Origin of the sequence: uncultured Agrobacterium sp. (genome assembly GCA_913777615.1) — a bacterium.
Classification (GTDB): domain Bacteria; phylum Pseudomonadota; class Alphaproteobacteria; order Rhizobiales; family Rhizobiaceae; genus Agrobacterium.
Genome location: CAJYTK010000007.1, coordinates 230,687 through 288,357, shown reverse-complemented (window position 1 = coordinate 288,357; position 57,671 = coordinate 230,687). Strand labels below are relative to the sequence as shown.

53 protein-coding genes, 3 tRNA genes and 1 pseudogene (3 of these 57 only partly in view) are annotated in these 57,671 nt (G+C 57.0%); 19 read left to right on the top strand and 38 right to left on the bottom strand.

The annotated features are described in order from the left end of the window. On the top strand, positions 1–2 hold a 2-nt sliver of the coding sequence (locus QZ862_RS06980) for an ABC transporter ATP-binding protein (RefSeq protein WP_296098470.1). The gene continues 1,585 nt to the left of window position 1, outside the view; just 2 of its 1,587 coding nucleotides fall inside the window; its start codon lies off the left edge, out of view; the stop codon is cut by the window's left edge — 2 of its three bases fall inside, at positions 1–2. Then, a protein-coding gene (locus QZ862_RS06975; RefSeq protein WP_296098468.1) for an ABC transporter permease crosses the window boundary here: on the top strand, positions 1–1,084 show its 3' portion. 2 nt of this gene lie to the left of the window's left edge; the window shows 1,084 of its 1,086 coding nt (coding positions 3–1,086); only part of the start codon is in view: it crosses the left edge, with 1 base visible at position 1; its stop codon occupies positions 1,082–1,084. The genes QZ862_RS06980 and QZ862_RS06975 overlap by 4 nt, the downstream gene beginning before the upstream one ends. Continuing rightward, positions 1,081–1,992 (top strand): ABC transporter permease, encoded by a 912-nt coding sequence (locus tag QZ862_RS06970; RefSeq protein ID WP_296022096.1) that lies wholly within the window; start codon positions 1,081–1,083, stop codon positions 1,990–1,992. Before QZ862_RS06975 ends, QZ862_RS06970 begins: the two co-directional genes overlap by 4 nt. A 44-nt stretch (positions 1,993–2,036) precedes the next feature. On the opposite strand, the gene QZ862_RS06965 is transcribed toward QZ862_RS06970, so the two are convergent. From QZ862_RS06965 to QZ862_RS06910, 12 genes are all read right to left on the bottom strand, one after another. Continuing rightward, positions 2,037–3,269 (bottom strand): Xaa-Pro peptidase family protein, encoded by a 1,233-nt coding sequence (locus QZ862_RS06965; protein ID WP_296098465.1) that lies wholly within the window; start codon positions 3,267–3,269, stop codon positions 2,037–2,039. Between the two features lie 95 nt (positions 3,270–3,364). Further along, complete coding sequence (locus tag QZ862_RS06960; RefSeq protein WP_296098463.1) at positions 3,365–5,191, bottom strand: ABC transporter ATP-binding protein; 1,827 nt, start codon at positions 5,189–5,191, stop codon at positions 3,365–3,367. Positions 5,192–5,194: 3 nt separating this feature from the next. Beyond that, positions 5,195–6,979: a gamma-glutamyltransferase family protein gene (locus QZ862_RS06955; RefSeq protein ID WP_296098461.1), complete on the bottom strand. Its 1,785-nt coding sequence runs from the start codon at positions 6,977–6,979 to the stop codon at positions 5,195–5,197. A gap of 22 nt (positions 6,980–7,001) precedes the next feature. After that, entirely contained in the window at positions 7,002–7,874 is an 873-nt protein-coding gene (locus QZ862_RS06950; protein WP_296098457.1) for an ABC transporter permease, read from the bottom strand. Next, complete coding sequence (locus QZ862_RS06945) at positions 7,871–8,818, bottom strand: ABC transporter permease (protein WP_296022085.1); 948 nt, start codon at positions 8,816–8,818, stop codon at positions 7,871–7,873. Before QZ862_RS06945 ends, QZ862_RS06950 begins: the two co-directional genes overlap by 4 nt. 81 nt (positions 8,819–8,899) lie before the next feature. Then, positions 8,900–10,411 (bottom strand): ABC transporter substrate-binding protein, encoded by a 1,512-nt coding sequence (locus tag QZ862_RS06940; protein ID WP_296098454.1) that lies wholly within the window; start codon positions 10,409–10,411, stop codon positions 8,900–8,902. A 64-nt stretch (positions 10,412–10,475) separates the two neighbouring features. Beyond that, positions 10,476–11,213 carry an FCD domain-containing protein gene (locus QZ862_RS06935; protein ID WP_296098451.1) on the bottom strand — a complete coding sequence of 246 codons (738 nt, stop codon included), beginning with the start codon at positions 11,211–11,213 and terminating at the stop codon, positions 10,476–10,478. A 202-nt stretch (positions 11,214–11,415) separates the two neighbouring features. Then, positions 11,416–12,225, bottom strand: coding sequence for an inositol monophosphatase family protein (locus tag QZ862_RS06930; protein WP_296098449.1), 810 nt, complete (start codon positions 12,223–12,225; stop codon positions 11,416–11,418). Positions 12,226–12,255: 30 nt separating this feature from the next. After that, entirely contained in the window at positions 12,256–13,317 is a 1,062-nt protein-coding gene (locus QZ862_RS06925) for an ABC transporter ATP-binding protein (protein ID WP_296098446.1), read from the bottom strand. After that, the gene (locus tag QZ862_RS06920) at positions 13,314–15,545 is read right to left on the bottom strand and encodes an iron ABC transporter permease (protein WP_296098605.1); all 2,232 of its coding nucleotides are present in this window, start codon (positions 15,543–15,545) and stop codon (positions 13,314–13,316) included. The genes QZ862_RS06925 and QZ862_RS06920 overlap by 4 nt, the downstream gene beginning before the upstream one ends. Before the next feature lie 93 nt (positions 15,546–15,638). Further along, a complete protein-coding gene (locus QZ862_RS06915) occupies positions 15,639–16,664 on the bottom strand; it encodes an ABC transporter substrate-binding protein (RefSeq protein WP_296098442.1) in 1,026 nt (341 codons plus the stop codon). A 104-nt stretch (positions 16,665–16,768) separates the two neighbouring features. Next, a complete protein-coding gene (locus QZ862_RS06910; protein ID WP_296098441.1) occupies positions 16,769–17,797 on the bottom strand; it encodes an ABC transporter substrate-binding protein in 1,029 nt (342 codons plus the stop codon). A gap of 216 nt (positions 17,798–18,013) precedes the next feature. Here QZ862_RS06910 and QZ862_RS06905 point away from each other — a divergent pair, with 216 nt between their 5' ends. The 3 genes from QZ862_RS06905 to QZ862_RS06895 all read left to right on the top strand — a co-directional run bounded on the left by QZ862_RS06905 (position 18,014) and on the right by QZ862_RS06895 (position 23,017). After that, positions 18,014–18,760 carry a response regulator transcription factor gene (locus QZ862_RS06905; RefSeq protein WP_296084017.1) on the top strand — a complete coding sequence of 249 codons (747 nt, stop codon included), beginning with the start codon at positions 18,014–18,016 and terminating at the stop codon, positions 18,758–18,760. Next, the gene (locus QZ862_RS06900; protein WP_296098438.1) at positions 18,757–20,865 is read left to right on the top strand and encodes an ATP-binding protein; all 2,109 of its coding nucleotides are present in this window, start codon (positions 18,757–18,759) and stop codon (positions 20,863–20,865) included. Before QZ862_RS06905 ends, QZ862_RS06900 begins: the two co-directional genes overlap by 4 nt. Before the next feature lie 151 nt (positions 20,866–21,016). Beyond that, complete coding sequence (locus tag QZ862_RS06895; protein ID WP_296098436.1) at positions 21,017–23,017, top strand: hypothetical protein; 2,001 nt, start codon at positions 21,017–21,019, stop codon at positions 23,015–23,017. A gap of 119 nt (positions 23,018–23,136) precedes the next feature. Here the strand turns inward: QZ862_RS06895 and QZ862_RS06890 are convergent, their stop codons facing one another. The 3 genes from QZ862_RS06890 to QZ862_RS06880 form a co-directional block, all read right to left on the bottom strand. Further along, entirely contained in the window at positions 23,137–24,411 is a 1,275-nt protein-coding gene (locus tag QZ862_RS06890) for a sensor domain-containing diguanylate cyclase (protein WP_296098434.1), read from the bottom strand. Positions 24,412–24,570: 159 nt separating this feature from the next. Continuing rightward, positions 24,571–25,695 carry a GTP-binding protein gene (locus QZ862_RS06885; protein ID WP_296098432.1) on the bottom strand — a complete coding sequence of 375 codons (1,125 nt, stop codon included), beginning with the start codon at positions 25,693–25,695 and terminating at the stop codon, positions 24,571–24,573. A 116-nt stretch (positions 25,696–25,811) separates the two neighbouring features. Further along, complete coding sequence (locus QZ862_RS06880; protein WP_296098604.1) at positions 25,812–26,867, bottom strand: D-alanyl-D-alanine carboxypeptidase family protein; 1,056 nt, start codon at positions 26,865–26,867, stop codon at positions 25,812–25,814. A 221-nt stretch (positions 26,868–27,088) separates the two neighbouring features. Between QZ862_RS06880 and QZ862_RS06875 the strand changes: the two genes are divergently transcribed. After that, on the top strand, positions 27,089–28,252 hold the full coding sequence (locus QZ862_RS06875) for a M20 aminoacylase family protein (protein ID WP_296098430.1): 1,164 nt from the start codon (positions 27,089–27,091) through the stop codon (positions 28,250–28,252). A gap of 644 nt (positions 28,253–28,896) precedes the next feature. On the opposite strand, the gene QZ862_RS06870 is transcribed toward QZ862_RS06875, so the two are convergent. From QZ862_RS06870 to QZ862_RS06850, 5 genes are all read right to left on the bottom strand, one after another. Next, complete coding sequence (locus tag QZ862_RS06870; protein ID WP_296098429.1) at positions 28,897–30,522, bottom strand: GMC family oxidoreductase N-terminal domain-containing protein; 1,626 nt, start codon at positions 30,520–30,522, stop codon at positions 28,897–28,899. Between the two features lie 457 nt (positions 30,523–30,979). Further along, positions 30,980–31,726, bottom strand: coding sequence for a potassium channel family protein (locus QZ862_RS06865; RefSeq protein ID WP_296098427.1), 747 nt, complete (start codon positions 31,724–31,726; stop codon positions 30,980–30,982). A 255-nt stretch (positions 31,727–31,981) separates the two neighbouring features. Next, a complete protein-coding gene (locus tag QZ862_RS06860; RefSeq protein ID WP_296098425.1) occupies positions 31,982–33,190 on the bottom strand; it encodes an ABC transporter permease in 1,209 nt (402 codons plus the stop codon). Then, entirely contained in the window at positions 33,180–33,902 is a 723-nt protein-coding gene (locus QZ862_RS06855; protein ID WP_296098423.1) for an ABC transporter ATP-binding protein, read from the bottom strand. Before QZ862_RS06855 ends, QZ862_RS06860 begins: the two co-directional genes overlap by 11 nt. Positions 33,903–33,916: 14 nt before the next feature. Continuing rightward, positions 33,917–35,215: an efflux RND transporter periplasmic adaptor subunit gene (locus QZ862_RS06850; RefSeq protein ID WP_296098421.1), complete on the bottom strand. Its 1,299-nt coding sequence runs from the start codon at positions 35,213–35,215 to the stop codon at positions 33,917–33,919. A gap of 263 nt (positions 35,216–35,478) precedes the next feature. On the opposite strand from QZ862_RS06850, the gene QZ862_RS06845 reads away from it, so the two are divergent. Continuing rightward, positions 35,479–35,555 (top strand) — tRNA-Pro (locus QZ862_RS06845). A 235-nt stretch (positions 35,556–35,790) separates the two neighbouring features. Here QZ862_RS06845 and QZ862_RS06840 read toward each other — a convergent pair. Next, the gene (locus QZ862_RS06840; protein ID WP_296098420.1) at positions 35,791–35,934 is read right to left on the bottom strand and encodes a hypothetical protein; all 144 of its coding nucleotides are present in this window, start codon (positions 35,932–35,934) and stop codon (positions 35,791–35,793) included. A gap of 323 nt (positions 35,935–36,257) precedes the next feature. Here QZ862_RS06840 and QZ862_RS06835 point away from each other — a divergent pair, with 323 nt between their 5' ends. Together QZ862_RS06835 and QZ862_RS06830 are read left to right on the top strand one after the other, a co-directional pair. Further along, positions 36,258–36,563 carry an ETC complex I subunit gene (locus QZ862_RS06835; protein WP_296036838.1) on the top strand — a complete coding sequence of 102 codons (306 nt, stop codon included), beginning with the start codon at positions 36,258–36,260 and terminating at the stop codon, positions 36,561–36,563. A 31-nt stretch (positions 36,564–36,594) separates the two neighbouring features. Continuing rightward, positions 36,595–36,671, top strand: a tRNA-Arg gene (locus tag QZ862_RS06830). Between the two features lie 163 nt (positions 36,672–36,834). Here the strand turns inward: QZ862_RS06830 and QZ862_RS21315 are convergent. Beyond that, on the bottom strand, positions 36,835–37,056 hold the full coding sequence (locus tag QZ862_RS21315) for a hypothetical protein (protein WP_363315910.1): 222 nt from the start codon (positions 37,054–37,056) through the stop codon (positions 36,835–36,837). Between QZ862_RS21315 and QZ862_RS21310 the strand changes: the two are divergent. After that, positions 36,950–37,320: pseudogene (locus QZ862_RS21310) on the top strand (hypothetical protein). The gene QZ862_RS21315 and the pseudogene QZ862_RS21310 sit on opposite strands and share 107 nt — an antisense overlap. A gap of 80 nt (positions 37,321–37,400) precedes the next feature. Here QZ862_RS21310 and QZ862_RS06820 read toward each other — a convergent pair. After that, positions 37,401–37,652: a hypothetical protein gene (locus QZ862_RS06820; protein WP_296098419.1), complete on the bottom strand. Its 252-nt coding sequence runs from the start codon at positions 37,650–37,652 to the stop codon at positions 37,401–37,403. A gap of 104 nt (positions 37,653–37,756) precedes the next feature. Between QZ862_RS06820 and greA the strand changes: the two genes are divergently transcribed. Together greA and QZ862_RS06810 are read left to right on the top strand one after the other, a co-directional pair. Further along, positions 37,757–38,239 carry a transcription elongation factor GreA gene (greA, locus tag QZ862_RS06815; protein WP_296098418.1) on the top strand — a complete coding sequence of 161 codons (483 nt, stop codon included), beginning with the start codon at positions 37,757–37,759 and terminating at the stop codon, positions 38,237–38,239. Positions 38,240–38,313: 74 nt separating this feature from the next. Continuing rightward, positions 38,314–39,252 (top strand): MYG1 family protein, encoded by a 939-nt coding sequence (locus QZ862_RS06810; RefSeq protein WP_296098410.1) that lies wholly within the window; start codon positions 38,314–38,316, stop codon positions 39,250–39,252. A gap of 65 nt (positions 39,253–39,317) precedes the next feature. Here QZ862_RS06810 and sufA read toward each other — a convergent pair whose 3' ends face one another. The 8 genes from sufA to QZ862_RS06770 form a co-directional block, all read right to left on the bottom strand. Continuing rightward, positions 39,318–39,707 (bottom strand): Fe-S cluster assembly scaffold SufA, encoded by a 390-nt coding sequence (gene sufA / locus QZ862_RS06805; protein WP_296098408.1) that lies wholly within the window; start codon positions 39,705–39,707, stop codon positions 39,318–39,320. Between the two features lie 110 nt (positions 39,708–39,817). Next, complete coding sequence (locus QZ862_RS06800) at positions 39,818–40,225, bottom strand: SUF system Fe-S cluster assembly protein (RefSeq protein WP_296098406.1); 408 nt, start codon at positions 40,223–40,225, stop codon at positions 39,818–39,820. 22 nt (positions 40,226–40,247) lie between these two features. Beyond that, on the bottom strand, positions 40,248–41,501 hold the full coding sequence (locus tag QZ862_RS06795) for a cysteine desulfurase (protein ID WP_296098404.1): 1,254 nt from the start codon (positions 41,499–41,501) through the stop codon (positions 40,248–40,250). Then, complete coding sequence (sufD, locus tag QZ862_RS06790; RefSeq protein WP_296036852.1) at positions 41,494–42,765, bottom strand: Fe-S cluster assembly protein SufD; 1,272 nt, start codon at positions 42,763–42,765, stop codon at positions 41,494–41,496. The genes QZ862_RS06795 and sufD overlap by 8 nt, the downstream gene beginning before the upstream one ends. A 24-nt stretch (positions 42,766–42,789) precedes the next feature. Beyond that, positions 42,790–43,545, bottom strand: coding sequence for a Fe-S cluster assembly ATPase SufC (gene sufC, locus QZ862_RS06785; protein ID WP_062424300.1), 756 nt, complete (start codon positions 43,543–43,545; stop codon positions 42,790–42,792). A gap of 11 nt (positions 43,546–43,556) precedes the next feature. Next, a complete protein-coding gene (locus tag QZ862_RS06780; RefSeq protein WP_296098402.1) occupies positions 43,557–43,763 on the bottom strand; it encodes a hypothetical protein in 207 nt (68 codons plus the stop codon). A 14-nt stretch (positions 43,764–43,777) separates the two neighbouring features. Beyond that, on the bottom strand, positions 43,778–45,247 hold the full coding sequence (sufB, locus tag QZ862_RS06775) for a Fe-S cluster assembly protein SufB (protein WP_296022017.1): 1,470 nt from the start codon (positions 45,245–45,247) through the stop codon (positions 43,778–43,780). Between the two features lie 201 nt (positions 45,248–45,448). Continuing rightward, a complete protein-coding gene (locus QZ862_RS06770; RefSeq protein WP_296098400.1) occupies positions 45,449–46,618 on the bottom strand; it encodes a cysteine desulfurase family protein in 1,170 nt (389 codons plus the stop codon). A 210-nt stretch (positions 46,619–46,828) separates the two neighbouring features. Between QZ862_RS06770 and QZ862_RS06765 the strand changes: the two genes are divergently transcribed. Beyond that, on the top strand, positions 46,829–47,506 hold the full coding sequence (locus tag QZ862_RS06765) for an alpha/beta hydrolase (RefSeq protein WP_062441481.1): 678 nt from the start codon (positions 46,829–46,831) through the stop codon (positions 47,504–47,506). Positions 47,507–47,607: 101 nt separating this feature from the next. Here QZ862_RS06765 and QZ862_RS06760 read toward each other — a convergent pair whose 3' ends face one another. Continuing rightward, positions 47,608–48,153: a GNAT family N-acetyltransferase gene (locus tag QZ862_RS06760; RefSeq protein WP_296085455.1), complete on the bottom strand. Its 546-nt coding sequence runs from the start codon at positions 48,151–48,153 to the stop codon at positions 47,608–47,610. A gap of 172 nt (positions 48,154–48,325) precedes the next feature. Between QZ862_RS06760 and tyrS the strand changes: the two genes are divergently transcribed. After that, entirely contained in the window at positions 48,326–49,579 is a 1,254-nt protein-coding gene (tyrS, locus tag QZ862_RS06755; RefSeq protein WP_296022008.1) for a tyrosine--tRNA ligase, read from the top strand. Positions 49,580–49,662: 83 nt separating this feature from the next. Here the strand turns inward: tyrS and QZ862_RS06750 are convergent, their stop codons facing one another. From QZ862_RS06750 to QZ862_RS06730, 5 genes are all read right to left on the bottom strand, one after another. Beyond that, the gene (locus QZ862_RS06750) at positions 49,663–50,121 is read right to left on the bottom strand and encodes a lipocalin family protein (RefSeq protein WP_363315908.1); all 459 of its coding nucleotides are present in this window, start codon (positions 50,119–50,121) and stop codon (positions 49,663–49,665) included. Positions 50,122–50,281: 160 nt separating this feature from the next. Further along, positions 50,282–50,725, bottom strand: coding sequence for a VOC family protein (locus QZ862_RS06745; RefSeq protein WP_296098398.1), 444 nt, complete (start codon positions 50,723–50,725; stop codon positions 50,282–50,284). A 66-nt stretch (positions 50,726–50,791) separates the two neighbouring features. Next, a complete protein-coding gene (locus tag QZ862_RS06740; protein WP_296098394.1) occupies positions 50,792–51,376 on the bottom strand; it encodes a hypothetical protein in 585 nt (194 codons plus the stop codon). Positions 51,377–51,464: 88 nt separating this feature from the next. Beyond that, positions 51,465–51,539, bottom strand: a tRNA-Glu gene (locus QZ862_RS06735). 223 nt (positions 51,540–51,762) lie between these two features. After that, positions 51,763–51,993 (bottom strand): DUF1127 domain-containing protein, encoded by a 231-nt coding sequence (locus QZ862_RS06730; protein WP_296098392.1) that lies wholly within the window; start codon positions 51,991–51,993, stop codon positions 51,763–51,765. Positions 51,994–52,150: 157 nt separating this feature from the next. On the opposite strand from QZ862_RS06730, the gene QZ862_RS06725 reads away from it, so the two are divergent. The 3 genes from QZ862_RS06725 (at position 52,151) to QZ862_RS06715 (ending at position 56,165) form a co-directional block, all read left to right on the top strand. After that, positions 52,151–53,563: a PLP-dependent aminotransferase family protein gene (locus QZ862_RS06725; protein ID WP_296098389.1), complete on the top strand. Its 1,413-nt coding sequence runs from the start codon at positions 52,151–52,153 to the stop codon at positions 53,561–53,563. Positions 53,564–53,677: 114 nt separating this feature from the next. Beyond that, the gene (gene purL / locus QZ862_RS06720; protein WP_296098387.1) at positions 53,678–55,912 is read left to right on the top strand and encodes a phosphoribosylformylglycinamidine synthase subunit PurL; all 2,235 of its coding nucleotides are present in this window, start codon (positions 53,678–53,680) and stop codon (positions 55,910–55,912) included. Positions 55,913–55,931: 19 nt separating this feature from the next. Continuing rightward, the gene (locus QZ862_RS06715; RefSeq protein WP_003516012.1) at positions 55,932–56,165 is read left to right on the top strand and encodes a BolA family transcriptional regulator; all 234 of its coding nucleotides are present in this window, start codon (positions 55,932–55,934) and stop codon (positions 56,163–56,165) included. Between the two features lie 70 nt (positions 56,166–56,235). Here the strand turns inward: QZ862_RS06715 and QZ862_RS06710 are convergent, their stop codons facing one another. Next, positions 56,236–57,390: a hypothetical protein gene (locus QZ862_RS06710; RefSeq protein WP_296098598.1), complete on the bottom strand. Its 1,155-nt coding sequence runs from the start codon at positions 57,388–57,390 to the stop codon at positions 56,236–56,238. Positions 57,391–57,543: 153 nt separating this feature from the next. Between QZ862_RS06710 and QZ862_RS06705 the strand changes: the two genes are divergently transcribed. Then, on the top strand, positions 57,544–57,671 hold the start of the coding sequence (locus tag QZ862_RS06705) for a hypothetical protein (RefSeq protein WP_296021988.1). The gene runs 136 nt beyond the window's last position; the window shows 128 of its 264 coding nt (coding positions 1–128); the start codon lies at positions 57,544–57,546; its stop codon lies beyond the right edge, outside the window.

Below are 57,671 nucleotides of genomic sequence, written 5' to 3'. Positions count from 1 at the left end.
GAGCGCCTTCCCTCGCCTTATGCGCCGCGAGCGTGCGTCTTTAACCGCGACGATCATTGCGCCACTCGTAGCGCTTGCCATCGCGACGCTGATCAATCTGGCGCTCTACGCCGTAATGGGCAAAAGTCCTGCAGCTGTCTTCTACGCCATGCTGCTTGAGCCATTCCTGTCATGGGCCTCCTTTTCCGAGGTGCTTTTGAAAATTGGGCCGCTGCTACTGATCGCACAGGGAATTGCCATCGGCTTCCGCGCCAAGGTGTTCAATATCGGCGCCGAGGGGCAATTCATCCTCGGGGCGATCTTCGCATCGGCCATTCCGATCTATTATCCGGAAGCGACCGGAGGCTGGATCTGGCCCGCCATGTTGCTCTGCGGTGCCATAGGCGGCGCGCTCTGGGCCGCGATCACAGCTTTTTGGCGTGTGCGACTGAACGCCAACGAAATACTCGTGTCCTTGATGCTGAGCCTCGTTGCGGCGCAGGTGCTCAACTATCTCCTGCTTGGTCCATGGAAAGACCCTAACGGCTTCAACTTCCCGCAATCGGTGATGTTTCAGTATGACGCCATGGTCCCGATCCTGATCGAGGGTACACGGGTCAACTGGTCCTTCCCGCTCACGATCGTTCTGTCGCTTGCGGCATACATCTTCATGCAGAAAAGCTTTCTGGGCTACAAGCTGCAAGTGGGCGGCCTTGCTCCCCGTGCGGCAGAGTATGCCGGTTTCAGCCAGGGCCGCGCCATCTGGCTTTCGCTTCTGATCGGCGGCTTTGCCGCTGGTCTCGCGGGCGCGGCGGAAGTGGCCGGGCCAATCGGGCAATTGCAGCGGTCGATTTCCACCGGCTACGGCTATGCCGCCATCATTGTTGCGTATCTCGGCGGATTGCATCCTATCGGCATTATTCTGTCGTCGCTGGTAATGGCAGTAATCTACATCGGTGGTGACAATGCCATGGTTTCGGCTGAACTGCCGATTGCAGCGGTGCGAGTGTTTCAAGGCAGCCTCTTGGTCACCTATCTCATCGCAGTCGCCTTCGTGCGCTACCGCCTGGAATGGCCAAAACCCGCAGATCGGAGGCCGGTATGAACGCCATAGACTTCATCCTCTCCGGCATGCTGGCAGCAGCGACACCCTTCCTGCTCGCAGCATTGGGCGAGTTGGTCGTCGAACGCGCCGGCGTCCTCAATCTCGGAGTGGAAGGACTGATGGCACTCGGTGCGGTCATTGCCTTTATCGTCGTCTATCATGGTGGCGGTCATGTGCTGGCCTTCCTCGCAGCCGGCTTTATCAGTGTCCTCCTCTCCCTCGTCTTCGCGCTTGTTGCACTCGGTTTTCGCGCCAATCAAGTCGCAACCGGCCTTGCCATCGGTATTCTGGGCCAGGGCCTCTCGGCTCTCTTCGGCAAGACCTACGAGAGCTTGACCGTCAGGGGGCTGCCGAAAATTGCCATTCCTGGCCTCTCCGATCTTCCCGGCATCGGCGGTCTTTTCGTGCAGGATATCGTGGTCTGGCTCTCGCTTCTCCTAACGCTCGCCATCTGGGCTGGCTTCACCTTCAGCAAGACGGGGCTTGTCATTCGGGCTGTCGGTGAAAACCCCAAGGCTGCACACGCGATTGGCTATTCTGTCATCGGCGTGCGTGTAGCAGCTATCGCGTTCGGCGGCTTGCTGGCTGGCTTTGCCGGCGCCTATGCCTCCGTCGTCTACACGCCGCTTTGGGCCGATGGCATGATTGCCGGACGTGGCTGGATCGCAATCGCACTTGTCGTCTTCGGCACTTGGTTGACAGGCCGCATCTTTCTCGGCGCATGTCTGTTTGGTGCCGTCTCGCTGATGAGCCTTGCCGCCCAGGCAACAGGCGTGGAACTGCCCTCGCAGCTCCTCTCCAGCCTGCCCTACCTTGTCACCATCATCGTACTTGGCATCATCTCGGCCAACAGGCGGCTGTTGAAACTTAATGGCGTCGCCTCTCTCGGAGAGCCCTTCGAGCGATAAGACAGATAGACAATAGGATGCGTCTGACCGAATTCCGGTCAGATTCAAACCTTCGCAAGATCAAGAAGATGTCGTGGCAAGCTGTTCATGCATTGCGTGCCGTTGGGCGTCACCAGAAACTGGTCCTCGATCATCAGTGCCCCGAAGTTCTGCCCATAGAAAGGCGCTTCAAGCGCAACGACCATATCAGCCTCGATGATTTCCAGGCTGCCTGCCGAGAAGAACGGCCATTCCTCAATGCCGACGCCGCCGCCAACCGAGTGGCCGAAGTGTCCGCGGTAATACTCCCCGAACCCATCGCGCCGCATGGACTGGAGCATGGCATCATGCACCGCGCCGAACGTGTTGCCGGGCCTGATCTGTTCCAGCCCTGCATGAAAGGCAGTCTCAAGCGCCTGGAAAATATCTTGCGCCATAGACGGTGCCGGACCGTAGGTCATCGTGCGCGCACCATCGGATGAGTAACCATCAACCAACGTGCCGACATCGGCCTTGATCAGCGCTCCGGGCGTGACTTTAGCCGCACCGTCCGAAAGGTCTGCTCCAACGGAGATATAATCCCAATGGCCACTTAGCGAAAAACCGCCCGCCTTGGCAGATTCCTGCGCACCCGCTTTCCAGGCAGCAGACAGAGTGGGCACGGAGGCGTTTAGAGAAACAGCCTCCATCATGCGCTTCAACCCAGCTTCTGCCGCAATCGCGGCCCGCGTCAGTCTTTCAATTTCTCTTGTTGTTTTGACGACACGCAACCGTCGCAGCACCAAGGAACCATCGACCCAGTGAACGGCAGGAATGGAGTGTTTCAACGCCTCGAAATCCGCCGCGGGCATGAACTCGAGATCGATGCCGATCTTCGCATTTGTGAGGCCGTGGTCCCTCAAGAGGTCTGAGAGGAGATTGAAGCACGTCGCACGGTCAAAAGTCTCAGGTCGCTTTCCCGCTATACCAGCCCGTCTATATGCCTCGTCGATATCGCAGATCGCCTTGACGCCTGACATATCAACCACGTCGATCCAGATGCGATGCGTGCGGATTTCGATCTCTGGCGCCCTCTGCCTAACCATCGGAGCCGCATGGTCGCTGACGATGGCTGCAAGCGGTCGCTGAGCATTTTCCGGCACGAGTGCAATGGCGGCACCGGCCCTGCCCCACATGGTGGCAACGCCTGCGGGAGCACCGATCGCATACTGGAATGCCTCCGGCTGGAACAGAACCAAGGCATCGAGATCGGCCTCTCGCATGAGCCGCTCGGCACGCTTCCTGTCCAAATCGCTCACGGTTCGTCTCCCACGCAAAGCCCCGCATCGGACTTACCCGAGGCTGAGGAAAATCACCAGCCGGAATCCCTTTTGCGAGCCAGGCCAGCTATGGCTCAAGCCAAGACCAGATGTCCGGGCGACACTTCGCGATATTCACGCGGCGGCGGCACATATCCGACAGGACGAACCGGGCTCTTGAGTTCATCGGTACCGGCGCCACGCCTGATACCGCGACGAGCCGGATCGGGTACAGGCACGGCGGCCATCAGCTTCTTGGTATATGGATGCTGCGGATTGGCGAAAATGTCGGAGCGCGGTCCGATTTCGACGATCTCGCCGAGATACATCACAGCAACCCGGTGGCTGACGCGCTCGACCACCGCCATGTCATGACTGATGAAGAGGAAGGCAATCTTAAACTGCTCCTGCAAATCCATCAACAGATTGCAAACTTGCGCCTTGATGGACACATCGAGAGCCGAAACGCTTTCGTCGGCAACGATTACTTTTGGATTGAGTGCCAGTGCGCGTGCAATGGCAACGCGCTGGCGTTGACCACCTGAAAATTCATGCGGGTAGCGCTCCATCATTGCCGGCGACAATCCCACTCTCTCCAGCAATTCCGCAGCTTTACGGCGTGCCTCGGACGGCGAGGCAATGCGATGCTTTATCATCGGCTCCGCCACAGCAGAACCGACGCTCATGCGGGGATTAAGGCTGGAGAATGGGTCTTGAAAGATCATTTGCACGCTTCTGCGAAGCGATCGAAGTCCGGTTGGATCTAGACTTAGGACGTCATAACCGTCGAGCGAAACCTTGCCCGCCTCGGGCTCTACCAGCCGGGTGATGGAACGCCCCGTGGTGGACTTGCCGCAGCCGGACTCACCCACCAGCGACAGGGTCTCGCCCTGAAACAGATCGAAGCTGATGTTCTCCACTGCATGAACCGCGCCCGTCACCCGACCGAACAGGCCTGAGCGAATTTGAAAACGGGTCACCAGGTTTTTCACGGAGAGAACTGGCGTCAGGCCACCGTCTACGGTGTCCGCTACCTCGACGCTCTCGCCCACCTCTCCCGTTTGCATATCGACCTTGGGAAAGCGCAAGGGGCGGCCATGCCCGTCCATAGAGCCAAGTTTTGGCACTGCCGCTAGAAGCGCACGTGTGTAAGGATGTTTGCCCCGATGAAAGATATCCGCTGTATCACCGGTTTCGACCTGGTCGCCACGGAACATCACAATGGTACGGTCTGCAATTTCGGCGACGACACCCATATCGTGAGTGATGAAGAGGACCGCCATGCCGTCTTCTTCCTGCAAGGTCTTGATCAGGTCGAGAATCTGCCCCTGGATGGTAACGTCCAATGCGGTCGTCGGTTCGTCCGCGATCAGAAGCTTCGGCTTTGAAGCCAGCGCCATCGCGATCATGACGCGCTGACGCATGCCGCCGGAAAACTGATGCGGATACTCATCGAAACGATTGGCCGCATTTGGGATGCGCACCTTTTCCAGAAGCCTGACGGTTTCGGCCCTGGCCTCCGCTTTGCTCATCGCCTTGTGTCGGATCAATACCTCAGAGATTTGACGCCCCACCGTGAAGACGGGATTGAGCGACGTCATCGGCTCCTGAAAGATCATAGCGACATCGTTGCCGCGCACATGGCGCATCTCTTTTTCGGAGAGCGACAAAATCGATTTGCCGCTCAGTTCGACCTCGCCTTTGATCCGGCTGACCAAAGGATCAAGGAGCCGCATCAGCGAAAGCGACGTGACACTTTTGCCCGAACCGCTTTCTCCGACAATGGCGACCGTTTCTCCGGCCTTCACCTCAAAAGAGAGACCGCGAACCACGGTCTTCCATTCGTCATCGACCTTGAAAGAAGTCGTCAGGTTTTTGACACGCAGAACTGTTTCGTTGGAGGTTTGCCGTTTGGTCGTCATGGCTCATCTCCCCACAGCATAGGCCTGCATCAGGCGCGGTGTTGCTGCTGCACGAAGCAGCCCATCCTGATCGCGTCGTGCTGCCGTCAGACGACCGACGGTCCAAGGCTCGGCAGGCGTCACGTCATGGCCGCGGCTGCGCAATTCGCGCAGCGCGTCTTCGCCGACGCTGGTCTCGATCATCACGTTGCCCGGCTGGCGAGTGCGCGGATAGAAAGACCCCGGGAAGTGCGATGTGTGGAAGAGCGGCAGATCGATCGCTTCCTGCAGGTTCAAACCGAAATGGGCGTAACGAAGGAAGAAGGAAAGCTGCCACTGGTCCTGCTGGTCGCCACCGGGCGTTCCGAATGCGAGCGTCGGGCGGCCCTCGAAGAGTGCAAGCGACGGCGTCAACGTCGTGCGGGGGCGCTTGCCGGGGGCCAGTGATGTTGGAAGACCCGGCTTCAGCCAGAACATCTGCGCGCGGGAATTCAGGCAGAAACCGAGGCCTGGCACGATAGGCGAGCTTTGCAGCCAGCCGCCGGACGGGGTAACCGAGACCATGTTGCCCTCACGGTCGATGACATCGATATGAACCGTATCACCACGCTTTTCTGTCAGATGCGACATGGTCGGTTCATAGACCGCACCGATCCCCTGCATGGAGTTGAGCATCGAAAGCGTCAGATCGCGCTGGTTCTCAAATCCCGGCACGAGTCCGGGACGCAAATCCATCGATGCCTTGTCCGAAATGAGCTTTCGGCGCTCATCATTGTAAGCGTCCGACAGCAAGGTCTGCACCGGCACCTGCGCGAATTCCGGGTCTCCGTAGTAAACCTCACGGTCGGCATAAGCGAGTTTCATCGCCTCAACGACGGTGTGGACGAAATCCGGACCAGTCGGATCCATCTTGCCAATATCGAAACCCTTCAACAGCGCCAGCGATTGCAACAGCACCGGGCCCTGCCCCCAAGGGCCGGTCTTGGCAATCGTCCAGCCGTGGTAGTCATAGGTCGTCGGCGCATCGATCGTTGCCTGATAGCCTGCCATGTCATCAGCAGTCAAAACTCCCTTGTGTCTCGATCCGCTCGCATCCATCACCTCGGCGTCAGCCAGGTAATCACCAATCTTCTCGGCAACAAAGCCACGATAGAAGGCATCGCGCGCCGCCTCGATACCGGCTTCACGGTCACCTTTGGCTTCCGACTCCTTGACGATCCGCTTCCAGGTTTCGGCAAGCACTGGGTTCTTGAAGCTCGAGAGCGGCAGCGGCACGGCGCCTCCAGGCACCCATGTCTCATAAGACGTTGGCCATTCAGTTTGGAAGAAATGCGCCAGACCTGCAATTGAGGCAGAGACACGCGACAGAAGCGGATGACCGTTTTCCAGATAGTGGATGGCAGGCTCCAGCACCTCGCGAACACTCATCGTGCCATAATCGCGCAGCATCAGCATCCAGCCGTCAAAGGCTCCGGGAATGACGGTTGCCAGCAGGCCATCGCCAGGGATGATATCGATGCCCTCGCACTTGTAGTGCTCGATGGTTGCGCCAGCAGGTGCCGGGCCCTGCGCGCAGATGACCTCGACCTTGTCCTTTTTCTTCGAATAGATCACGGCAGGCATATCGCCACCTGGACCGTTCAGATGCGGCTCGAGAACCTGAAGCACGAAGCCCGTGGCAACAGCTGCATCGAAGGCGTTACCGCCCTTTTCGAGAATGCTCATACCGACCGATGAGGCGATCCAGTGAGTCGAGGTCACGACACCGAACGTACCGAGGATTTCAGGGCGGGTTGTAAATGCGGTCATGGGAAAAGGTCCTTCGGGAATGTCAGTGTTCACGCGGATCGAGCGCATCCCGCAGGCCATCGCCTAGCAGATTGAAACCGATCACCACGAGGAAGATGGCAGCCCCCGGCCACATGGCCATCCAGGGTGCCTGAGAGAGGTAGTTTTTCGCGACATTGAGCATCGAGCCCCAGCTTGCAGCGGGCGCCTGCTGGCCAAGTCCGAGAAAAGAAAGGCTGGCCTCGGCGATGATCGCGGTGGCCACCGTCAATGTTGCCTGGACGATGATGGGCGGCACGATGTTCGGCAAGATGTAGCGCAGCATGATATCGTGGTGACCAAGCCCGATAGAGCGAGCACCTTCGATGTAGTCCTCCGTCTTGACCGCCAGCACCTGCGCGCGCGTCAGCCGGATGAAGATCGGCATGGCTGAAAGACCGATTGCAATCATAGCATTGGTGAGGCTTGGGCCGAGGAACGCAGCCAGCGCGATCGCCATTATCAGAAACGGCATAGCGAGAAAGGCTTCGGTGATGCGCGAGATGATCTGATCCAGCCATCCGCCGAAATAGCCGGAGATGAGACCAAGCGGCACACCCGTAATCACCGCTATGAAAACGGAGATGACGCCTGCCATTAACGACGCCTGCGCGCCCCAGATCATGCGTGAAAATATGTCGCGACCGATATCGTCTGTGCCAAGCCAGTGCGCCGCAGACGGCGCCTTGCGGATGGCGCTCCAGCTCGTGGCATAGGGATCGGCGATCGGCAGAAGCGGTGCAAGAAGCGCCACAAGTCCGAAGAACACGATAATCATAAGACCGGCGATGGCGCTTTTATTGCGCTTCATCTTCCTCCAGGCGCGACTTTGAGACCGCTGGGTGACAGGTGCAACAGTTTGAACGGTCGCGCTCATATCGCAGCCCTCATGCGTGGATTGAGGAGAACCGTGACAACGTCTGCCAGAAGGTTCATCAGGATGAAGCCGATAGCGGTACATAGAACCACGCCCTGCACGACCGCATAGTCACGGGTGAAGACGGCATCAACGATGAGCTTTCCAAAGCCCGGAATGGTGAAAATCTGCTCGGTCAGAACCGCCCCCGCGAGCAACTCACCGAACAGCAGCGCCGACAATGTGATGATGGGCAGGAGCGCATTTCTGAAGGAATGGCTAAGTACGACCTGCCAGCTGGACAGGCCCTTAGCTCTGGCGGTGCGGATATAGTCTGATTTCATCACCGAAAGCATTGCCGAACGCGTGTGGCGCATCAGCGTTGCAGCCAGGGCGTTGCCGAGAACGAAGGACGGCATGATCATTGTTTGGAGAGATCGCACAGGATCGACAAAGATCGATTCATATCCCGATGCCGGGAGCCACCCCAGTTGAACCGAGACCAGAAGAATGAGCATGATGCCGAGCCAGAAATTCGGAATGGAAAGACCCGAGAGCGCGACGATGTTCGACACGTAATCGATCCAGCTATTCTGCTTGACCGCGGCGAGAATGCCGATCGGAACGCCGATAACCAAAGCGAAAAACATGGACATGACCGCAAGCTGAATCGTCACTGGGAGCTTCTGCCCGATGAGCTCGAGAACCGGCTGATTGGTCCTGAGCGATACGCCGAAATCGCCTTGGACGACCGAGCCGAGCCAATAGAAATACTGGTATACGACCGGGTCGTTCATCCGATACCGCTCCCGCAGCAGTTCGATGACCGCAGGATCACGCTCTTCCCCCGCCATCGCCAGGATGGGATCCCCTGGCAAAAGCTTCTGCAGCGAAAACACAAAAATCGAAATGATCAACAGTGTCGGTATCGCAACCAACAACCGCTTACCAATATAAATATGCATGGTGGAAATCCCTGAAAGCCTGGACGCCAGGAGACGGAACAGGCGCCGCGTTTCGGCGCCTGAACCTATGTTATCAAGGTCTTAAGAGCCTTTCTTCACGCCGGCCAGACGGATCATACCGTCCGTCGATGGCGTAAAGCCCGTCACCGCTTTCGACGTGGCATAGAGATAGGCCTGATGGCCGAGATAAATGATCGGAAGATCGTCATTGAGGATCTTGGTCGCAGCATCATACTTCTGCTTGCGCACTGCGTTGTCGGTGGAAGCACGGGCTTCGTCCAGCAACTTGTCCACCTCAGGATTGCAATATTTGGTATCGTTGATGCCGCCCTTACAGGTAATGAACTGATGGATATTGCCATCGGGATCGGACCGACCCGACCAGTCAGAGCGCGACAGGACGTAGTTGCCCGCAGTCTGCTCCGAAAGGAGTGTCGCGAACTCCGTTGCCTTTAGCTTCACGTCGAAGCCTGCTTCCGCCGCCATGGCCTGGATGACCTGCATCATCTGCGTCTGTGTGGTGTTGTTGGCGTGCTGCAGTTCGATTTCGTAGCGCTCGAAGCCGGCTTCCTTCATCAAGGCCTTGGCCTTCTCGACATCGCGCGCCGGTACTGGAACATCCTTATTGTACCAGGGGCTCGTCGGCGGCCACGGCTGATTACCGGCCATCGCGGTGCCTTCGAAGACGACCTGGTTGATTGCCTCACGATCGATAGCTAGCGAAAACGCCTGGCGTAGACGCTTGTCTTTTCCGAAAGGGTTGTCGGCACGCTGACCGTTGGCAATGTTGGCATAGAGCGCCAGATAGCCGGGGCCTACGACCTCGCCATATGTGAGCTTCGGATCTTCCTTAACGGAAGCGGCGTCGGAAGCAGAAATGCGCTCCGCCATATCGAGATCGCCCGCGCGCAAGTTTGCCAGACGCACGGTGGTGTCCGGAATGGGCAGGAACGTCACCTTGTCTAGAAAGATGTTGTCCTTGTTCCAGTAGTCTGCAAACTTCTCCAGCACGATCCGGTCCTGCTGGATCCGTTCGGCGAACTTGAATGGACCGGCGCAGACCGGCTTCGAACCGAAGTTGGCACCAAGCTCCTTGCCCGCTTTCGGAGAAATCATCATGCCCGCGCGATCAGAGAGCTGGGCGAGCAGGCTGGCATCCGGCTTCTTCAGCGTGAACTTGATTTGGTATTGACCTGTCGCCTCGACCTTGGCAACGGAAGCCAACTCGCTCTTGCGGCGCGATTCCGGCATCGTCATGTTGCGCTCGATTGTATAGACGGCAGCTTCTGCATTGAACGGCGTGCCGTCATGGAAGAGTACGCCTTCACGCAGATCCATCGTCAGCGTGCTGCCATTGTCGCCCCAAGCCCATTTCGTTGCGAGCTGAGGCACCACGGCGAGGTTATTGTCGAGATCCACCAGCTTGTCGCACATGCTGGTGTAGACGAGGCGCCCCACGAAGGTTCGTGACTGAGCGGGATCGAGTACATCGGCATCGTCCTGCAAACCGATGCGGATTTCAGCGGCAATGGCCGAAGACGATATCAGTGCCGCTGCCAGCAGAGCACTCGAAAGTTTTGCAATTTGTCTCATGTCGTTCTTCCTCTGATCGGTTTGAGGCAGCCGGTTTTCCGGTTCTTGCCATGTTCGTCGTTTTTCAGGTCTCTCCCTTTGCCCCATGATCGAGATGATCCATCGATGTTTGGCGGATCAGACGTTCCTGGAGCGTCAGAAGGTGATTTCGCATAGCCTCGCCCGCTTTAGCCGGATCGCATGCCGCAATCGCATCGATGATTTCGGCGTGCTGGTCGCGCGATTCCTTGAGTGTGTCGTCGACGCGCCGCGCCCGTTCCCGGACGGCCTGCCAGGACGGGTCCTGACGGACTCGGTTCACAACGTCGAAAAGCGAAAGAAACAATTGGTTGCCGGCGCTCTGAGCGATCAGACGATGAAGCGAGCCGTCCCAGAGCTCACGCCAGTCTGCGTCGGTGCGTTCATAAATCTTCGCGCATGTTTCTCGCATTCGGAGAATGTCCGAGGGCTTGGCCCGCATGGCAGCGAGCTGCGCCAGTTGCGGTTCGATACGAAGCCGAACCTCCATGATCTCCATGAAGTCGGTGCCAGGCACCAGGCTTGCTGCATGGTCACCCCAACTATCGGGCTTTTGGCCAAGAAAGGTTCCCGCTCCTTGGCGACGCCAGATCAAGCCCTCAGCTTCAAGCACCTCCAAAGCGCGCCGGATCTCTCTCCGACCGGCGCCAAGTCGCTCGCTGAGCGTGCGTTCCGTCGGCAATTTTCCATCGCGTCCAAAAGCACTTACGGCAATAAGTTCGCGTAAACGCTCAAGCGCAAAATTGGCATTTTCGGGTCCGACGATGCTGGATTTTTCGTTCATTGGTTCGTACCAATTCAATATTGGTTCAATGAATGACGAACACGTCCTTTCGTCAAGCCTAAATTTTATCCAAGTAGAAAATTTATGCAGGACAACAGCAGCGAAGAGGATGATTGCGGCTAGAAGACACGAAAAAGCAGCGGCTATGTTGCTGGCCGCTGCGGATAAAGAACGTCAGGTTGATCGCCGAGCTAAGGCAATATCAAGCTGCCAAAGCTGTTCGATGAACTTCCATAAGCTCATGATAACATGATGTATTTCCGGCAAGAACCGGTTGACCTTCGAAGAGCTTCTCACCTTCCAGTGAAAAGGGCATGAACTGCCCACCAGCCTCTTTCACCAGGCAAAAACCCGCCATGCAGTCCCAGGCGCGCATATGAGGCTCGTAATAGCCCACCAGGCGACCTGCCGCCACATAGGCCAGCATCAACGCACCAGATCCATTACGGATGAAGTTGCCGCCGCGGGCCATGACGTCGCAGATAATCCGACCGACTCGCTCCGGGGTGACGTAGTTGTTGCAGCCGATCCCGGTCAGAGCATTCTGTATCGTTCTGGAGGGATCGAGCGTCAAAGGCACGCCGTTCAAGCTTGCACCCCGCCCTTCGGAAGATGCGTAGGTTTCGTCTGCGCATGGAACGCGGATGACACCGATGACCGGCTGGCCGTTGCGAACCACTGCGATCGACACACACCAGCTCGGCATGCCGTTAACGAAAGGAGCGGTGCCATCGATCGGGTCCACGACCCAAGTGTAGCCAGACACGCCGTCGTCGTAGCCATGCTCCTCACCCAGGAAACCGTCGCCGGAGAAGACTGCCGCAACGCGCTCCCGCAGCATGGTTTCGACGTTGCGATCTGCGATCGAGACGACGTCCTGGAGGTCTCTTTTCGTCTCTACCACAAGGCTGTCGCGCTTATTGAAATAGTCGAGCGCCATCGCCCCGGCCTCAACCGCCAGTTCCTTTGCGAGCGCAAAGCGCTGCTCGAGGTCGTCATTCCGTTCTGTCATTTCCGATATCCTTGGTTCAATCCGCAAGTGTCACGCGTCAATGAGCGCTATGCCACGGTTTTTAAAACTCAGTGTGACGTCGCTGGCTTCATTCACAGTCTGGGCCATGTCGTGATCGACGATAAAAAGTGTACCCACTTCCGTTTCGACTTCATATTCGACGTGGCCGCCAAGATAGGCCGTATGCAGGACACGCCCCGGCATCCCGCCCTCACCCGGCGCGCCGATCCGGATCGATCCTGGACGAACGGCAAGTTTCGCAGCGCCTGATCGCGGCTCTCTACTTTTGATTCGGTGCTCGCTCTGACCAATGCGAACGACCGCGTCATCGCCTGTCTGCGAGACGACTTCGCAGGGTACGACATTCGCCTCGCCCATAAAGTCTGCAATGAAAGACGATGCCGGGGCTTCGTAAAGTTCGCGCGGAGCACCTGACTGAGCAACAGCGCCATCTTTCATGACGATGATGCGATCCGACACAGCCAATGCCTCGTCCTGGTCGTGTGTCACGTAGACCGCGGTAAAGCCGATGCGTTGCTGCAATTCGCGAATGTCGGTGCGCACGCGCCGGCGCAGTCGGGCATCGAGGTTCGACAAAGGTTCATCCAGAAGAAGCACTTGCGGTTCCAGCACGAGAGCGCGCGCGACTGCAACACGCTGCTGCTGGCCGCCGGAGAGTTCAGCCGGAAGACGGTGACCCATGCCGGCAAGCCCGACAAGCCTCAACCCTTCTTCCGCCTTGTCCCGCGCCTCGGCCTTTTTCAACCCTGAAGACTGAAGACCGTAGGCCACATTGTCGAGTGCGCTCATATGGGGGAACAGCGCGTAGGACTGGAACACCATAGAGACATCACGCTCATTGGCGGGCAGCATGGTGACGTCTTTGCCGCCGATCAGGATGCGACCGGAGTTCGGATGTTCCAGCCCAGCCAGCATTCGAAGCGTCGTTGTCTTGCCGCAACCGGATGGGCCGAGAAGTGTGACAAGTGTGCCCGGCTCGATCGTGAGCGATAGATCCGGTATGGCAGTAAATGCGCCGAAGGTCTTGAGAACATTCTGGAAAACGACTGAACCGGGTTTAACGGTAATCATGCGGCTTTCTCCTGAGGATTGGATATGGATGGAGTTTGCGAGACGCCGGCAACGCGATTTTCCCGGCGCAGACGTCGTTCTCCTACTGCGAGCTGGAACCCGGCAATAACGGCGATCATGACGACGATGAGCATGGAGGAATAGGCAATCGCCACCCCATATTCACCATTCTCGACAAGCCCGACGATATAAGATGTCGCCATATTGTACTGGGCGCTAACGAGGAAGATCACGGCGCTGATGGATGTGATGGCGCGCACGAAGGAGTAGACAAGTGCCGCTCGAATGGCCGGACGAAGCAGCGGCAGAACCACCAGCCTGATCGTGCGGAAGCTGTTGGCCCGTAGTGTCAGCGAGGCTTCATCGAGGCTCTTGTCCAACTGGCTCATGGCTGCGATGCCGCCACGCACGCCAACCGGCATATTGCGGAATACGAAACACATAATCAGGATGATGGCCGAGCCCGTAATCTCCAAAGGTGGCAGGTTGAACGCCATGATGTAGCTGACGCCGATAACCGTACCGGGAATGGCAAAGCTCATCATCAGCGCAAATTCGAAGAGATTGCGCCCGGCAAATTTCTGCCTGACGATGATGTAGGCGGTCAATAGACCGACGGCGGCGGTAAGCGGTGCTGCGATCAGAGCAATTTCAAGTGTCGTCCAGAAAGAGTTCCATGCAACGCCGGTCCAGGCAATGGAGCCGTTGCTGATACTGACGGAGAAGGCGCGGACGTAATGTTCGATCGTTAGCGTATTATCCAGGCCCCAGGTCTTCACGAAGCCACCGATCAGGATCATGCCGTACACGACCACAGTGAAGATCATCCACGGCACCACGAGGGCGTGAACGGCGATCGACATCGATTTCGGCAATGCGATATGCGCCCCGCTATCGCCCTTACCCGTGACCGTGGCAAAGTTCTTGCCCGCCAGCCAAAAACGCTGAGCCAGGAAAGCGGAGAGTGTGAAGCAGAGGAGAACAATGGCAAGCACCGCTGCCCTTGCGGGATCGTTCTGCGAGCCGACGACGGCGAAGAATATCTCGGTCGAAAGAACGCCGTGGCTCCCGCCCAGCACCAGTGGGTTACCGAAGTCGGCCATGCTTTCGATGAAGCCTATGAGAAAGGCGTTTGCGAGACCGGGCTTCATTAGTGGCAGCGAAACGCGCCAGAAGGTGCGCCAACGGTCGGCGCGCAATGTCTGGGATGCCTCTTCCATGGATGGGCTAACCCCTTCCACCACGCCTATGAGAACGAGAAAGGAAATGGGCGTGAAGGACAGAACCTGGGCGATCCATATGCCTGTCAGGCCATAGAGCCAGCGACCGGGCTCGACACCGAAAACGCTGGACATGAATTCCGTCACGACACCGGCGCGGCCAAAAAGCAGCGTGAGCGCAAGGCCGATCACAAAGGGCGGCGTGATAATCGGCAGCACCGTGAGCAGCCGCAGGCCCTTCTTGAAGGGAAAGCGCGTTCTCGTTGCGACCAACGCAAAGGCAAGTCCGAGGATTGTCGAGCCTGCGGCCGTCATGAGCGCCAGAAACAGTGTGCGCCACGCAACGCCACATCGTCCGGCACCAATGGCGCAATCAAGACTCCAGATGCCAGGATCCTGCATGTTGCGAATGAAGCCATCTGGATTGAAAGAGCCATCGAAATCCTGCAGCGCGCCTACCATCATGCTGCCGATAGGATAAAAGACGAAAACCCCGACCAGGAAGATCAGTAAGGAGATACACGAAACGATAAAGGCATCGCCCTTCATGAAGCCGCGTTCGGCAAGTCCGAACGAGATGAAGAGAACGAAGACGAAGGCCATCGTCACTGCGCCGGCGCCCATGGATGGCTGACCATCAGACAAAGGACCGAAAATACCTTCGCTCGCCTGCCATGCCCATCCTGAGAACCCGATGGCAAGTCCTTGGAGCACGAGGAAGCCAAGGCCCAGACTGCCCGCCGTTACCAGGATGCCTGCCCGCTTGTCGGCATTTGACATCGTCCTAGCCGCTGCTCCCATAAGGAAAAACACGAGGATACCGAACAGCCAGATCCGGCCTTCCGAAACCATCTGGAGAATGCCCGGAGCGACTGTTTTCGACAGCGGAAACTCCGCAAGCCAGCCGAGGCCAAAAAAGCCGCTGTCGATACGGTACCAGGGAACGAGCACCAGCGCGGCCAGTCCCAAGGCCAGAACAAAGTCCAGCCGGCGATTGCCATGGGTCATGGTCAACCTCACAAATTTGAGTGCGTCAGACAAGGGCCGCCTCTATCTCCGGCATTACGGCACGCGGAGATAGAGTCAGCCGGGAGCTATCGATCAGTTGGCGACTGCGCCGACATCCTTGTCCCAGCGTTCGAGCAACTGCTTGCGCTTTGCAGGATCGCCATATGTCTTGAAGTCATAGTTGATCAGCTTGATATCCTCAAAGCGCGGCGCTTCCTTCGGAATCTCGGCATTCTTGTTGGATGGAAGCTGGAAGGACTTGGCGTCTTTCATGCGCGACTGAACGTCGGGTTGTAGCGCCCAGTCGTACCAGATCTTGGCGTTCTCCATATTACGCGCACCCTTGACGATCGACATGGATCCGATCTCATAGCCCGTTCCTTCGCAAGGAGCGATCGACTTTACCGGAAAACCTTCCGCCGTCATCGCCACTGCATCGTGCATGAAGACGATGCCAAGCGCCGTTTCGCCGCGCGCTGCGGCCTTCACCGGGGCAGATCCAGACTTGGTGTACTGAGAGATATTCGCATTCAGCTTCTTCAGGTAATCGAAGGCCTGATCTTCGCCCATGATCTGTACCAGCGAAGCAAGCGCCGTATAGGCCGTTCCCGATGAGTTCGGGTTGGCGATCTGAATTTCGCCCTTCAGTTCAGGCGCCAGAAGATCCGCCCAGCACTTGGGCTCCTTGTAACCCTTCTTCTTGAAGATGTCGGTGTTGTAGCCCCATCCGAGAGCGCCGGCATAAACCCCAACGGTCTTGTAGCCGGCGCTTTCCGCCTGGTTCTTCGCCCAATCCTGCAACTGGTCAAGCATCTTCGATTTATACTCGAGCGTCAGGTTTTCGGACGCTGCCTGAAGATGGGGATCGCCGGTACCGGCCCACCAGACATCGGTTTTCGGATTGCGGGCTTCGGCGCGGATTTTCGCATAGGCCTCGCCGGACGACATGCGCACCATATTCACCTTGATGTCGTGGCTCTTTTCGAAGTCGTTCTTCATCTGCTCGCAGATCACCACATCCGCAGCGCAGATGACGTTGAGATCGCCGGCGGCATGGGCAGGAGCGCCCATAAGAGTGGTTCCTGCCAGAAGCAGGCTGGAAATAAGTGTCAGTCGCATGTTTTCCTCCATAATTTGCGTCTGAATTCTGATCTTGGGGGCAAAACTTCGCCATTCGGCATCCGGTCGGCTGCCGATCTTTTTTCAATTCGAAGCTTGCTTAATTACTGGCTGGGCGGATGAACTTCCGTGTCAAATCTCAGAAGGAGCCTGCCCCTTTCCTCCGGTGTGCCAAACGTCGCAAAGTCATAATCGACCATTTTCATGATCGAGAGGTCAGGGGCACCAGACGGCAAGGCCGCCTTCGCATTGGAAGGAACCTGGTTTTGCCCCGCTGCCGCCCCCGTCGCCTGACCCGCCGGGCTCAGTGAAAAATCCACAAAGCGCCGCGCCTCATCCCTGTTTTTTGTCCCGCGAACGATACTGACCGCACCGATCTCGTACCCCGTTCCTTCACACGGGGCGACGATGACCAGCGGGGCTCCTGCCTCCTTCTGCGTTACCGCATCATGCATGAAAGATATGCCGATCAGGGCCTCCCCGCGGGCGGCAGCCTTCACAGGTGCGGAACCGGCTTTCGTATATTCCGCAACATTGCGATCAAGCGCCTTCATGTAAAGAAAGGCGTCGTCTTCGCCAAAAAGCTGGACCAGTGTTGCGAGCGTAGTGAAGGCAGTACCCGAATAATTCGGATTGCCGGTCATGATCTTTCCGCGGTAGGCATCGCTGATCAGGTCTTTCCAGCATGTCGGGGCTGGTAGCCCCTCTTTCTCAAGAAGGTTTCTATTGTAGGCAAAGCCGAGTGCGCCAGCATATATACCGGCCGCCTGCCCGCCCGACATGGAAAAGAAGTTCTGCGCCCAGGGAAGAAGCTCCGCTTCATGGGGAGACAGATAGGCCTCCAGTAGATTTTCGGAAGCCGCCTGCAGATGCGTATCTCCCGTGCCGCCCCACCAGACATCAATTGTCGGCGCGTCCTTCTCTCTCCTGATCTGGTCTAGAACTTCGCCCGTGCTCTTGCGCACCATGATCGTCTGTACGCCAGTTCTCAACTCGTAGGCACGCTGCATAGCCGCGCACCATGCCTCGTCCGCCGCGCAGAGAACGCTCAGCTTTTCGCCATCCTGCGCAACGGCGGCGCCACAGACCCATAAGGTCAGCCCGGCGCTGAATGCAGCAAGCAGTCTCTTCACGACAATCCTCCCTGGAACCTCCCCGTTCCGATCTTGTGCGTCAGGATGCCAGAAGCCAGCACTTGTGCAATCTGAGAATGGTTACCGATTTTTCAATGCGTCGGGCGAAGGGGCGGAGATCGTTACGAATATTACAATTGTAACAACGCTGATCATCATCCACCTTTTGAATATTCCTTCGCTCTTGCCTATGATCGCTGGTGGGAGGACTACACCGTGCAAAACCAGAGGATCAAGATACTGATCGTCGAGGACGATCCGGATATGGCGGAGCTTATTTCTGATCTCGTCGAGGCCGAAGGCTGGTCTCCGCTCGTCGTTCACTCCGCGGAAGAGGCTACCGCAACACTTGGCCGGGAACAGATGCATCTGGTTCTCCTGGACCACAACTTACCCGGCATATCCGGTAGGACCTTTGCCCAACGCATTCGAAATGTATTGGGATTGAATGTCGGAATTGTCATGGTCACCGCTGCGGGAAGCGCCACCGAACGCGTGCTCGGTTTGGAAACGGCGGCCGATGACTACGTGGTCAAGCCATTCGAGCCTATCGAGTTGACGGCGCGCATCAAAGCGGTTCTTCGTCGTGTTGCGCCATCTCTAAAGGTGGAAAAGGAGCCGGAGCGCGAACATGAGCCTCACTCGCTGCGACTTGGAGATTGGGCGGTGGATCTGTCGGCACGCCGGGCAATGTGCTTGGCCGATCGCAGCAAGACGCTGACCAGCGCGGAGTTCGCGCTCCTGGAAATTCTTGCGGAAACACCGAACCGCCCCGTCAGCCGGTCGCAAATCCTCGATCGCCTGGGAGCAGAGAGCGACCGCTTCATCGATCGCAATGTCGATGTGCTGGTTCTGCGTCTGCGCCGGAAGATCGAGCGTAACCCAGACCTGCCTCAGCACATCCAGACCCGCAGGGGCAAGGGATATGTTTTACATACCGAAAATGCCGGGCAATCATTGTGATCAACCGGCCTTTCCTTCGGTCCATCGCTTTCCGTCTGCCTTTCGCCATCATCTTCATCTGTTCATCGGTCTTTATACTATCGGCAGTGGCTATCTACGGCCTGCAAAAAGCCAAGACGGAAATGGCGACCTACAGTTCGCAGGCATTTTCCAGCCTCGCGCGCGCCTCTTTGATCTCGCGTCGGGTAGCAGATCTGGTGTCCAGCGCGCCGTTATTGATGAACGCAACGTCTCCCTATCGCGTTTCGAGCGAGAGCCGCGCCGTCGTGGTGCAGGTCGACAGCCTGCTGCAAACGATTGCGCAGTACAGGCAGGCAGAAAGCCAGGTCGCGCTTCCAAACGATGATATCGTCAGCCTGCTGCAAACCATTCGCCAGCAGACCCTCTCACTCGCCGCGGACGCAGACGCGGCCCAGCAACACAAGGCCGAGGCCGCCGCAACATTAGGAAAAATCAGCGCTGAGCAGACCGTAAAAGACGACGCGCTTCGTCGTCGGCTTAACGCCCTCGCCCAGGCTGCCGCCAATTCTGCCAGTCTGTTCCAGTTGGGCGAACTTCAGCGGCGCTTCACGGCCGAGACGGGATACGGTGCAGAAGACGCGACGAGATCGGGAGATCTGAGCAACAAAGCGCTCACACTTTACAGAAGCGTTTTCGATGCCCAGACCAAGTATCTGCTGGAAATGTTTGCCATCCAGTCGTCGGCATCAAAACTTCATGCCGTTTCCCGCGGCCTGTCCCACGCCACTGAAACGCAAAGCCAAGCCGTTGCACGCCGATTGACTGATGGCCTCGCCTCGGCATCGGCGGCACTAACCCGGCTGATTGTCATGGTCGCCATTGCCTTCGTGATTCTCGTCATTCTTTCGACTTTGTCGATCCGTTCCGTCATGCGGGTGTCAAACGGCATCACCGCGCTATCAGGAGGCATGAATTCCCTGGCCAAAGGCGAGCAGGAGGTCACGCTGCCAGCCTATCGCGGATCGGAAACAGAGCTCATCCGCCTATCGGACGCCTTCCATGCTTTCAAGGACAGCGTCGACCGCGTGTCTCGCCTTCGCCGCACAGCGGAAGCTGCGGCGCGGACGATCCGCTCCACTTTCCGGACGATGAATGAGGGCATCGCCCTTTTCGATGTTTCGGGCCAGCCGATCACCATGAATAGACGCGTCATCGAGCTTGTCGGCAGACGTGGCGGATCGTCGCGCAAGCTCCCGTTGCGCAATTTCATAGAAACGGTCCCTGAAATCGACCCGGCCCTTTTGCCGTGTGACGGAGACCCCGGCAAGCTTGCCACGCGACTTACCCTGCGCCACCGAACCCAGGATCAGCAGGTCACAGAAATAGCGCTTTCCCGTCAGCCGGATGGTGGCATCGTTGTTCTCGCGCGGGATGTCACGTCGCTTGACCGGCAGGAGGCGGAGGCTGCAAAAGTCCAGCGCCTGGACGGTATCATGCGCATGACCCATCAGCTGAGCCACGAAGTCGGCAATATGATCGGCATCATTACAGGGAGCCTCGGGCTTCTGGAACGCGAGACGGGCTTCAGCGAGCGCCAGCAGCGCAACATCAATCGCATTCGGAAAGCGGCGGATCGAGGTCGGGCACTTGCCAGCAGTATGCTTTCCATTGGCAGCCAGCACCCCATCCACCCAGCCTGCGCGGACATCGGAGCTCTGCTGAAAGGGATGGTGGATGTTCTGGAAATCGCCGTAGGTCCGCGCAATCAGATCAGCCTCGACATCGAAGATGATCTACCGAAACTCGCATTGGATGCGGCGCTTTTCGAACAGTCGATTTTGAACCTCTGCCTGAATTCAGCTGCCGCCATGCCAGACGGCGGATCTATCTCCATTTCTGCAAGAATGCGCGACGATCTTCTAGACGTCTCCGTCCAAGACGATGGACAGGGAATGGATCAGGATGCCGTGGACAGGGCTTTCGAACCTTACTTCACGACCCGTTCTCAGCAGGGAGGAACGGGCCTAGGCCTTGCCATGGTCTATGGCTTCATGCGCCAGAGCGGCGGCGATGCAAGTATCGCGTCAAAACCGGGTGATGGCGTACGAGTGTCGCTGACATTTCCTGTGCCCGATCGGGTTTAAGACATGTGAGCGGGGAGCCGGACCAGATTTGCCGATTGGATGTTGAAAAACAACGCCAAAAGTCACGGCAAGCTAGCTATGCTGGCTTGCGCGGCAACCTTGGCGTGCCTAAAACGTGCCTGATCGAATTTTTCATGAGAGGACAGGCATCTTGGAGCAGGCAGACACCAAAACCGGCAAGCGTCGAAACAAGGCTCTATGGGCAGCAGCGGCAGTGATTGCCATTGTCGCAGCAGGCGCGGTAGGCGGTAAGGCGTTCTATAAAGCAAAAGTCAATGAACTCATCGCTCAAAGTGGAGCCACAGCGGCTTCGGTCGATGTCGATTTTCAGGGGCGAGTCCATATTCGTGATCTGACCTTGCCGATCCAGGAAGACGAAACGTTGCGCATCGCAGCAATTGATGGACGCCCGAAGCTGCCATTCTTCGATGGCGCGTTGGAACTCAGCAATATTTCTTTCGATATCGCCAAAACAAAGGTCGTTGTTCCAAGCGCTCGCATCGATAATGGAGAAATCAAGTCTTCCGGCCAACAGGTCGAAGGTGCGAAAACGCTGTCCCAGCGCCTTGAACGCCTTTCGGCCCGCAGCGTTTCCATGCCGGAATTGACACTTACCCAGCCGGCAATGGCCGGTGGCGAGCAAAAGATCGTCTATTCTAACACAACGTTTTCGGACATCGTCGATGGCCGGATAGCGCGATATTCGATCGAGAAGACCAATATGGATTTCTCGATGAAATCACCTGACGCAGATGGGGCGGGTCAAGCCACGCAAATGAAGATGTCGACCGGTGAGATCAAAGGTCAAGATGTCGATGTCCCCTATATCGCAAGGCTCTATACCGAACGGGCCGGTCCCGATGACAAGCAGGCAAAGCAGGTCTATGGCCCAATGTCGGCCGTAAACGTATCGATTTTCGATCAAAAGGCACGGATAAGCTACGACGAGCTCAGCAGCACTGGATTCAGCGCAAAGATGCCGACCGAGCCACTTGTGGAAACGTTGGCATCATTGACGGAGGTGAAAGATCCAAGCGCGCTTGAACCGGCGGAACGCAAAGCTTTCTTCTCCAAAGCCCTCTCGATTTTCGACATGATGGGCACGAGCGACATTCGGATGAAAGGCCTGAAAGCTCACGATGTCGATAAAGCATCGGGCTCTGAGGGCAAAGATTCCGATTTCGTCATAGAAAACATGGATATGAAAATCGACGGCTATAAGATCGATTTCGGTATCAATGGTTTGTCGGTACTCAATGGTGGCGATAAAGTCGTGGTCGGTGAGATCGCGATCAATGACTTCGATTGGAGTTCCACTGCCGAAGGGATTCGCGAGTTCGCTGGATTGGGCGACCAAGAAATAGCAACCTTCGAATACAAGCGACTGATGCCGGCATTCGGCCGCATGCGGTTCGGCGGTTTGGATTTCGATACATCTGCACCCGAATCCTCCGAGGACGCAGAGGCGGGCGCTCCTGAGCGGATCAAGTTCACGCTCGGAAAATTCGAGTCGGTGATGTTAAAGCCCATCAACGGCATACCGACCGACGTCGAAACCACGCTGGAAGACCTTACCATCCCCTTCGCTGAAAATTCTGAGGAGTTCGCCATGGCGCGCTCCCTCGGCTTGAAGTCATTCACCTCCTCCTATGCTCTTTCCACCTTCTGGGACGAGCCGAAAAATGATCTTGTCATTCGAAAGATGTACTTCAGCGGCAAGGACATGGGCAGCATCGAGATGTCTGGCCTGTTGAGCGGCGTTACCAGACAATTCTTCTCGTTGGACGCAACCAACGCTCAAGCTGCGCTTCTGGGTTTGACGGCCCGTGAACTGAAGCTGACGGTTAAGGATGAAGGCGCCATGGACCTGATGATGAAGGCCTACGCTCTTGAAAATAACGTCAGTGAGGCGGAGGCGCGCGCCACACTGTCACTCGGAACGACCGTCATACTGCAGCAGGTTGCAGAGGAGCGGCCAAAGCTCAAGAGCGTCGTTGATGCGCTCGCAGCCTTCGTCTCCAAACCGGGAACACTCACCGTCACTGCCAAATCGAACGCACCCAACGGTCTGGGCGTATTCGATCTGATGGCCGCATCCCAGGACCCGATGCTTCTGCTTGACAAGGTCGATATCCAGGCAGCGGCGCAGTAAGCCACTGGTATTACGTTAGATGGAGCGCGCATCAAGAGTGCGCTCCATCGTCCTTCTTCTAAAATTTGTTCGATAACCGGGGTGCGGCGGCTCTGAGAACCAGACTTGGTTGCCGCGCTTCAGGCACAACTTGCAAGCAACCATCGGTCCTTTCCGGCCGCTTTCGCCTGATAAAGCAACCCATCCGCACCGGCCACAAGCTCATCGAGCGGCGTTTTCGTATCGGTCCAAACGCCGCCGATGGTGGCGCGAACCTCGACCATGGACCCGCCTATATCAACCGGCGCGCGCATGCTCTCCACGACCCTGGCGGCAATCTGCTCGGCAATACCGAGATCACCGGCGAGCACGATCACGAATTCATCGCCACCCGTGCGACAGACGAGGTCTTTGGACCGAACATTCAGCTCGAGGCGTCTAGCGGTTTCCAGCAGCACCTTGTCGCCTGCCGAGTGACCATGAACGTCGTTGACGATCTTGAAGCCATCTAGGTCCATCAGCAGAACCGACAACTCCCCCCCAAAAGAGAGCAGCGGATAATGCATGGTCAAACCGCGTCTGTTGAGCAGACCTGTAAGAGCATCCGTCTCCGAGCGACGCTCAAATTCCTTCAGGCGCAGATGCTCATCGGTAAAGTCGATGGCCACGCCCACGATACGGCGGGGCGTGCCGTCGGGATTGCGTAAAAGACGGCGGTCGCAACGAATCCAGCGCTCACCCGAGACGGTGTTGAGACGATATTCGGCGCAGGAGTGGTCCACCTCACCGGTCAGAAGAGGCGTCAGATCGGCAGAGGCCATGTCGCTTGGGTTGACCCTGGCGAGGTAGCGCTCGAGATCGAGCCGTTCGGCTTGAGGCCCCTCTATGAACTGGGCCAGGCGATCTGACGTTTCGAAGTGACCTCTTGCCACATCCATATGCCAAAAGCCGCCGCGCACCGCCTCCATAGCAAGCTCAAGCTGTGCCGCCTTTTCCGCCAGTTGACGTTCGCTCTCCTTCTGGGTGGAGATATCCTGAACCTGCGACAGCAACTGCACGACATTTCCGGTGGAGCCCCGCATTGCCGTCAGATGGATCACCACATAGACGACGGCTCCGTCTTTTTTGACGTAGCGCTTCTCGATGGAATAGCCATCGCGGGTTCCGGCGATGACCGAATTGAACAGTGTCTTGTCACGGTCGATATCGTCTGGATGGGCGAAATCTGAAAATGACATACACTGAAGCGCATCGAGAGGTATGCCGACGAGTCGGGAATAGGCCGTGTTGGCTCGACGGATGCGACCATCAACATCATGAAATACAATGCCGACCGGAGCATGTTCGAAAGCGAAATCGAAGAGCGCCAAGCGAGCTTGTGCATTTTCTCTCAGCCACTGCTCCCCTTTGTGCAAAATTCTCTCCTCGAACCAAATGAAGTGCCTATTTATTAGTAGGCGCGAATGTATTTGATTCAAGCACAAGAAATCATCGTCGAGTCTCGTCACCGTCTTGACCGGACGACGAAACGACGGGCTGTGCCTACAATATTGGCGGCAACGTCCTGGCTAGCGTTAAAATGTAAGGCCCGGCACAGCCAATGGATTGTCTGTCATTGCCTGACGATCCGGCCTGTCGATCGTCGCCGTTCCGGTAAACGCCGCGAAGAGATCTTTCACGAAATCCTCGCTCAAATCCTTTGTGATCAGCACCATGCGCGTGCGGCGATCCTCCGGATCGGGCCAGCCGTGCAAACGCTGCGGCGGATGAAAGATAGACTGCACGCCATGCAAAACAAGCGGCCTTTCCGTATTGTCTGAAAGCGCCACGATCGCCTTCATACGCAGAAGCTTTTCCCCATGGGCGGAGCGCAGCAAATCCACGAACATCTCTATGGCCATCGGATCGATGGGGCGATCGTGCAGAATTGAGAAAGATCGGATCGATGCATTGTGCCGGTTTACATCGTGATGGTGATGTCCGTGATGATGTTCATGATGCTCGCGACCATGATGGTGCTCGTGATCGGTAGCCTCCTGCCCCAGCCAGCGTCCCACATCCGGAGTCTTACGAGTGGCATCGTAAAGACCGTTATCCAGTAACGCGGTCGCGCTCCACATCTCCTGATCTCCATCCTCGATATCAGCTCGCGGATTGAGTCCCTTCAGCCTTTCGTTAAGCAGCGCGACTGCGTCTGGAGCGGCGAGCTTGCGCTTCGTTAACACCAGCCGATCGGCAACCGCCACCTGCTTGATGGCTTCTTCATGGTGATCGAGCGTCGACGCGCCATGTACGGCGTCCATGACGGTGATCACGCCATTCAGCATGAAATTCTGCGCGATGACCGGATTTCCCATGATCGATTGCATCACTGGCGCGGGGTCGGCAAGCCCGGTGGTCTCGATGACGACACGTTTGATCGGCTTCAGGCGCCCGGTTTGAATGCCGTCCATCAATTCGGCAAGTGTATCTACCAGTTCACCGCGAACCGTACAGCAAAGGCAGCCTTCGGCAAGCTCGATGATACCATCGCCCGAACGCTCCACCAGCAGATGGTCGATGCTGACATCGCCGAACTCGTTGATAATGATGGCCGCATCAGCCATTTCAGGATCTTTGAGAAGCCGGTTCAACAGCGTTGACTTGCCCGCGCCGAGGAAGCCAGTGAGAATGGAAACCGGTATGCGTTCGAATGCCATGAGGCACCTTTTCGTTATAATATTACAACTCTGCCCGATGTATCACAGTGTCAGCCAAGAAAGAAAGCCTACGATCGTCGTTCGGTGGCGTGGGCCGTTGTGAGCTCGTTAGACGCTTAAAATGCAGGGCGCGGTATCGGCACCGGCACATTTGCCATTTCCTTGCCACCATTACCTTTGGGCTCGGCTGGTACGACCGGCTCGGTGCCCGGAATAAGGCCCGCAAAGGAATAGACAGGCGGACGTGTCATCTCGCGAACATAGGGCGACTTGATGATCATGCGCCCTGCCTCGTCGCGGCTTTCGCTGCGTACCTTTGCGGCTTTCGGATTGCAGATATCCTTGCTGATATCGTTCACCGCAACCGTATCGCCATAGGGTGCGAGAGAGGCAAGCGATACCCCCTGCCCCGCAGGCGAAGTCAAGCCGAGCTGCAGCAATTCGGCAGATTCATCGGTCCGCCCGGCGAGGCTGTCGGAACCAAGAACCACGGAAATGACCTGCCGTCCGTCGCGCTTGGCAGAGGAAACCTGATTGAACCCGGAAGCGCAGATAAAGCCGGTTTTCATGCCGTCCGCCCCATCGAAACGGCCGACCAGCATGTTGTAGTTGGCGTAATTCTTCTTACCCGTGGTCACACCTTCCAGAGAGAAGTAACCCGAATATTCTGGAAACTCCCGCTTGATGATGAGCGCGAGAAGGGCGAGATCGCGCGCCGTGGTATATTGCCCGGCACCTGGAAGACCATTCGGATTGATGTAATGCGTAGACGACATGCCGAGGCGCGCAGCTTGCGCATTCATCTGAGCGACGAAATTTCCTTCGGTGCCACCGATAGTTTCGGCAATCGCCACAGCGACATCATTGGCCGACTTGATCAGCAATAGCTTCAGCGCGCTATCAAGAGTAAGCTTCGAACCGGGCTTGAAATACATCTTGCTGGCAGGTTGATCGGACGCATGCTTGCTGAAGACGACGGGCGTATCCGGACTGAGCTTGCCGGATTTCATCCCACTGAACGCGATATAGGCCGTCATCAGCTTGGTCAGCGAAGCCGGATACCATTTGCGAAAAGCTTCCTGATGCGCGATCACCTTGCCGCTTTTGACATCCACCACCATCTTGGGATTGGCATGAGCCAGCGATGTCATCGCCAATATGCTGGCAGCTATAGCGGCAACTATTTTTGAAAGTCGTCCGGCGGCGCGGCGTGTTCTGCGATCGTCTTGCAAGGCGTATCCTCAAATTCCCGTCTTCTTGGCGGGATTGGCAATATTCACCATATATGGCCTAGCAATGGCAAACTCCATTGATTGCGTCAATTATGCGGCGCAATATCAAGACAGAACCAGCACGATTCACGCATGCCGATTTGGAAGTCAGGACCGAGAGAATGCCGATTTTGAATAGAGCCGCCGAGTTACAGCAAGAAGCGACGCAGTGGCGGCGTCACCTTCATCAGAACCCGGAAATTCTCTATGATGTGCATGAGACCGCCCGCTTCATTACCGAGCAGTTGACCGCGTTCGGCGTGGATGAAGTCGTCAATGGAATCGGCCGCACAGGCGTGGTCGGCGTCATCCATGGCCGTAGCAAGACGGGCCGAACCGTCGCTCTGCGCTCCGATATGGATGCGCTTCCGATACTTGAGGAAAGCGGCAAGCCCTGGGCATCGACCACGCCCGGAAATATGCACGCCTGCGGCCATGACGGGCATATGGCCATGCTGCTTGGCGCTGCGAAATATCTTTGCGAAACCCGCAATTTCGATGGCTCCGTCGTGGTGATCTTCCAGCCTGCGGAAGAAGGGGGTGCCGGCGCGCTTGCTATGGTGGAAGACGGGCTGATGGACCGCTTCGGCGTGGACGAAGTCTATGGCATGCACAATATGCCGGGTATTCCGCTAGGCCAGTTCGCCATCCGCAAAGGTGGCATCATGGCCGCACCGGACAAGTTCACTATCATCGTCAAGGGGCAAGGCGGCCATGCTGCTCAGCCACATCGCACCGCCGACCCTATCGCCATTGGCGCACAGATCGTTACCAATCTGCAGTTGATCGCGTCTCGCAATGTCGATCCGGTACGCTCGGTTGTCGTGTCGGTGACGCGCTTCCAGGCAGGGACCAGCCACAACATCATTCCCAACGAGGCGATGATCGCCGGCACGGTGCGCACTCTCGATGAGGGGGTCCGCGACATGGCTGAAGCGCGAATTCGCCAGATCGCCGAGGGTATTGCTCTCGCCAACGGCGCCCAAGCGCAAGCCGAGTATCACCGTTATTGTCCAGTGACGTTCAATCATCCGGCAGAAACGGACTACGCCGCTCAGATCGCCCGCGATGTCGTTGGGGCAACCAACGTCGATGCGGATGTCGATCCATCCATGGCGGGGGAAGATTTCTCCTATATGCTGAATGAGCGCCCCGGCGCTTTCATCTTTATCGGCAACGGCGACACAGCCGGTCTTCATAACCCAAGCTACGACTTCAATGACGAAGCAATCGCCTACGGCATTTCCTATTGGGTAAAACTCGCGGAGCACCGCTTGCAGGACTGAGACAGCAAATTTCTGGGCACCGCGACTGCATGCCGCTAGAACGCGGTTGATCCTTAAAGCGCGGTGGGCTAAAAGCACCACTGTGTGTCCACGTAGCTCAGCAGGATAGAGCACAGGATTCCTAGAGAAATTGGGGGTCGCGACCGGAAACGACGCGATCGATCTGCTCAAAGTCGGGGAACGCTTCGCTGTGCTTTCAGCATGCCAATCCCGAGCCAAGCTTCGGAGAAATCCGTTGAAGGTGTAGAGACTGGATGGGCAGCACCTAAAGGCTTCAAAGCCCATGGTGAAGGGACAGTCCAGACCACGAACGCTCCCACCCAAAAAGGCGGGACGGCGGCGAAAGCCGAAGTGGTATGAATCCTGGGGTCGGAGGTTCGAATCCTCTCGTGGACACCAATTGTGCAATGAAATCAAAAACTTAATGGATTGTCGCGTCGGTGACGCGTGGAATTGTCAATGTTACCATTCTATCGATCATCCTAACTGTCACCGCTCATCTGGGATGCGCGTATCGCGCCGAAAGCTCCGTCCAGATACCGAAACTTAAGTCGCCAATATCAATGCGACTTCCGAGGCGTCTCGGATTTTGAAAAGGTGCGACCCGGCAAGGAGTGACAGCGTCGAGCCCGACTGTGGGCAGTCTAGTGGCCACTCTTCCGTTCCATGCGCATCATAGCCGCTGCTTTTTCCGCAATCATCACCACCGGTGAGGCGGTGTTGCCGGAGACGATCCGCGGCATGATCGAAGCATCGACAATGCGCAGCCCCTGAACACCTTTTACACGTAGCGCTGGATCGACCACGGCGTCAGCGTCCACTCCCATACGGCAGGTACCGACGGGGTGAAATATGGTGGTGGCGATATCGCCTGTCTTTTTCAAGAGCTCATCATCGTCCTGGAATTGAGTGCCGGGAAGGAGTTCATTTGGCTCATAGGGCCGCAGGGCATCGGTCGCCATTACTTGCCGGGCCTGACGGATTGCCGCGATAGCAACCGAACGATCTTGGTCTGTCGACAGATAATTCGGCCTGATCTCGGGTTGCCGGTCAGGATCGGTCGAGGTGATGTGGCATGTCCCGACACTGCTCGGCCGCAACTGGCAGACCGACACGGTAATGGCCGGGAAAGAATGCAAAGGATCGCCAAGCTTTTCGGTAGACAGAGGTTGCACATGGTACTCAATGTCCGGACGGTTCGCGCCCGGAGTGGACCGCGTAAACATGCCGAACTGGCTCGGCGCCATCGACATTGGCCCCGAGCGCATCAGCGCATATTCCGCTGCGATCTTGATCTTGCCTCGCCAGGAGTTGGCCAGCTGGTTGAGCGTAACGGTGTTCTTTACCTTGAAGACGGTGCGAATTTGCAGATGATCCTGTAGGTTCTCGCCCACAGCCGGTCTTGCCAGGTTGACCTCGATTCCGAGCGAACGAAGACGCTCCGGATCGCCGATACCGGAGAGCTCCAAAAGCTTCGGTGAGTTGATGGCGCCGGCTGCCAGGATCACCTCGCTGCTGGCTTTTACATGGAAAAAACCTGCGGATGCGCGATACTCAACACCTGTGACGCGGTTTCCATCCATGGTCAGTCGCTCCACCAGCGCATGCTTGATCACACGAAGATTGGGGCGCTTGAGTGCAGGACGCAAGAAGCCGCGTGCCGTGTTCCAGCGCACGCCTTTGTGTTGGTTCACATCGAAGAAACCTGACCCCTCATTGTCACCATCATTGAAATCTGCGCGTGGCTTGATGCCCAGTTCGCCTGCGCCCGCCTGCACTGCCTCGAGGATTTTCCACTTCAGCCGCTGGCGACTGACCTTCCACGGACCACCGGTCGAGTGCATCTCACCTTGCGGACCATGATAGTCCTCTGATCGCTTGAAAAAAGGTAGAACGTCTGACCATCCCCAGCCCTCATTGCCGAGCTCACGCCAGCCGTCATAATCGGCTGCCTGTCCGCGCATGTAGATCATGCCATTGACCGATGTGCAGCCACCCAGCACCTTGCCGCGTGGGTAAGCAAGGCTGCGCCCATTGAGGCCCGCTTCGGGTGCTGTGCGCATCATCCAGTCGGTCCGCGGATTGCCAATGCAATAGAGATAGCCAACGGGGATCTGCACCCAATGATAGCGGTCGGAGCCCCCTGCTTCCAGCAGCAGGACACGCACAGATGGATCTTCGCTCAGGCGGGCAGCCAGCACGCAGCCTGCCGTTCCGGCACCGACGATCACGTAATCATACTGGCCATCCAGGCTTATCGTTCCCGCCATTGTTCACGTCCTTTCTGGTGCCGGTGATCGCGATGGAGCACCACGAACCATCTCACCCTAATTTTTCGATGCGTTCCAGAGGTTGCGCATCTGCCTGCTGAGATCTCGCGCATCGAGCCATCTCGCCGCATTTAAAGACAGCGCAACAGAACTAGACCTCACGATTGAATGCTTTTTGCCGGTCCAATGATATAGTCGAGTAAAATACAATCCGCTTACGCCATCAAAGCTCGGCCAACCGGCAGCTTGCGTCCGTGGCGGCTGCTGACGTTCCTCCCCCAAAAAAATCAGGCCATTTTGGCCTGGAGTTTTCCGCGTACGATCCCTGAGAGTAAGAACAGTAGATTCGATGAAAGCATCAAAGTTTTCGCTGCGCATTCATCCGGTCCAACAGCATAGACAGCGTTTTATCGATCACTTTTACCAGAAACCCCAGTGCGCTGAGAAAGCGCTTTAATCAGTCGTTATCGTTGGGAATGTTCAGCAAGTGTCCACACGCCTTGCAGTGGACGGCGTCCACCTCGTGGCGCTGAAGCCCACAAGCCTCGCAGGGGTAGAGCACTTTGTAGGGGCGGACGATAGATTGGGCCAACCTGACAAACAATGAAATGCCGACGATCATGGTCACGACAGATGTGAGTTTGCCCAATGGACCAGGAAGCGTTATGTCCCCGAACCCTGTCGTGGTCATGGTCGCGACAGTGAAGTAAAGAGCGTCGATAAACCCGACAAGGCCGTTCTGGTGATAGAAAAACGTCGTGTACACGAACCCCGTCACCATAAACAGGAACACCAGAAAGTTGAGGGATGCCCGCACGACATCCCTGTAGGAATGACAGCCCAATCGTTTCAAAATGACAGCAAAGAGCGGACTCTCACCTATGGCCCAGAGGCGCATCGCTCTGAGGAAGGCGAAGTTGAAAAGAGCGTTGGGAAAAAGAAGCGTTCCAAGAATGACAAGATCGATCCAGGTCATCGGTCTTTTAAGAATGGCGCGCAGCGAACCAGCAGCAAAGATCCGCGCCAGCAATTCGGCAAAAATCCAAACCGCGATCATGTAGTCGATGATCAGATAGGAAGGTCCGCTTCGCAAGAACGGTCCGAAGATGAAAAACGAAATGATCGTCACATCGATCACGGCGAGCGCCGCTTGCCAGCGAAGCGCCCACCTATCGCCTCCGCGCTCGACGCGGCGCAAATTCATCTGCAAAATCTCTAAACGAGACGGCATGGATCTTCTGGTTCTTGTCGGTGAGGCCATTTCTCACGGATAAGCGCGGGATGTCATTGGGTCAACGGCAAGAACGACGGCCGCATGTAAGAGCTCCAGATTCAGTCCGATGAGGTGAACAAGCGGATGGAGCAAAATCGCCGCTCAAACCTATGGTCGAACTGGTTCGCGCCTCGGCAAAAGCAAACTGATCTCAATATTGTCGGTTGGGAAAACCTGACCGACGGACTACTCGTGGCGCAGAGCTTCGATCGGGCTAAGGCTTGCGGCGCGTCGCGCAGGGAAATAGCCGAAGACCACGCCGATGGCGGCTGAAAAAGCAAAAGCGATGGCAATGATCGTCGGGCTCGTGACGAAAGGGACCCCGAGGAAGCTCACAACCGAATAGGCCAGTGCAAGGCCTGTCAAAATTCCCGCAATGCCACCGAAGGCCGAAAGCATGACGGCCTCGACGAGGAACTGCGTCAGCACCTGTTTTTCCAAGGCGCCGATAGCAAGCCGTATGCCGATTTCGCGTGTTCGTTCAGTCACCGAAACCAGCATGATGTTCATGATACCGATGCCGCCGACCAGAAGACTGACGGCAGCAACAGCACCGAGCAAGCCCGTCAGCAGCGTCGTGGTTCCGGTCATCGCGGACGCGATCTGAGCCATGTCATTGACGGTGAAATCGTCCTGGCGGCCAAGTCCGATGCGCCGGCGCTCACGCAACAGGTTTTCTAGGTCGGATTGCACCTTGGCCGTCGACACCCCATCCTGCGCCGAGACCATAATGGAGGAAATGGTCGTCGTGCCACCGATGCGGCGCTGATGGATTTTCAGCGGCATGATCACGGTGTCATCCTGGTCATCGCCAAGCCCGGACTGCCCTTTGCGCCCCAAAACCGCGATGACCGGGCAGGAGATATTACTAACGCGGATCGTCTGACCCACGGGATCGGCTGAACCGAACAGCTCCTGGCGAACAGTTTCACCAATGATGCAGCCGATCTGCCCACCGCGATCTTCAGCAGGCAGAAACTCGCGGCCAAGCGCTATCGTCCAGTCTTGGGCAATCAGATAGTCGTTGGTGGTTCCCACGACACTTGTCTGATGATTTTTTCCGCCATAGATAACCGTTGCCGCGGATGACCTGTTCAAAGGCGCGACGGCCCTCACACCGCTGATCTGTTCACGGATGGCCTGCACATCGCTATCTGTAAAACGTTTCGCGTCGACACTGGCGCGACCCGGGCCGAATTGTCCGGGCCTGAGGAAGAGCATGTTGGTGCCGAGGCGCGAAAGCTCCGATTTAACCTGCGCGGTCGTGCCGTTACCGATTGTGACCATGGCGATGACTGCTGCAACACCGATAACAACACCAAGCACGGTGAGGAATGACCGAAGCATATTGCGGCTGATGGCACGCATGGCAAGCCTGACGGTTTCAAAGAACATCCGCGTCCTCCCTCATCGGCTCGGCGGCGCTGTCTGAATCCAGATGGCCATCGACGAAACGCAGCAGACGTTTGGCGTGCGCAGCGATGTCCTCTTCGTGGGTCACCATTACGACGGTAATGCCGCGATCGCGATTAAGCGAAGTTATCAACTCCATGATCTCGATACTGGTTTTCGTGTCGAGATTGCCCGTCGGCTCGTCTGCAAGAAGCAGTGCCGGCTTGGTAACGATGGCGCGCGCGATCGCCACACGCTGCTGCTGGCCGCCAGAAAGCTCCTGAGTGGTGTGGTGCTCACGCCCCTTAAGCCCCACCTGCGCTAAGGCCTCCATGGCAAGTGCGCGCCGCTCCCCGGATTTCATGCCGCGATAGATCAGGGGGAGTTCGACATTCTCGACAGCCGAGGTGCGTGACAGCAGGTTGAAGCCTTGAAAGACAAAGCCCAGCATATGGCGGCGAAGCAGCGTCAAATGCTCATTGTCAAAGCCGCTGGTCGGCACACCCTGAAACAGATATTCCCCTGCGGTCGGAGTATCCAGGCAGCCGATAATGTTCATCGACGTGGATTTTCCGGAGCCGGACGGCCCCATTATGGCGACGAATTCGTGTTCCTTGATCGACAGGCTGACGCCGTCCAGCGCCCGGATGGCCGCTTCGCCTTTGCCATATTGTTTCACCACATCGCGGAATTCGATCAGAGGCGGCGCGCTCATGCTTTCACTCCCGCCTAGCTGCTGCGTTGGGTTGCGTCGGTGATCACTTGGTCGCCGGGCTTCAACTCTTCCGAAGTCACGGCGGTGAACTGGCCATCGGTAGAGCCAGCCTGGACAGAGACGCTCAATGGCGTGCCGTTGCGCAATACCCACACCTGACGCTTGCCCGCTGCAGCCTGCTCGGCGCTGCCTCCGCGCGATCTGTTCATACGCGGAGGCCGGAACAAGCCCATGAGGCCGCCACCGCGCGACGCATTCTCGCGGGGCGGTGTGTAGCGCAAGGCAGCGTTGGGTACCAGCAGCGCATCCTTCACATGCTCGACCACGATATTTGCGGTCGCCGTCATGCCAGGGCGCAGCAACAGCTCTGCATTATCGACGGTGAGGATACCCTTGTAGGTCACGACATTGGATACGGTTTCCGAAGCAAAACGAACGGTTTCGATTTTTGCTGGGAAACGGCGCTCAGGATAGGCATCCACATTGAAGGTCGCCTCCTGACCAGCCTCGACTTTGCCGACATCCGCTTCATCGATCGAAACCTGAAGCTCCATGCGGCGCAAATCTCCTGCAATAGTGAACAGCACAGGCGCGTTCAAAGACGACGCCACGGTCGCGCCGGGATCGACATCACGCGTGAGGATGACGCCATCGATAGGAGAAACGATCTTTGCCTTGCTGAGATTGACCTCCGCAAGCCGCAAATCCGCCTCGGATGAAAGCACGCTCGCCTCATTGACTTCCAACGTTGCTGCCGCAGCATCGCGGTTAAACTGCGCGGCATCGAGATCCTGCTGGCTGGACACACGGCTTTGCACCAGCGAGCGCAAGCGTTCGAGCGATGTATTGGCCGAACCGAGATCTGCCCTCGCCTTCGCTACGCTGGCTCTTGCCGAGGCGAGTTTGGCGCGCGCGCTTTGCACATCGGCTTCGAGTTTGTTGGTATCGAGTTCGGCCAGCACGTCTGCAGCCTTGACGGAACTGTTGAAGGTCACATTGACCTTGCGGATAGTACCGGAGAGTTCGCTCGATATATCCACTTGGTCGGTGGGCTGAACCGAACCGGTCGAGGTGACAATGACGGAAAGATCGCCCCGCTTTGCCTCCTGCGTCGTGTAGCTATAGGCCACCCTCGCGCCCGCGAAGGCAAAATAGTAAGTCGCTGCGCCTGCGATCATCAGCAGCGCAAGAAAGATATAGAGCGAACGTCTCGATTTCTTCTTGCCCGTTTTCGAAGACGCCAGAATGTCGCGAAGGTCCGGCTTCGCATTCTGGCTGTTCGTATTGTCGCTATTGGCATCCAACTCGTTCATTCCCATTACATGAGCGATTGCAGAAGTCTTAAGGCTTGATAGGTGGCTATCGAAGGCCGCTACCGCAACTGCTAAAATACGTCTGCCGGATCGCTTGGCACAGCCAGAGGGATGGGTGAAGTGAAAACTTCGTAATCTGACCCGGCTTCCGACAGCGCTTTAAGGAAGTGACCGACCGGCGATCGAGAAAAAACAAACGAAAAGGTGATTTTAGCTGTTGCAGGGTCTGCGGTAACCGTGTATCTCCCCGCTCACGACATCGGCGGAGTGTAGCGCAGTCTGGTAGCGCATCTGGTTTGGGACCAGAGGGTCGGGAGTTCGAATCTCTCCACTCCGACCATTCGACAAATCAATGATTTGTCTGAAATTTATTACTTCCCTATAATTAAATTTTTTGTGAGAGCTGAGCGGGCTCCGATATTCGGGATTTCGCGGCTCTATGAAGTATCAAGTCCAGAACGCCACTCATTACGCATCGAATCGCGATCTCAAGCCTTGAGCGAGTCAGGCACCGCCTATTGTTGGGAGACCAAGATCGATTTGCCCTTAGCTGAGCAAATTCAGCATGTCAGGCGTCATACTCCAAATTGAAAGTGCATCCAGATCAAGACGCAAAGCGCTACGCCGCCTATGACGACCGCCAAAATCTTGCCTTGACCGGGAGGACGGGGTTTTTTCGACGGCTGCGGCTTGCGGAACTTGATGACGTTATCGCTCATGATCGGTGTCTCCTCTTGGTCGCCGCGATACAATCTGCTTCGCGCGTCTCATTCAAGCGTGCCATTGGCTTTTTTCTGTTGTCGAAGCCTGCGATCTTTCGGTGGGGTGCCATGCTTCTATCGTCCTTGAACCCATGCACCGCTCTTTCAGAAAATCGATTACGATTTTAAGACCGATGCTGTAGCATCTACCAACCTACCGGCTTGACTTCGCGCATGAGTCGGTCCAAGTGAAATTCCGATGCCGACCGTAATACAATGGTTACGGAAGGCCGCGTAGAAAGAGCGTCATCGCGCTTGAGCGCAAGACTGGAGCAGTTGAAATGTCTGCAAAAATTTATCGTCCGGCAAAGACCGCCATGCAGTCTGGCAAAGCCAAGACGAATATCTGGGTGCTGGAATTCGACGCCGAGGTTCCGCGCAAGATTGACCCGATCATGGGCTACACGTCCTCCTCGGACATGAAGCAGCAGGTCAAGCTCAACTTCGAGACGCAGGAACAGGCAGAAGCCTACGCGCAGCGCAAGGGCATCGATTACCGCGTGATCCAGCCAAAGGAAGCAGAGCGGCAGACGGTTTCCTACACGGACAATTTCCGCTACACCCGCACGCAGCCTTGGACGCACTAACCGTTTCCGGCGCCTTCACGGCGTCGTAAGTGGCCCCTTAGCTCAACTGGATAGAGCAACTGCCTTCTAAGCAGTAGGTCGCAGGTTCGAGTCCTGCAGGGGTCGCCATACACTTTACAAGCAATTGATTTTTTAATGTGAATTTCACGCAATCCCTCACTAGAAAACACGTGGGGATAGAGATCTTCGGATAACGCTTTCTTCTCGTTGGGTCCAACCCGCCTATCCTAAAAGCAGCATCAACGCTGATGCGGCGCGATCCATGCCTCGATCATCTACGCGGCCCCTTGTTGATCGTCGCCTCCATCCGCGGCACGTGTTCCTCAATCAATTGGATCGTCACGCTTTTGTCGGTCATCATGTTGGGAACGGGAGCGACCATCTCGCTGGATGATTTTCTTGAGGTCGTGCAACGGCCTTTCGATGTGACGTTCGGCTTGGCGGGCTGGTTTTTGATCATGCCGCTTCTCGCAGTTTCGCCGATAAATCTCATCCCGACGCCCCGGAAAGTTGTCGCTAGCGTTATACTTGTTGTTGCCGCCCCAGCGGCACCTTCTCGAATGTCATGACCTACCTCTCAAAAGATCATGTTGCCCTTTCGGTCGCCTGCCCATCGGTAACGACACCTGCGGCCCCGATCATCACGCCTCCCCTGGTCTGGGTTTGCCAGCTAGCACTAGCCTGTCCATGGCTGGGCGAAGTTCATGGGCATCATCAAGCGGTCGTCATACGACTGGCGTTCGGTGCGCTTCTCTAGAAATTGCTGCCATCCTTTGTCAGAGCAGCCGTTCCGGTGCTGCCGCTGTGGTCGGCGGGTCCAAAGCCTCGATTGTCCAGTCAGGCATCATGATTTTCGGGATGGTTTTCCTGCATAATGGTCTTGGCGATCCACTTGATTTGTTTGCCGCAAAGACAGTCGGGCTGACGCTTGCTAAACGCAAAGCGATCACAATCGAAGTCGGCATGAAAAATTTGCGGCTCGACGCTGCGCTGGACAACACGTATTTCTCGCCACCGGCAGACGTCCTGAGCGCGATTTTTCAGTGCCGGGCACAACATCGGCGCATGACTGGCGAACTGGTTTGCCACACGGGAAAGCTGAGCACGAGATTGCGAAAGTCGGCCTCCTCTCAAACTTGCTAAATCGCCTCTCGCTCTCCATATGAATGAGATGCGAATTGGGGAGTAGGACCGTGAGCGTTGCCTTTGTAAAAGAAGAAAGTGCAGAGACTGCAGCGGAAACCCAACTGCCGGATCGCCCCATCTCCCAACATCCCAATCTCGTCACTGAGGAAGGTCTCAAGCGCCTCGAAGAACAGATGAAAGCTGCCCGTGCGGCACACGAGATTGCCAATGCGGTAGAGGATGTGAATGAACGCAGGCGCCAGATTGCGCCGCACCTCCGAGATATCCGCTATCTTGCGGAGCGGCTGCGCACCGCCCAGTTAATGCCCGCCCCAGAAACGACCGAGATTGTTTCTTTTGGAAGTACCGTCACCTTCACTCGTGAAGATGGTCGCGTCCAAACCTATCGTATCGTCGGCGAGGACGAGGCAGATCCGAAGGCGGGATCCATTTCCTACGTTTCACCCGTTGCCCGTGCACTAAATGGCAAGGCTGTTGGTGATATTGCCACGGTGGGCGGACAAGAACTGGAAATAACCGCCATTCACTAGGCCACCAGTTGCAGGAGGTTGAAATAACGGGTAACTGCCCTGTTACTTGACTTTCAGCAAAAGGTTTACTGCGCATGGCGTTGGAATTCCTCGTCACTCATTCCGGCGGCTTCCATGCCGATGAACTGCTTTCCAGCGTCATCCTCACCCGCCTTTATCCAGGGGCGCAAATCGTTCGGAGCCGCGCGCCGGAATGGATCACGCCTTCAAAAGACCGGATCATCTATGATGTCGGCGGCGCTTATGATGCAGAGGCGCAGATCTTCGATCACCATCAGCGCGGTGCGCCGCTGCGTGAGAACGGCCAGCCCTATAGCTCATTCGGCCTTGTGTGGAAGCACTACGGTCGCGACTATCTCACCGCGCTTGGCATTCCTGCAGCCGACATCGAAGACGTCCACGCGTCTTTCGACAAAAGCTTCGTGCTACCGATCGACCTCACAGACAATGGGGCGCTGAGTCCTGCCATTGCCGGAGAACTCGCGGGCCTTACCCTGCCGTCATTGCTAGAAACGCTGAAGCCTTCGTTCGACAACCGTGAACCAGGCGCCGATGACGCAGCATTTCATGGCGCGCTTACGATTGCTCGCGCGTTTGTTGAAGCCGGGATCGAGAAGAAAGCGGCAAAACTCAGAGCAGAAACGCTTGTTCTAAAAGCCATAGAACAACAGACCGGCGAAAGCCGCATTCTGGAATTGCCGATCGGAATGCCCTTCCGCCCGGCCATCGTAAAAGCCGGTGCAGACCACCTACTTTTCGTCGTTCACCCGCGTGATAAGGACTGGTGCGTAACAGGCATCCGCCGTGCTGAAGAAGGCTTCGAACTTCGCGCCGATCTTCCGGTTTCCTGGGCGGGTTTGACCAATGGCGATCTGGAGCGGGCAAGTGGTGTCGAAGGCGCAACCTTCTGCCACAATGGTCGCTTCATTGCAGCGGCAAAGACGCGAGAAGCCGCAATGATGATGGCGAAAATCGCCACGAAGGAAGCCCTGTTAGAGCGGCAGTCTGCCTGAATACTGCTTGGAAAACGAACCGAAGCGGCGCGTGAAGACAAGCACCGCAATGCCACGGGCACCTATCAGACGCTTGCCTCCGCCTCACGCTGTTTAGCGAGCGCTGCAAGATCTGCCGCCTTCAGTTCGACGGATTCGCCGCATCCACAGGCCGATGTCTGGTTCGGATTGTTGAAGGTGAAGCCGGAGCGCATCTTGGTGACTTCGAAATCCATCTGCGTGCCCAGCAGATACAGCACAGCGGAAGGCTGCACCCAAACCTTTGCACCGTCGTTCTCGATCAGATCATCCTTGGCATCAGGCTCCGTGACCAGATCGATGGTATATTCCATCCCGGCGCAGCCGCCTTTTTTGATGCCGACGCGCACGCCCTTGGCGTCCGCACCGGAATTATCGACGATCGCCTTGACGCGAGAGGCCGCAGCCTCCGTCATTGTCATCACTGCAAAGCCCATGGGCTCCTCACTCCTTCGACAGTCGGGTTCAAGGCCCGATGTTTATGGACTCAAATCTAGTCCTGCGTGGCGATGGTATCAAGACGTGCCCGCTGTCTAATCGACCGCGATCAATACCAGCCAACCGCAACCTGCGCTTCTTCCGACATGCGATCCGGGGTCCATGGCGGATCAAAGGTCATTTCCACCGTGACGCCGGATACGCCCTCGACAGCGCCGACCGCGTTTTCCACCCAACCCGGCATTTCACCAGCGACCGGGCAGCCAGGTGCTGTCAGCGTCATGACGATCTTGACCATACGGTCGTCTTCGATGTCGATCTTGTAGACGAGACCCAATTCGAAGATATCGGCCGCAATTTCAGGGTCGTAGACAGTCTTCAGCGCTGCGATCACATCGTCACTGAGGCGCGCCAGCTCATCCGGAGAAAGACTGGAGGCTTTAGCGGGGGCAGGTCCAGCCTCTTGCGCGGGCGATTGTGCCAGATCCTGTGGCTGTTCAGTCGTGTCGGTGCTCATGGTCCTGATCCTCTATCCGATCTCAGGCGAAGAATTTGCGGGCATAATCGAGCGCTTCGGCCAGCGCATCCACTTCCGCGCGGGTATTGTAGAGCCCGAATGATGCCCGGCATGTGGAGGTCACGCCGAAGCGTTTCAAGAGCGGCATGGCGCAATGTGTACCGGCACGCACGGCAACACCTCGCCGGTCGATGACCATCGAGACGTCATGGGCATGGATGCCTTCGAGCTCGAAGGAGAAGATGCCGCCCTTGCCCGGTGCATTTCCAATGATGCGGAGCGAATTGATGTCCCGCAGCCGCTCTGCCGCATAGGCGGCAAGATCCGCTTCATGCGCGGCAATTGCCGCACGCCCGAGATTGTCCATATAGTCCAGTGCATAACCCAGTCCGATTGCCTGAACGATCGGCGGCGTCCCGGCTTCGAAACGATGCGGCGGCTCATTGTAGGTGATCTCGTCTTCGGAGACATCGAGGATCATTTCCCCGCCACCCTGGAAGGGACGCATCTCTTTCAAGCGGTCGGCCTTGCCATATAGAACGCCGATGCCTGACGGGCCATAGAGCTTGTGCCCGGTCATGACATACCAGTCGCAATCGATATCGCGTACATCGACCGGCATGTGAACGGCGCCCTGGCTGCCATCGATCAGCACCGGAATACCGCGCTCATGCGCGATACGGCAAATTTCCTTGACCGGCACGATGGTACCGAGCGCATTCGACATATGGGTAATGGCAACGAGTTTAGTGCGCTCCGTCAGGCTTTTTTCGAAAGCCTCGATATGAAACGCGCCCTCGTCATCCACCGGCACCCAGACGAGCTTGGCGCCTTGGCGCTCGCGAATAAAATGCCAAGGCACGATATTGGAATGGTGCTCCATGATCGATAGGACAATCTCATCGCCCTCGCCGATCTTCGGCATTCCATAGCCATAGGCAACCGTGTTGATCGCCTCGGTGGAGGATTTGGTGAAGACGATCTCGTCCACCGAGCCGGCATTCAAAAAGCGCCGCACCTTTTCGCGCGATGCTTCATAGGCATCCGTTGCCGCATTGGAGAGAAAATGCAGGCCGCGATGCACATTGGCATACTCGTTGGAATAGGCATGCGACACCGCATCGATCACCACCTGCGGCTTCTGCGCGGACGCGCCATTGTCCAGATAGACAAGCGGCTTGCCATGGACCTCGCGCGACAGGATTGGAAAATCCTTGCGCACGGCCTCGACATCGTAGGGGGCCGCTTTAACGGCGCGTTCGCTAAAATCAGGCATGAGCGTCCAACCAGCTGGAAATGATACCCTCCAGCGCCTCTACCAGATTGTCATCTTCCAGTTCTTCGACAATCTCCGCAACGAACGCGTTTACCAGCATCGCGCGCCCCTTCGCCCGCGGCACACCACGTGCCATGAGGTAATAGAGGTGCTTGGCGTCGATATCGGCAACTGTTGCGCCGTGGCCGCACTGAACGTCGTCTGCGAAGATTTCAAGCTCCGGCTTAGCCGAAAACTCGCCGTCGTCGGACATCAGAAGCGTGTTGCAGGCCATCTTGGCGTCGGTCTTCTGAGCATCGGGTGCAACCCGGATCATGCCCTGGAAGATGCCCTTCGCACGATCGAAGACGACATTGCGGAAGATTTCCGTTGACGTCGTGTTCGGCACGTTGTGGCCAAGAACCATCGTCACGTCGGTATGGGTTTCACCGCCCAGCAGATTGACGCCTCGAACGGACAGATCCGTGCCTTCGCCCTCGACATGGATGCGCAGTTCCTGGCGCACCAGTTTGCCGCCGGCATTGATGATGAAGAGACGAAGATTTGCCTCGGCACCGAGCTTGATGCGCAACTGCGCCAGATGCGTATCGGCTGCACCTTGCTGCTGCAGCAGGATATAGGTCGCTTCCGCGCCGTCTTGTACCTCAAGATCGGTGACATGCGTGACGAGAGCCGCTTCCGCCGAAACAGATAGATGACGCTCGATGATCGTTGCCTTTGAGCGCTTGCCGAAGCGAACCGGCGACCGGCTATGAACCTGCCCGGCGCCGTGGATCACCTGAAGTTCGAGCGGCTGCTCGATGTCGGCTTCATCCGGAACGGTAACGGAATAGCCGTCACGTACGAAGCTGCCATTCAGGCGACCGATCATGTCGTCCTTGTCAGCGGCCACGAGTGCGGCGGCAGCCGTGCCATCCAGCAGGCTTTCTGCATAGCTTTCGACTTCGAAACCAGCAATGTCGGCGTCTACAGACTTACCGTGTAGCAGATAGATCGCTTGCGAACCAGCAACAGCAGGATCACGCTTCTCGATCAGCGGCGCGGAGGCATCCTCAGGAATGCTGCGCAGCAGGCTCTTCATATCGGTATAGTGCCAGGCCTCGATGCGGCGGGTCGGCAGACCGGCAGTCTTGAGATCGTCGAACAGCACGTCGCGCGCAGCAACCACGTCTCCATTGCCGGGAAGCTCGCTGAACTTGGCCGTGAAGGCTTCAACCAGTGCGGTCTCCGCAGGTGTCAGCCGGTTTGTCGTTTGAATATTCATGGACATGGTCTCCTGGCCCGTTAATCAGGCCGCTTCACCGATGATGTCGGCGTAACCATTGTTTTCCAGTTCCAGCGCCAGTGCCTTGTCGCCCGAACGGATGATCTTGCCCTTGTAGAGAACATGGACGCTATCTGGTACGATGTAATCGAGCAGGCGCTGGTAGTGGGTGATGACCACGGTGGCGCGATCAGGCGACTTCAGCGCGTTGACACCGTCAGCAACGATCTTCAGAGCATCGATGTCGAGACCGGAGTCCGTTTCATCCAGCACGCAGAGCTTCGGCTCAAGCAGCGCCATCTGCAGGATCTCGGCACGCTTCTTCTCACCGCCGGAGAAGCCGACATTGAGCGGACGCTTCAGCATGTCCATGTCGATCTTCAGATCGCCTGCCGCTTCCTTCACCTTCTTGATGAAGTCCGGCGTCGTCAGTTCAGCTTCGCCGCGTGCCTTGCGCTGCTCGTTCATCGCAACCTTCAGGAACTGCATGGTCGCAACGCCTGGAATTTCAACCGGGTACTGGAAGGCGAGGAAGATACCCTTGGCAGCGCGTTCGGCAGCGTCGAGCTCCAGAATGCTCTCGCCATTGTAGAGAATGTCGCCAGAGGTCACTTCATAGTCTTCGCGGCCCGACAGGATGTAGGACAGCGTGGACTTGCCGGAGCCGTTAGGACCCATGATGGCCGCCACTTCGCCAGCGGCAACCTTCAGGTTTAGACCCTTGATGATCTCGGTTTCGGTATCGGCGATCTTTGCGTGCAGGTCGATGATTTCAAGCATGTTGTTATCTCTCAATCTAGTTTTCTCTTGCGCGAAGAGAAACGGTCAAATGGTTGAAGCGCGTCGGAGAGCCAAAAGATGGCAATCATCCCGGTCGCGCTTGCGATTAAAATTAGCTTGGCGAACTCACGGCCCGCCATCAGCCCACCAACTCCAATGAACACCCCGACCATTGAAACGAAAATGCACAACACCATCAAGCGTGAGCTTTTCGTCAAGCGGGGCACCTTCATTATCCGACGCTACCTTCCAGCGAGATCCCGATCAGTTTCTGCGCTTCGACGGCAAATTCCATCGGCAGTTGCTGGATAACGTCCCTGACGAAGCCGTTGACGATCAGAGCGATCGCGGCTTCTTCCGGAATGCCACGCTGCAAGCAGTAGAACAGCTGATCCTCGGAAATCTTGGACGTGGTTGCCTCATGCTCGAAATGCGCAGAGGCATTCTTTGCTTCGATATAAGGCACGGTATGCGCACCGCACTTGTCGCCAATCAGAAGGCTGTCGCATTGCGTGAAGTTGCGGGCATTCGTTGCCTTGCGATGGGCCGAGACCTGACCGCGATAGACGTTTTCAGAAAAGCCCGCCGCGATACCCTTGGCGATGATGCGGCTCGACGTGTTCTTGCCGAGATGAATCATCTTGGTGCCGGAATCGACCTGCTGGTAACCGTTGGAGACAGCAATCGAGTAGAACTCGCCACGGCTGTCGTCGCCACGCAGAATGCAGGACGGGTACTTCCAGGTAATCGCCGAGCCGGTTTCGACCTGCGTCCAAGAAATCTTCGAGCGATGACCGCGGCAATCGCCACGCTTTGTCACGAAGTTGTAGATCCCGCCTTTGCCTTCCTTATCGCCCGGATACCAGTTCTGGACGGTGGAATACTTGATCTCTGCATCATCGAGTGCAACGAGTTCTACGACAGCTGCATGAAGCTGGTTCTCGTCGCGCTGCGGTGCTGTGCAGCCTTCCAGATAGGAAACGTAAGCGCCTTCTTCCGCGATGATCAGCGTGCGCTCGAACTGGCCCGTGTTCTTCTCATTGATGCGGAAATAGGTGGAAAGCTCCATTGGGCAACGCACGCCCTTGGGAATGAACACAAAGGACCCGTCGGTAAACACCGCGGAGTTCAGCGTCGCATAGAAGTTGTCGGTCGTCGGAACGACGGAACCGAGATACTTCTTCACCAGCTCCGGATGCTCGCGCACGGCTTCCGAGATGGACATGAAGATCACGCCAGCCTTCTTCAATTCTTCCTTGAAGGTGGTGACGACAGAGACCGAGTCGAACACGGCATCAACCGCCACGCGACGGTTTTCCACGCCGGCCAGGATTTCCTGTTCCTTCAGCGGAATGCCTAGCTTCTCATAAACCTTCAAAAGCTCAGGATCGACCTCATCAAGCGACTTGGGACCAGGCGTGCTCTTCGGCGCGGCATAATAGTAGAGATCGTTGAAGTCGATCTTCGGATAATTGACGCGCGCCCAGGTAGGCTCTTCCATCGTCAGCCAGCGCTGATAGGCATCAAGACGCCATTGAAGCAGCCATTCCGGCTCCTGCTTCTTGGCGGAGATGAAACGGATCACCTCTTCCGACAGGCCTTTCGGCGCCTTGTCGACTTCGATCTCGGTTTCGAAACCGTATTTGTACTGGTCCACATCGATCTGGCGAACCTGATCGATCGTTTCCTGAACCGCTGCCATTGTCGTTCTCCAATCTCGCCGGATACAAGGTCCGGTGGCTTGTCAACGTATCAAGACGGAAACCCCGCCTTCATGCGCGTTTCACATAAATGCAAGGGCCTTTCGAGGCCAGCGCTTTCATGCGTTTATTTAAGAGCGGGTTGGCGTTTTTCCCACCGCACCGCAAGCGAAATTTTGACATTTCGCAGTTTATTCCAGCCCTCAGGCTGCCTGACCGGACAGCTTGCGCCGCCCTGCAATCTTGCCGAAGGCCTCAACGGCCTTCTCAATGTCGTCTTCCGTCGTAGCATGCCCCAGCGAGATGCGCAGGGCACCAAGTTTTGGATCCTGCCCCATCGCAGTCAGCACGTGACTCTCCCCGACCTTGCCAGAAGAGCACGCAGAGCCAGCTGATAGAGCGATGCCCTCGATATCGAAAGCGATCTGCCCCGTTTCCGACTTCAACCCGGGAAGCGTGAAGAAGGTGGTGTTGCCAACCCGCGTCACATCGGCACCGTGAATGATCACATCCGGAGCGTTGGCGCGCATTCCATCTTCAAGCCGCGCCCGCAACGTCGCCAAGCGTGCGCTTTCTGTTTCCTGCATCACCGCTGCCTCCTTGGCGGCAACGCCAAAGCCAATAATGGAAAGCGTATTCTCCGTGCCCGAACGATGACCCTTTTCCTGCCCACCACCATGGATGAGCGGCAGCGGCATCATCACTTCACCACGGGAAATCAACGCGCCCGCGCCTTTCGGGCCGCCGATCTTGTGCGACGAAACGATCAGGAAATCCGCATCCAGCGCATCGATGTCGACAGCGATCCGCCCGACAGCCTGAACGGCATCAACGACCAGCAATCCACCAGCGGCATGAACCAGTTGCGCCGTTTCCTTCACAGGCTGGACGATACCGGTTTCGTTGTTCACTAGCATCAGCGCCACCATGGGAAGGCCCGATGCTCGATCATGCTGGGACAGCAGATGTCCGAGCGCCTCGATATCGAGCATCCCGTGCGCGGTCACCGGAACTTCGGTCATGGCGGACTTGTCGAACCGCCCGCCTTCTCGAATGGCAGGGTGTTCGATTGCCGAGACATAGAGATGACTTACCGTCAGGGGCGCACGGCCCATCTTGAAGCGCGGCGACAGCACGAGGTTGGCAGCTTCGGTCGCGCCACTGGTAAAGACGACGTGCGAGGCTTGCCCACCGACCAGAGCGGCGACATCGCGGCGCGCGGCTTCGACTGCGGCGCGAACCCCACGGCCTTCCTTATGGACGGAGGATGGGTTGCCGGAAAGATCGAGAGCAGAGACAAGCGCATCACGGACGGCGGGCAGCAAAGGTGCTGTCGCATTCCAGTCCAGATATGTGCGCTCCGCTGTGCCCATGGCGCAAATCGTGCCTTTATCCCGATCATTCGCGCGTTAAAGCGCATTTTCCTTGAAATTTCCGTCACCCTTGCCTTATGACACAACCAACAGCGCCACGGAACACAAGTTTCGAACAGTTCTAAACTAGGTTTTAGAAAAGCTGACCATCTACGTCAAGTCTTCTTGCCGGTGAAAGCGTCAGAAACATAAGAACCGACCGGAGTATCTATGCCCGAAGTCATTTTTAACGGCCCCGCAGGTCGTCTCGAAGGCCGCTACCAGCCCTCCAAGGAAAAAAGCGCCCCGATTGCCATCATTCTTCATCCGCATCCGCAGTTCGGCGGCACGATGAACAATCAGATCGTCTACCAGCTCTTCTACATGTTCCAGAAGCGCGGCTTCACGACGCTGCGCTTCAACTTCCGCTCCATCGGCCGTAGCCAGGGCGAATTCGACCACGGTGCGGGCGAGCTGTCGGACGCTGCGTCTGCACTCGACTGGGTGCAGAGCCTGCATCCTGATTCCAAGAGCTGTTGGGTCGCTGGTTACTCTTTCGGTTCCTGGATTGGCATGCAGCTTCTGATGCGCCGTCCGGAAATCGAAGGCTTCATGTCGATTGCGCCGCAGCCGAACACCTACGACTTCTCCTTCCTTGCACCCTGCCCGTCTTCTGGCCTGATCATCAACGGCGATGCGGACAAGGTTGCACCTGAAAAGGACGTCAACGGCCTGGTCGAAAAGCTGAAAACTCAGAAGGGTATTCTCATCACCCACCGCACCGTGCCTGGTGCCAACCACTTCTTCAGTGGCAAGGTGGACGAGTTGATGAGCGAATGCGGCGACTATCTCGACCGCCGCCTGAACGGCGAACTGGTGCCGGAGCCAGCGGCCAAGCGCATTCGCTGAAGATCGACAAGACATTCAAAGCCGCCGGTCACTCCGGCGGCTTTTTTTCATTATGACAATGTGCCATTTTAATGTGTCACTGTGACCGGGCTCAGTTCACATCAACTTGACCGTACTGCGATTTGATCGTGCATGACGGCAGTATATTCAAACGTCGGACACACAAGCCCCTCAATGGTCATGGGTTGGCACAAGCGCATCCCGATCTTGGTCAGGACGTTCTGCGAGGCAATGTTGTTCGGGTGGGTGAAAGCAATGAACTTGTTGGCGATTTTTCGGTCGAAGAACCAGTCTCTAAAGGCCATTCCAATTTCCGTCGCATAGCCCTTCCCCCAGTCGGTTTGACACAGCGAGTAGCCTAGTTCGAAATCTGGCCTCTCTCCCCCAAAGAAGGAAAAACCGGCCCTCCCGAGAAAACGATCGTCGTCACGCGAAAGAAGCTTGTACTTCGTGGTGCCATAACGGTGGTGATCCTCGACCCAGCGCGACAGCCGTTCTTCGCACTTCTCCAGGCTCCAGGGTGCCGATCCCGTCAGATACCGTGTCGTTTCGATTGTAGAGTGCAGTTTATGGACAAGGGCAACGTCGCCAGGCGCCCACATAGCGACTTTCAGCCTCTCGGTCTCGAATATGACTTCCTCGTACATTCTTCTGCCTTCCCTTTGCCTCACCGCTCTCTCCCGCCGTCCGCGTGAAACGCAGCGCAACCAAGCCAACATTCATGGCCGAAACGGGTGTAATTTTCAAAAAACAATGATAAAGCCGCTGCCATTCACTGAAATGCAGTGAAGGTAACGACAATCCAGAAAGTAAAAGGTTATGTCCAGGTTCAAGTCCGATTTCCTCCGCACGCTCGATGAGCGCGGCTTCATTCACCAGATCTCCGATGAGGCAGGTCTCGACGAACTGTTCGCCAAGGAAACCGTGACTGCCTATATCGGCTATGATCCGACCGCGCCAAGCCTTCACGCGGGCAGCCTTATCCAGATCATGATGCTGCACTGGATGCAGAAGACCGGACATCAACCGATTTCGCTGATGGGCGGGGGCACCGGCATGGTCGGCGACCCGTCGTTCAAGGACGAAGCGCGTCAATTGATGACCGTTGACACGATCGAGAGCAATATCGCTTCGATCAAGCGCGTGTTTTCGAACTACCTCGACTATGATCGCGCCGAAAAGCCAGCACTGATGATCAACAATGCCGACTGGTTGCGCGAGATAAACTATCTCGAGTTTCTGCGCGACGTGGGCCGCCATTTCTCCGTCAACCGCATGTTGTCCTTCGAAAGCGTGAAAACACGCCTCGACCGCGAGCAGTCGCTGTCGTTCCTCGAGTTCAATTACATGATCCTTCAGGCCTACGACTTCGTGGAACTGAACAAGCGCACTGGCTGCCGTTTGCAGATGGGTGGTTCGGATCAGTGGGGCAATATCATCAACGGGATCGATCTCGGCCACCGCATGGGAACGCCGCAGCTTTACGCATTGACCTCGCCGCTTCTGACGACCTCATCAGGTGCAAAGATGGGCAAGTCGGCCAACGGCGCGGTCTGGCTCAACCCCGATATGCTGTCGGCCTATGATTTCTGGCAGTACTGGCGAAACACGGAAGATGCGGATGTCTCCCGCTTCCTAAAGCTCTACACCACGCTGCCGATGGACGAGATCGCTCGGCTTTCGGCGCTCGGCGGCTCGGAAATCAACGAGGTCAAGAAGATCTTGGCGACCGAGATCACCGCCATGCTTCATGGTCGGGAAAACGCAGAACAGGCTGCCGAAACCGCTCGCAAGACTTTTGAGGAAGGGGCGCTTTCCGACAACTTGCCGTCGATCGAAGTGCCGAAGACAGACTTGGAAGCAGGCATCGGTCTTCTCTCGCTGATCGTGCGTGCCGGTCTCGCCGCGTCGAACGGCGAAGCCCGTCGGCACGTTCAGGGCGGTGCGGTGCGCATCAACGACGAGAGCGTTTCGGATGAGCGCAAACTTATCGGCTCGGGCGAAGTCACGGCAGATGGCGTCATCAAGCTTTCCCTTGGCAAGAAGAAGCACATGCTGGTGCGACCAGCCTAATCCATTGCCAAAGTCTGAGGGCCGCGAAAGCGGCTCTCACATCAATCTGATCAAACACTTGAACGCGACCCAAGATCGCGACGTCAAAACTCAGGGAATTCGAGCTTCGAGGTATCGTAGCCGAGTTCCTTTGCCTTCCTGACCATCACAGCCAGCTTGGCTTTGGACGGAACGGAGCGAGAATAAATCCACAGATTCTCCATGTCCGGCGTTGCACTGATGAACCACGTCTTGTCCGGTGAATTGTAGAGCACCCAGTAATTGAAGGTGATAAAGAGCGGATAGCGAACCCGCATCTTCGCCATGGTCTTTTTTGCGTCCGTTATCGTGCCAATTCCCTCGATCGTCTTGAGCTTTCCGGTCGGCGATCCTTCGCGGCATCCATCCTCAATCACCACCTGGCCGGGCGAAGAGCCGGGCTTGTAGATCGAATAGCCAGCCACGCAGCCATCCGTCAGCCACATGGGCGTTCTGCCAATTTCGAGCCACTTCCCGCGATAATGCGACATGTCCGTCTGCGCAACCGCTGGCGCTTTCCCCATCTCTGCCTGCGCTGGGGAAAAGACGCTGGTGCCCAATGCGCACGAGACGAGGCCTGCGCTGGCCCATCGAAGCAATGTGTTCATGCTGGTTCTCCGCCAAAGTGTCGCCGGAAACGCTCGGCTTGCCAAAGCGGTTGCATCAACAAGATGGTGAAGAGGATCAGGAGATCACGGAGCGTCCATCGGGATATTCCGCCGGTCCCTTCACCTCCAACAAATTGTCGAAAGGATCGCGGATATAAAAGGAATGCCCCATGCCACGGGCGCCGCCATGCATCGCCTCACGCTCGATGGTCACCCCATGATGCTCCAGATGTGCTCGCAAGGCATCATGCTCGAACGGTCCCGTCGCTATGCAGACATGGTCGACATTTCGTCCACCGGCCACCGGTGGCGTAGCCTTGTGCCCGCCCGGGTGGGTGATATCCCAGAGCACGATCAGAGACGCACCGCACCAAACCTGCTCCATGCCAAGTTCCGGGTAGGAGTAACCCGGTCGGCAGCCCAAAACATCATGGTAAAAGGCGAGCGCTTTTTCCATATCGTCTACCAGCAGCACGACGTGGTCGATCCCCACGAGCGAAAACGGCACATGCGATTCCACGAAAGATCCTCCCAAACTGACGGCAACAACCATCACGCAATTGCGGGCGGGGTCAACCGCAAAACCTCACGGAGAACCGGCAACGCCGAGTCGCACCATCAGATCGTCCACAGAGGTCTCGCAACTTACCTCCAGCTTTTGCAGAGACAGGCGTGATATCTCCTCATTGATAAAGCGGTTGAAAGCGAGGGCACGCTGAGCGAACTTGTCGATCAGAAATCTCTTATCAGGATCACGCGCCTCGTAATCACTTTCTACCTTGATGCGACGCCCCAGCACACCTTCGGCAGCCACGAGCCAAGTTGCGCTAATATTCTGCGTGTCCAGCTGCGCAACCAGTTCCGGCAAGAGTGCGGAACCCTCCAGCACCAGACGTTCCCTTCCCTCGATCAGCGGCAGAACCAGCGGTGTCCACATGGATCGATAATGAGTAAGTACCGACTGCATCATCTCATCCAGCGACAGATCGCGATAATGTTCGACGACATGCGGCGGCAGTTGCTCGGGCGGATCGCGCCAAGGCCTTCCGGGATGCTTGGCGAGACTATCGGTCGATATGCAGCGACAATTGAGGCACTCCGCAACGGCAGCGGCCAGTGTCGATTTTCCCGCATGGGATGGTCCGCCGATGAGAAACAAGCGATTAGTCATTGGCTCCCTCGTACTATTTCTGCAAGCAGCAAAAACCGCGAAGACTAGACGCTGTCAAAGGCATTTTTAGGGAGGATACGAAGCCAAGTGGCACGCCCTAGGGGAGTCGAACCCCTCTTTTCAGAATGAAAATCTGACGTCCTAACCGATAGACGAAGGGCGCGTGCGCTTGGTTTGTGGCGCCCTTATAGTCAGAGGTTTTCGATACCGCAAGCGGTAAAATGCGCGATTTGACAAAAAAATGACATCACGCCCGCAAAGCCCTGAAAAACAAGGATTGGCTATTCAAAACAAAAGCTTGTTCGATTGCAAAAAAGCCCGCGGCACCGGTTGGGACGGGTGCTGCGGCTTCTCATCTCGATGGATAACCGTCGAGACGTGGGTGCTCAAAGCGAGCGTGTCCAGCGCGATAGAATAGCCTTGCTTGTCTCTTCGTAGGCCTCTGCGCGAGAGAGGCCGATGTCGGCAAGTTGTTCGGTGGAAAGATCATAAAGGCTAAGGCGGCTCTGGCGTCTGGCGTGCCAATACGACACGCGCTGCAACATGCGTGCCAGAAAGCCTGATGCCTCCTCCGGCGCAAAAGGCCTTGCGGGCGTCATCCGGTCACGGACGGACATTACCCGATGTGACTCACCGCTGCTCTGATCCGTCGAAGCTAGATATTCTTCCATCCTGCGCATGATTGTACCCTACCTTGTATTCAGCGCTTGCGATCAATCTCGAGACAATCAATACAATTGACATCGACAGGGATACAATTTATATATTGTCACCATGACAAATTGGCTTCCGAACATCGGCGAAGGCTCCGGCCCAATCTATGTGCGTCTCGCAGACCATATCGAAGCCGCGATCGCAGACGGCGTGCTGGCACCAGGTACGAAGTTGCCGCCGCAACGTAATCTCGCCTTCGATCTTGGCGTGACGATCGGCACGATCAGCCGCGCCTACTCCCTGATCCATGAACGTGGCCTCGTCAGCGGCGAGGTCGGGCGCGGGACCTATGTGAATGATCGTAAACCCGTAGAAGCGATATCCAGGGCAATGGAAAGTCCGTTCGGCGGAACACGGGTATCGATGGCCGCCCCTGGCCAGATCTCGTTCAACGGCACCGCTGCACCGGACAACGGCCAACAAGGCATTATCGCCGCCCATGTGACTGAGATCGTCAAGGACAAGCCTTCGGAGATCATGGACTACACACGCACCTTTCCGTCATTCTGGACGGAAGCGGGTGCCAGATGGCTTGCTCATCAAGGCTGGTCTCCCAAGCCTGAAAATGTCGTCACGACACTTGGCGCCCATGCGGGCGTAATGAGCATCATCACCGCAATGACAGCTCCTGGGGACCGGATTGTTTTCGAACCGGTGACCTATTCGCAGATCAGCCGTGCGGCATCCCTTTCCGGCCGCCGTATCTCGATTGTGGACATCGATGCCGACGGCATCATCCCGGATGAGTTCGAGCGTATCTGCGCACAGCAACACCCAAAGATCGTCTTCTTGATGCCTGCGGGCCAAAACCCGACCTGTTCGACACTCCCCCTTGAACGCCGCAAGGCAATCGTCGAGATCGCCCACCGCCACAATGTCTGGATTGTCGAAGACAATCTCTACGGCGCGATGACAGGCAACGAACTGCCTTTGATCGCCGAGCTTGCACCTGACAGAACGTTTCTGGTGAACGGTCTTTCCAAATCGGTCAGCGCCGGCTTGCGCGGCGGCTGGGTCGCCTGCCCGCCAGCCTTCGTCACGCGCATTCGGGTGGCGCACAAGATGCTTACCGGTGGCATTCCCTTCCTGATGGCGGAGCTTTCCGCGAGGTTAGTGATCAGCGGCGATGCGGATTCCATCCGCAAGGCATGCATCAGTGAAATCGAGACGCGACGAGGTATCGTCAGCGAAACTTTGAAGGGCGTTGATTTCAATAGCGCGCCGGGAATTGCGTTCGTCTGGGTGAAGCTTCCCGAGCCCTGGCTTTCAGGTACGTTTCGCAATGCCGCGATGAACGAGAATGTTCTCATTGACGATGAAGATGAGTTCAAACCCGCCAGAACCGATCGGATATTTCATCGAGTGCGCATCAGCTTTTCGCTACCCAAGACCCATGACGAGCTAAAACGCGGGCTCAGTGTCTTGAGAAGGCTCCTCGACAATGGGTCCGCGGGCTACGACAGCATCGAGTAGAGGCGCGCAAGACGCTGAATTGAAGGCCCGCAAGGGCATTTTCCTATCGCAAGAGAGCATGTCTTAGGGTAAAGAACCGGAAATTCCCGTACCGGCTCGAACCCCGTGAGACCTATGACACTTCCAAATCATATTCAGATCACCCCGGAACTCGTTGCATCCCACGGGCTGAAGCCCGATGAATATCAGCGCATTCTCGACCTGATCGGACGCGAGCCGAGCTTTACCGAACTGGGCATCTTCTCGGCCATGTGGAACGAGCACTGCTCGTACAAGTCCTCGAAGAAGTGGCTGAAGACGCTGCCGACCAAGGGTCCGCGCGTCATCCAGGGACCGGGCGAAAACGCTGGCGTCGTCGACATCGACGATGGCGACTGCGTCGTCTTCAAGATGGAGAGCCACAACCACCCCTCCTATATCGAGCCCTATCAGGGCGCGGCGACCGGCGTTGGCGGAATCTTGCGTGACGTCTTCACCATGGGTGCACGTCCGATTGCCGCGATGAACGCGCTGCGCTTCGGCGCGCCCGACCACCCGAAGACCCGCCACCTGGTGGCAGGGGTCGTTGCCGGTGTCGGCGGCTATGGTAACTCCTTCGGCGTCCCGACCGTGGGCGGCGAAGTCGAGTTCGATCCGCGTTACAACGGCAACATCCTCGTCAATGCCTTCGCCGCAGGCCTTGCAAAGTCCGACGCGATCTTTCTGTCGGAAGCCAAAGGCGTTGGTCTTCCTGTCGTCTATCTCGGCGCCAAGACCGGTCGTGACGGCGTCGGTGGTGCGACGATGGCCTCCGCGGAATTCGACGAGTCTATCGAAGAGAAGCGCCCGACGGTTCAGGTTGGCGATCCCTTCACCGAGAAGTGCCTGTTGGAAGCCTGCCTGGAGCTGATGAAGACGGGTGCCGTCATCGCCATTCAGGACATGGGTGCCGCCGGTCTCACCTGCTCCGCCGTCGAAATGGGCGCAAAGGGTGACCTTGGCATCGAGCTGAACCTCGATCAGGTTCCGGTTCGCGAAGAGCGTATGACCGCCTACGAAATGATGCTGTCCGAAAGCCAGGAGCGTATGCTCATGGTTCTCGAGCCCTCCAAGGAAGAGGTCGCCAAGGCGATCTTCGTCAAGTGGGGTCTGGATTTCGCCATCGTCGGCAAGACGACCGACGATCTGCGCTTCCGCGTTCTGCACAATGGCGAGGAAGTCGCCAATCTGCCGATCAAGGAACTGGGCGATCAGGCACCGGAATATGACCGTCCTTGGACACCGGCAAAGGTCTCCGCGCCGCTTTCCGAAAACGACATTCCGGAAACCGATATTGCAGATGCGCTCATCAAGCTTGTCGGCTCTGCCAACAATTCATCACGCCGCTGGGTTTACGAACAATATGACACGCTGATCCAGGGCAACTCGCTGCAGCTGCCGGGCGGCGACGCGGGCGTTGTGCGCGTCGAGGGCCATGAGACGAAGGCGCTTGCCTTCTCCTCCGACGTCACTCCGCGCTACGTGGAAGCCGACGCCTTCGAAGGCGGCAAGCAGGCTGTGGCCGAATGCTGGCGCAACATCACCGCCACCGGCGCACTGCCACTGGCGGCAACCGACAACCTGAACTTCGGCAATCCCGAAAAGCCGGAGATCATGAGCCAGCTCGTCCATGCCATCAAGGGTATCGGCGAAGCCTGCAAGGTGCTCGAATTCCCGATCGTATCAGGCAACGTCTCGCTCTATAACGAGACCAATGGCCAAGCCATCCTGCCGACCCCGACCATCGGCGGCGTCGGCCTTCTGAAGGACTGGTCGAAAATGGCACGTATTCGCTTTGCTGCAGCTGACGAGGTCATCCTGCTCGCCGGCGCGCCTGAGGGACTTGGTACCCACATTGCCCAGTCGGTTTACATGCGCGACATTCATGGCCGCATCGACGGCCCTGCCCCGCATGTCGATCTGGACAACGAAAAGAAGACCGGCGACTTTGTTCGCACCGTCATCACAGAAGGCCTGACGAGCGCGGTTCACGATTGCTCCTCCGGTGGCCTTGCTCTAGCGATTGCCGAAATGGCGATGGCATCGGACATCGGCGCGACCATCGAAACGGTATCCGGCAACAATCCGATCCTGGCCTTCTACGGCGAAGATCAGGGACGTTACGTACTGACCGTCAAGCAGTCCGATCTCGAAGCTGTTAAGGCGCAAGCCGCTTCCGCGGGCGTTTCGCTCGCTGTTATCGGTAAAACCGGCGGCTCTTCGGTAAAGCTGGGTAAGGCGCGCGGGGTCGAGATTAAAGAATTGCGCAACGCCCATGAATCATGGTTCCCTCAGTTCATGGACGGCGAGACACTCGTCGCAGCAGAATAAGAATTGAGGAGTAGACACCATGCCCATGAAGCCCGGCGATATTGAAGACATGATTAAAGCTGGAATTCCCGGAGCAAAGGTCACCATCCGCGATCTGGCCGGGGATGGCGATCACTATGCCGCTGAAGTCGTGGCCGATGCCTTCAAGGGCAAGACCCGCGTTCAACAGCACCAGATGGTCTATGACGCATTGAAGGGCAATATGGGTGGCGTGCTGCATGCATTGGCGCTGCAGACTTCCGCCCCCGAATAAACTGCTTTCGCTCAGCAAAAAGGCCTGCGTGATCCCCATCACGCAGGCCTTTTTCTTTATTGCTCTCGGTTCACCGAAATGTCAGGGGCGGCTCGTCGGACTTCAGGCCCACAAATGACGCCGCTGGTAGCGGACCTGCCGTCAGCAGCGCGAAATCGAAGCCGGACTTACGGTCCGATCCCAGCACGTATTGACGATGCATGCGCAAGAAATTGAACTTGTTCTTACGGTAGCGCTCATCCGACAGCGAGTGTTTGAACTTAATACGCACGATCTTGGGCTGTGCGGCATCCGCATGCCCGGTCAGATGCGCCGTGTTGCATTTATAGAGGTGGATCGGGTCCGAAAGGCACTGGATATCAAACCATACGATCCGTGCATCGCGTGCGAGTGTGCCGATGCTCTGGCGCAACCGATCCGCTTTTGAAATGAACGCGCATTGAAGTGCTGCACCGCCCAAGGTGACGAAAGAGATATTGCGTCCATCAAAGGCGCCCGGCTTCAACTCCAGCACACGGCCAGCCACTGCAAGCGCCAGGCTTGCCCCCATGCTGTGGGATACGAAAAGCACTTCGTCCGACGGTGTTTCGAGAGCGAGCAGGATTTTGCGCGCCTTGTCCTCGATCCAGGCACGCGCAACCGGCTCGTCGCGGCCCACCATCAATGCAAAGCGCCAGTCGGCAAAGAGATGCAAGGTATGGAACCGGGCAGAAAACGGGATAACCAGCTTGTAGAAGAACAGCCACGCCGCCGGCACACTCAAAAGACAGAGAAACGGTGGAACATTCAGCAGCAGCGGCGACACGGCAATCAACGTCGAAAAGACGAGACCCGTGAAGATCAGAAGATAGGGGAAGAGGAAGAAGAGGCCGAACCGCCAGGCGTGACGAAAGTACCTGAAGGCCGCACCGCTGGTGATGATCTCTGCGCCCGCCTTGAACCCAAGCGCAATCTGTTTCCAGATGGGAGGCGCTCTCAGATCTGAAATGATACTGTTGTGATCATGCACATAGATGGTGCTCTTCGTTTCGTGACCGTTGGAGATCGAGACCACCTCCATTCGGCTACCCGCCTCGACTTCTTGAACCGCACCGACGGCATAATCGAGACCAAAAGTCTTGCCGGATTGGGCAGCACTGCGCTCATAGCGCCGGTGATGGGCCGCCGCATCCAGGGGATCGAAGCCAGGGAAGTAGAAAACGAGACGTGAAGAGACAGACGCCATAAAACGAGCCAAGGGTTCAAAACCTGAAGGTTGCGAAGAGCCCAAAAGGATCGCTTGATACAATGGGTGTCGCCCATATAGTAAAGACCGTGGCTTAATTATGTTTTATATCATAAGCGAGCTGGTGGATTTTGTTGCGGAGCGGAGAAGATCTTGTCGAAAATCGTTGATCAGATCATCGGAAATGTGGTGAAGGGTGCCATGTCGGAAATCCTGTCCAAGACAGGTGTACGCAAAACGCGACGCGCGCGGGGCAAGGCAAAATCTGGCACATCCCTCGG

Bases quoted from the DNA above. Each gene is read 5' to 3' on its own strand.
- QZ862_RS06950 (WP_296098457.1), bottom strand. From the start codon at position 7,874: ATGAGCGCGACCGTTCAAACTGTTGCACCTGTCACCCAGCGGTCTCAA.
- QZ862_RS06870 (WP_296098429.1), bottom strand. From the start codon at position 30,522: ATGGCGGGAACGATAAGCCTGGATGGCCAGTATGATTACGTGATCGTC.
- QZ862_RS06885 (WP_296098432.1), bottom strand. From the start codon at position 25,695: ATGGCATTCGAACGCATACCGGTTTCCATTCTCACTGGCTTCCTCGGC.
- sufA (WP_296098408.1), bottom strand. From the start codon at position 39,707: ATGGGCTTTGCAGTGATGACAATGACGGAGGCTGCGGCCTCTCGCGTC.
- QZ862_RS06740 (WP_296098394.1), bottom strand. From the start codon at position 51,376: ATGACTAATCGCTTGTTTCTCATCGGCGGACCATCCCATGCGGGAAAA.
- QZ862_RS06970 (WP_296022096.1), top strand. From the start codon at position 1,081: ATGAACGCCATAGACTTCATCCTCTCCGGCATGCTGGCAGCAGCGACA.
- QZ862_RS06850 (WP_296098421.1), bottom strand. From the start codon at position 35,215: ATGAACGAGTTGGATGCCAATAGCGACAATACGAACAGCCAGAATGCG.
- sufB (WP_296022017.1), bottom strand. From the start codon at position 45,247: ATGGCAGCGGTTCAGGAAACGATCGATCAGGTTCGCCAGATCGATGTG.
- QZ862_RS06770 (WP_296098400.1), bottom strand. From the start codon at position 46,618: ATGGGCACAGCGGAGCGCACATATCTGGACTGGAATGCGACAGCACCT.
- QZ862_RS06930 (WP_296098449.1), bottom strand. From the start codon at position 12,225: ATGACAGAACGGAATGACGACCTCGAGCAGCGCTTTGCGCTCGCAAAG.
- QZ862_RS06925 (WP_296098446.1), bottom strand. From the start codon at position 13,317: ATGATTACCGTTAAACCCGGTTCAGTCGTTTTCCAGAATGTTCTCAAG.
- QZ862_RS06725 (WP_296098389.1), top strand. From the start codon at position 52,151: ATGACAAATTGGCTTCCGAACATCGGCGAAGGCTCCGGCCCAATCTAT.
- QZ862_RS06840 (WP_296098420.1), bottom strand. From the start codon at position 35,934: ATGAGCGATAACGTCATCAAGTTCCGCAAGCCGCAGCCGTCGAAAAAA.
- QZ862_RS06955 (WP_296098461.1), bottom strand. From the start codon at position 6,979: ATGACCGCATTTACAACCCGCCCTGAAATCCTCGGTACGTTCGGTGTC.
- QZ862_RS06810 (WP_296098410.1), top strand. From the start codon at position 38,314: ATGGCGTTGGAATTCCTCGTCACTCATTCCGGCGGCTTCCATGCCGAT.
- QZ862_RS06715 (WP_003516012.1), top strand. From the start codon at position 55,932: ATGCCCATGAAGCCCGGCGATATTGAAGACATGATTAAAGCTGGAATT.
- QZ862_RS06855 (WP_296098423.1), bottom strand. From the start codon at position 33,902: ATGAGCGCGCCGCCTCTGATCGAATTCCGCGATGTGGTGAAACAATAT.
- QZ862_RS06935 (WP_296098451.1), bottom strand. From the start codon at position 11,213: ATGAACGAAAAATCCAGCATCGTCGGACCCGAAAATGCCAATTTTGCG.
- QZ862_RS06730 (WP_296098392.1), bottom strand. From the start codon at position 51,993: ATGTCCGTCCGTGACCGGATGACGCCCGCAAGGCCTTTTGCGCCGGAG.
- QZ862_RS06800 (WP_296098406.1), bottom strand. From the start codon at position 40,225: ATGAGCACCGACACGACTGAACAGCCACAGGATCTGGCACAATCGCCC.
- QZ862_RS06760 (WP_296085455.1), bottom strand. From the start codon at position 48,153: ATGTACGAGGAAGTCATATTCGAGACCGAGAGGCTGAAAGTCGCTATG.
- QZ862_RS06835 (WP_296036838.1), top strand. From the start codon at position 36,258: ATGTCTGCAAAAATTTATCGTCCGGCAAAGACCGCCATGCAGTCTGGC.
- QZ862_RS06710 (WP_296098598.1), bottom strand. From the start codon at position 57,390: ATGGCGTCTGTCTCTTCACGTCTCGTTTTCTACTTCCCTGGCTTCGAT.
- QZ862_RS06865 (WP_296098427.1), bottom strand. From the start codon at position 31,726: ATGAATTTGCGCCGCGTCGAGCGCGGAGGCGATAGGTGGGCGCTTCGC.
- QZ862_RS06875 (WP_296098430.1), top strand. From the start codon at position 27,089: ATGCCGATTTTGAATAGAGCCGCCGAGTTACAGCAAGAAGCGACGCAG.
- QZ862_RS06795 (WP_296098404.1), bottom strand. From the start codon at position 41,501: ATGCCTGATTTTAGCGAACGCGCCGTTAAAGCGGCCCCCTACGATGTC.
- QZ862_RS06960 (WP_296098463.1), bottom strand. From the start codon at position 5,191: ATGACGACCAAACGGCAAACCTCCAACGAAACAGTTCTGCGTGTCAAA.
- sufD (WP_296036852.1), bottom strand. From the start codon at position 42,765: ATGAATATTCAAACGACAAACCGGCTGACACCTGCGGAGACCGCACTG.
- QZ862_RS06860 (WP_296098425.1), bottom strand. From the start codon at position 33,190: ATGTTCTTTGAAACCGTCAGGCTTGCCATGCGTGCCATCAGCCGCAAT.
- tyrS (WP_296022008.1), top strand. From the start codon at position 48,326: ATGTCCAGGTTCAAGTCCGATTTCCTCCGCACGCTCGATGAGCGCGGC.
- QZ862_RS06920 (WP_296098605.1), bottom strand. From the start codon at position 15,545: ATGACCCATGGCAATCGCCGGCTGGACTTTGTTCTGGCCTTGGGACTG.
- QZ862_RS06945 (WP_296022085.1), bottom strand. From the start codon at position 8,818: ATGCATATTTATATTGGTAAGCGGTTGTTGGTTGCGATACCGACACTG.
- QZ862_RS21315 (WP_363315910.1), bottom strand. From the start codon at position 37,056: ATGAGATTTATCGGCGAAACTGCGAGAAGCGGCATGATCAAAAACCAG.
- QZ862_RS06765 (WP_062441481.1), top strand. From the start codon at position 46,829: ATGCCCGAAGTCATTTTTAACGGCCCCGCAGGTCGTCTCGAAGGCCGC.
- purL (WP_296098387.1), top strand. From the start codon at position 53,678: ATGACACTTCCAAATCATATTCAGATCACCCCGGAACTCGTTGCATCC.
- sufC (WP_062424300.1), bottom strand. From the start codon at position 43,545: ATGCTTGAAATCATCGACCTGCACGCAAAGATCGCCGATACCGAAACC.
- QZ862_RS06750 (WP_363315908.1), bottom strand. From the start codon at position 50,121: ATGGGGAAAGCGCCAGCGGTTGCGCAGACGGACATGTCGCATTATCGC.
- QZ862_RS06915 (WP_296098442.1), bottom strand. From the start codon at position 16,664: ATGCGACTGACACTTATTTCCAGCCTGCTTCTGGCAGGAACCACTCTT.
- QZ862_RS06940 (WP_296098454.1), bottom strand. From the start codon at position 10,411: ATGAGACAAATTGCAAAACTTTCGAGTGCTCTGCTGGCAGCGGCACTG.